This is a genomic window from Endozoicomonas sp. ISHI1, from assembly GCF_024606225.1.
Classification (GTDB): domain Bacteria; phylum Pseudomonadota; class Gammaproteobacteria; order Pseudomonadales; family Endozoicomonadaceae; genus Endozoicomonas_A.
In genome coordinates this window covers 57,672-115,342 of the sequence record NZ_JAGRPU010000019.1, presented here as the reverse complement: position 1 = coordinate 115,342, position 57,671 = coordinate 57,672, and the positions used below count along the sequence as shown (strand labels likewise).

The window sequence follows — 57,671 nt, the reverse complement described above, 5'->3', positions numbered from 1 at the left end:
TGAAAGTACATGCCAGCTTTCCCGAATTCTATATGAATCGTGTGTTAATGAGAACAATGAGTTCAATCTGGAACAATGGCTGCAGGTGATGGGGAAAAATTCTTGTCTACGCTTCGGCTCAGCACCGCTGGATGATTTAAGTCGGGAAATTCTGTCCCGACATATTGATGAAATCAAGAGTTTTTATCCACAGCAACTTATTGGAATTATTAATGGACTGTTTGAGATTGACTTTCAGAATATTACTAATGCAATAAATTTTGTTGAGAATAATCGGGAATTCTATGATTGCAAAATCAAAGATCTCAAAGATGTTTATTTTGATTTCAGAGCCATCTTTCTGAAAAAAGGAAATTATGAGGGGCTGCAAGGTGAGCCATTTGAAGAATTATTTAACCTCCGTAGCGTCGCAGATAATGATTATTCCCGTGAAGCGGTTTTGGCGTTGATGCTAAATGTTATTAATCTTGTTCTGTCCCCTGAATCTAATGATCAATACATAGACTTTGGAGTCAATGCCAACAGCACGGATGAGCATGAAGATTGCTGGAAGGAGATTCCTGAGGCCAGTAGAGACAGTGCACAAAACAACTCAATCTCATCTCTGAAAACAGAGGGCCTGCCCCTGGTTGCAATGCGACGTTACAAAGCTTTTCTTTGTTTGGTTTGCCTTAAAGAGTACCGGGGTTATATTCATCAATTCTGGGAAGAATGCTCAGAAAAGAGTCAATTAACAATAGCCAAACACTGTTTGCGTCATCAAAATATTGCCGTTAGCCCCTTAACAACCGAGGCATTTAAAAAATTGTTATCTAAACACCACGATGAGAAAAATTGGCAGGATATCTATCTTGCTAACATGAGAAAACATAAAAAAAATCAGAAGGAGTGGGACCGGTTGCTTGAGGAAGAATTTAGAGAGGTTGGCAAAGGAAACGAATATTATTGAGTTCGAATGGCCTGTTATGCCCTAACATTGTTCATGGATTATCATTAATGAATTGAAGGAAGCAATTTCCCATCCCTACGTTCGAGGGGGATGAGAAATTGTGAAATGATCTCAACAGAGATTAATTATTGATTACCAAAGGACAGTTATGCACAGGATGCTTTGAAATCGTAACATCCACATCAAACACGGCTTGTAACGTTTCGGCAGTCAACACTTCATGGGGTGTTCCCTGGGCTGCTAAACCGCCTTCTTTAAGAATAACCAGACGGTCTGAGTAACGGGCTGCCAGGTTAAGGTCGTGCAGAATGACCATTACGCCTACACCTTTCTCAGCCTGTTTGCGGGCCATTTTCAGAGTCAGTTGCTGATGAGCCGGGTCCAGTGCTGATGTGGGTTCGTCCAGCAAGAGGTAGCGTTTGCCAAAATCCGTTTCGTCCCAGATCTGGGCCAACACCCTGGCCATATGAACCCTCTGTCGTTCACCACCGGAAAGGGTAGTGTACCGACGATCTCTCAGGTGTAGACCATCGACTTCTTTCAGAGCCGCTTCAACGATGGCCAGGTTTTGAGTTCGGTCTGTCGAGCAGGGAATGCGTCCCAGAATGACCACTTCTTCAACAGTGAACGGAAAACTCAGAGAGGAAGACTGGGTTAACACGCCCAGCATCAAAGCTTGTTGCTGCAGCGACCAATCATTTCTGCCATTCAATTGTACATTGCCAGAAGAAGGCTTTTGCTCACCACTGATGACTTTCATCAGGGTACTTTTGCCAGCCCCGTTAGGGCCCAGAACAGTGACTACTTCACCGGGAGCGACTGAAAGACTGACATCATCAAGCAGTATCTTTTCACCGATCTGCACTGTGGCATTCTGAACCTTGAGACAACTCATCAGGCAATCCTCTTGCGTTGCTGCCACAACAGAGACATGAAGAACGGGGCCCCCATCAGGGCGGTGACAATACCAATGGGCAATTCAGCGGGGGCGACAGCGGTTCTGGCAATCATGTCGGCTGCCAGCAGCAGAATACCACCCAGCATGGCTGAGGCGGGTAACAGTGTTCTGTGATCAGGTCCTGCCATCAGGCGAATCAGGTGAGGAACAACCAGCCCGACAAAGCCAATGATGCCGGCTACCGATACAGACACACCGACGGCCATGGCAGTCACCAGAATCAATTTCAGCTTGGTTTTCTGGACATCAATGCCCAGATGTCTGGCTTCGGATTCACCCAGCAGCACGGCATTGAGAACCTGTCCGTACCGACACAACGAGAAAATAACAGGACCCAGCAGGGTGAAGCAGAGCAGGACCGAGTTCCAGTTGGCGCCACCAATGCTACCCATTTGCCAGAAGGTCAGGCTTCTGAGAGTGGCATCGTCGGCAATGTAATTCAGGATTCCCATACCTGCGCCTGCCAGAGCAGAAATGGCTACACCGGCCAACAACATGGTAGCGACAGAGGTACCATTGCTGGTGGTACCCATCTTATAAACGATCCAGGTCGTAAGAACACCACCGCCAAAAGCCAGCAGAGAGACGCTGTAATCCATGAGCAGTGGGCTGGAGAATCCTGCGAAAAGCGCCGATCCCAGAACAATACCGATACCCGCACCAAGGGCTGCACCGCTGGATACACCGATAATACTGGGATCAGCCAGCGGGTTTCTGAACAAACCCTGCATGGCTGCACCGGCAATCGCCAGAGAGCTGCCAATCATGACACCCATCAGTGTTCTTGGGATACGGATGGATTCTACGATTAGACGAGTCTGGTCAGATACCTGGCTGTCAGTGATGTCCAGCCGATCCAAAAGAATGTAGATAATATCCAGAGGTGCAATGGCGACCGGACCGGTCCCCACAGACAGTACAATGACAGCTGGCAGGAGCACTGCCAGCACGATCAGCAACAGTGCCGATTTACGACTACGGTTCATTGTTGTTCTCAGTGGCGGTGATCAGGATTCCGGGTAAAAGGCCTTGGCCAGACTCAGAGCGGTTTCGCCGGTTCTTGGACCCAGACCACCCAGCAGTAACCGACCGTCTACGGGAATGACACGGGCATTTTTACCCGCAGGTGTCTGTTTCAAAACAGGCTGGCTGTCCAGCAACTGTTCCATCGTGAATCCGCGGCCACGATCCGAATAGATAATCACATCAGGGGCAAGGGTCAACAGCGATTCATTGGACAGAGGTTTATAACTGTTGAACTGAGCTTCTGCAGGATTAAAGCCACCGGCCAGCTTGATCAGGGCATTGGCCTCGGTACCGGCACCGGAAACGGATGGGTTTCTGCCTTCCATAGCGAGCAAGAACAGGACTCTGGGCTTATCTTTGCCGTCAGCTATTTCTCTAGCGGCTTTCAGGTCGCTGTCAATAGCGCGCCAGAGGGCTTTCCCTTCCTTCTCTTTGTCCAGCAGTGTAGCTAATGAACGGATTCGCTGATGGATACTTTCAGCCGAGTATTTGGTGGCATAGGATTCTACTTCCAGACCTGCCATTTCCAGCTGAGTGAGGGTAGTTTCTGGCCCCATGTCGTCTGTACCAATCAGCATGTCAGGCTGCAGTGCCAGAATACCTTCGGCAGAGAGCTGCTTGTGATAGCCGAGCTTGGGCAGTTTGTTAACCTGCGGAGGATAGTTACTGGTCAGGTCAACAGCCACCAGCTGATCGCCAGCACCCAAAGCATAAATGATTTCAGTAATGCCACTGCCGGCAGAAATAATGCGCTTCTCGTCTGCTGAACCGTTGTTCTGAGTGTTGATCACTACTGCCGTTGTGGAGAAAGACAGTGGCAGCAGGGCAGCCATTGCCAGAGGGACCAGAAGTTTCTTTACAATTGTTTTGTTCATGGACTCTTCTCCTCCATAAGAACTTGTGCGGCAGTAATTTCGTGCTCACTCAAAAACATCATTAACTCAACCAGGTTGCCCAAAGGCGCTTCCTGATCGCCTGCGATCAGGACCATGGTATCAGGTGCTTTCCTGACCCGAGCCAGCAGCGCCTGACTAAACACTTCAAAGCTGTCGTATTTATGATCTTCCAGTGCCCAGGGCTGGCCTTTTGCCAGAATACTGACGGTGAGTGTTTTGGGCTCTTCGGTAAGAGCGGCTTCTTCACGGCTGGCCTCAGGCAGGTTCACCGGCAGACTCAGGGTTTGCACGTTGGCTGTGAACAGAAGGAAAACCATGACGATAAAAACAACATCGAGCAGCGGTGTCAGGTCCGCCGCGGAGAAAGAAGCGTTTGTTTCGTCTCTATCGGAAATACGAATCATGCTGCAACGGCCTCAGGGCAGATGCCGGTTTCCTGATTGAGAGCAATACCGTCGTCGTTCATTTTCAGGCCTTCCAGCAGCAGGTTGGCGTGGTTCAGGGCAAACTCCAGTTTGGAGACATAGTGGTTCGCCCAAATGCCAAAACCGTGAGCGGCGGCCAGAGAGGGAATAGCCACCATAAGGCCAAATGCGGTAGTGAACATCGCTTCCCAGAGGCCACCAGCCAGAACGTCAGGTGTGACCGGGCCCTGTACTTCAGAAATGCCCTGGAACATACCAATCAGGCCAAGAACAGTACCGAGCAGTCCCAGCATAGGCGCCAGAATGCCAATCAGCATCAGTGGTTTCAGCCAGGCATGAAGGGCGTTTTTTTGTTTCAGGAGCCAGAGGCCAGCCAACTCTTCACGCATGGCCTTGTCACAGTCATTGTGGCTCAGCAGAATAGCGATACCCTTGCGAACCCCTTTACCGGCAACAAGGTTTTTGCAGAGTTTGTTCTGGCTGTTGTTGCAGTGAGAGCAGCCGCGAACTTCATTGAGCAGGGTGTTCATGCTTTTTTTGTTAAGGCTGGGCAGCAGAATAAACGTAATCAGCCTTTCCAGAATCAGAGCCAGACTGATGCAGGAAATAATGACCAGGGGCCAGCCCATGAGTCCTGGTTCTGAGATCTGTTCCGGTAACATCAATTAATACCTGCCTTATATCTTCAAAATCTTCTGTAGCCTGTGGCTAAGCCAAAGGCTGTTAATTCAGTTGGAATGCCACGGGAATATGTACCCGGGAAGCCACCAGTCGGTTGTTACGCTTCTGTGGTTCGAACTCCCAGTCTTCGACCGCTGCAATGGCAGACTGGTCGAGAAGCTTGAAACCGGATGATTCCAGCACTTTTATGTTCATTGCATGGCCTTCAATATCTACTACGACCTCCAGCATCACGACGCCCTGCTGGTTTCTCCGTTGAGCAATGCGCGGGTATCTGGGGGGGACGGACTTGCGAATAGCGGGCCTGGAAACGAAAACAGGCTCATTGCTGAGACCTTCTACTTCAGTCTTTTCTGTGGTGGTTTTGACGACCTGAGTTTCAGCGAGAGGCTCTTCCTGAGGCTCTACTTCTTTTTTGGGCAGTTCCGTTTTTTTCTCGACCACCTCTTCTGGCTCAGGTTCTTTTTTAACTTCGGGCTTTTCAGGTTGCGGCTCTGGTTCCGCGATCTTGACGACGTTTTTCTTTGGCTTTGGCTTTGGCTTCTTGATGGGCTCTGGCTTTTTTTCGACAGGTTCAGGGGTCTCCCTGACAGGCTCCGGCTCGAGAGCAGCCTGCTGCACTGAAGAAAAGGTTATGCTGACAGGTGCTTTGATACTGCCCTGAGCCACTTTAGTCTGCTGAACTTCCTGCTGACCATGGTAGATCGCCGCTGCAATATGTACGGAAATGGAAATGATCAATGTGAGTAGCAGCGTTCGAGACATAATCAGTTTACTTGTGCATGGGCGAATGAAGATTACTGCAACTTTGAGATGTATTCAATAAATCAAATGATAATAATTCGCATTTATTGAGTGCATGTTCAATAAATACCAGAGGGTTGGCGGATCACAGCTCTTACCCTTTTTGCAGGGTGAGTTCTGTTTGGTCGAGGCTGTCATATTCGTCAAGACAGTCCGATGTTTTTACTGGTCTCTGCGAGAGAGAAATGCCGGGCAGGTGCCCGGCAAGGGTGGGTACGTTCAGAACATGTAACGCACGTTCAGTTTGATGTTGCGGCCTGGCTCATAGAGTGTTTCCCAAGCAGAAATGTAGTACTCATTCGTCAGGTTGTTGACGGTCAGATCGGTCTTGATGCCTTTAAGCGCGCCAGTGGTCGGCTCATAGCTCGCATACAGGTCAACCAGATCGTAGCTGCCGTATGAGGATGGGCCATCGTAATCGGAACGAATATCTTCCTGAGCACTGACATAGGTGTAGCGTGAGCCAATTTTCAGGTCACCCTGAAGCATCAGGTAGGCAGCATCTGCAACGACTTTGTCGGCCGGGATGTTATCCAGGTATTCGCCGGTCTTCTTGTCTTCACCACGGGTCTGACCGTAGGACAGACCCAGTTCGACATTCTGGTAGCGGTATTTACCGGCCAGCTCAAAACCTTTCAGGCGGGCTTCATCAACGTTTTCCCAGGTTGTTTTGGTTGGCATGCCAATCCAGTTTGGATCATAAACAAACTGCGTAATGAAGTTATCCACATCGTTTTGGAAAACGTTGGCTGTAATAGTCAGCTCATCATCACCCAGAAGATCAGCAAAATTCATCCGAGCTGAGATTTCCTTGTTCTTGGCTTCTTCAGGTTTGAGGTCCGGGTTGGGTACGAATGTATTGGTGCCAACTGGAGTTGCAAAGTGCGTTCCTGTCGAGAACATCTCTTCCATACTCGGCGCGCGGAAGGCTTCATTGTAACTGGCCGTCAGAGTCAGCCAGTCCGTGGTGTCCCAGATAAGGGCAACAGAGGGAGATACAGCGTCGTCAGTTTGCTTCTTCTCATCAATGTCGGAGTCAGAACGATTGTCCCTGGCCTCAAAACGGTCATAGCGAACACCGGTTTGCAATGTCCAGGCTTTGGCCAGAGGAACGTCGGCCTGAACGAATGCACCAGCGGTGGTAGACTCACCATCCAGAGCTTCCGGACGGTCACCAATTCCGGAATCATCCCGAACGGTTTCAATCGTGTTTCTGTAGGCATCCAGACCATAGGTCAGATCAAAATGAGTCAGCTTTGATAGGTTTGTAAAGGCTGTGCCCAGAGTTTTGTAATGGGTATTGTCAGTCTGTCCCTTTTCAATTCGATACTCGTCGAACTCGGTATCGTTGTAAAACAGCTGGAATTTGCTATCGATCAGAGCACTGTCAGGATTAAAAAGATAAGCAGCAGAAAGGTTGGTGTTGCTGGTTTCCTGAGTAATCAATGGGGAACTACTGCCAACATTTGTTGCCGGGTTGCTGGGAACCTTGGCATTGGTTTGAGCCTGCTGAGCCTTAAACTCAAGACGACTGTCGTCATTCAGCTGCCAGCCCAGTTTGGCCATAGCACCCTGCTCGCGGGAGCCGGAGTTTTCTACGTCGTCGCCATTACCTTCGCCGCTGGTCCCTGTTTCGTAGTTACCACCGTCGTTGTAGTAACCATTAAGCAACCAGTCGAAGTTATCATTCACACCGTAAAGCGAACCACTGGTGCGAGATTCATTGTTGTTGCTGTGGAAGCCCTGGGATATATAGCCACCTAACGTTTCACCAGGTTCCAGCATCTCTTCTGCGGTTTTGGTGTTTTGTACAACCACACCACCGATTGCACCTGAACCCCACAGGTTACTGGATGGACCCTTAACCACCTCGATAGACTTCAGCAGTTCCGGGTCTGTGAAATAAGTCCCACGGTGACCATTGGAGAAGTTTTGACGGGCACCATCGGTGATCTGAAGAACACGAGTGCCTTCCAGACCACGAATATTGATGCTCTGGGAATTCGCACGAGGGCCACCACTGACAGAAACGTTTGGCAGAGACTTAACGGCTTGAGCCACAGACTCAGGTTGTTCCTGCCGGATCTGATACTGGTCTACGACTTCAATCGTTTGGGCCACATCATTGATGTCTTTTTCAGACCGGGTGGCAGTAACTGTTACCTGATTGAGCAGGGTTGCGTCAGTCTGAGATGCACTTTCTGCATATACAAAACCGGAAGACACTGCCATTACAGCAATTGCCAGTCTACTTTTGCTAAACGTCATTGTTTGCCTATGTGTACTGCTATTGGATGATTCTTTATAGAGATCAGTCACACAAGCGCTCTATTCTGAATACCCCGAAGCGCTCGTGATGATGGTGTCGGATAATATGCAAAACACAAACTAAATGCAAATCATTATCATTTATATTATAAGATGAAGATAGGTCATGAAGGCTGTTTAATGGTTTGCCTTGTTCTAACGAAGGTATGGGAAACAGGTCTATTATTAGCACGGTATAGCCAAGTGACCTTGGCACACTTGCGACGAGATCATTTTGGTATGTCAACTCATTGATTTGGAGAGGCATAAAATGAAAAAGACACTACTGGCGCTAATGGGTGCGGTCATCATTCTGGCAGGCTGTCAGGACGAGAAACCTCCGGAGACGACTGCGGTTGAGGTTCCTGATGTCATAGAACTAGAAAGCGCAATTGATGTAACACCCATTGAAGAAAATCAAGTAACCAGCACCGACACGCCCGTCGACTCTGGGCACAACGCGCAAAACGCTCTCGATTGGAGTGGTGTTTACAAAGGTAAACTTCCCTGTGCAGATTGTGCAGGCGTTGACACAACGCTAACGCTGAATAAAGACGGCACATACTCATTGCTAGAGGTGTACGAAGGCAAAGGAGGCGAACCCACCAAATCTGAAGGTAAATTCAGTTGGAATAAATCGGGTAATATCATCACGTTGCTTAACGAGTCAGCTCCAAACCAATATTTCGTTGGTGAAAACACACTAATGAAACTGGATATGAACGGCGAGAAAGCAACCGGTGATCTGGCCTCACTCAACAACCTGAAAAAGGTGCCTTGATGGTGGCACTTAAACATGTTGCATGAAGCTGTTCGGTGCCGATGAGAGGAGGTGTCCGGTTGGACTGAGAAGAGGAGAGTTCCGAATGAACTCTCCTCGCCAGAACTACTGCTTGATCTTGTGCTTCAGAGTGGCTTCAACCCGGCGGTTGGCAGCACGTCCTTCAGCTGTTTCATTGCTGGCAACAGGCTGAGCTTCACCATAACCAACGGCGGTGATACTGTCGCCTGCAATACCGTAATCATTGACGAGAATGTTGCGAACGGCATCTGCACGACGCTGTGACAAGTTTTTGTTGTATTGCGCAGCACCTGTGTTGTCGGTATAGCCTGCAATCTCAACAGGTACATCGGGGTAGGCTTTCAGGAATTGCACGACTTCGTCAATGTTATCAATCTCGCCGGTTACCACGGCAGAGTTGGTAGCAAAGTTGACACTGAGCTTCATGCTGATGTCTTTTACCAGTGCAATCTTGCAGCCATTGTCGTCGACTTTGCGACCTTCGGGTGTGTTCGGACACTGATCCATATAATCCGGAACATCGTCTTTATCGCTGTCCAGTGCACAGCCATTGGCATCAACCGGCGCACCGGCTGGTGTATTTGGGCAGTTGTCACGACTGTCAGTCACACCGTCCTGATCAGTATCTGCCTCAACAGGCGCTGGCGCAGGTGCTGAACTGCCACCGAAGGCGTAACTGATTCCGACGTTGACCAGACTGTCCCAGGTGCTGTCGTCGGCTCCGTGGATACCTCTAACATCCCCGCGCAGCGACCAGTTTTCGTTAATGGCATAGCGGACACCAACGCCGGCATTGGCCTGTGTTTCCTGAGAATCATTGAGCTTGCCTTCAAATTCCCCATGGCCCACACCCAGAATGGCAAAAGGTTGCCACTTGGCCGTCATGGGCCTGAAGTAGTAGAGAGCATCCAGGTAATACTGGTTGACGTCAGTATCTCCAATTCTGCTGTCAGCATTGCTGTCGAGAAATCTCAGCTCTGTGGCCCATTGGTCGTTAAAGCGGTATTCACCCCCCAGAGTCAGTGTGGTGGCGTCATCCAGATTGCGATCAGAGTCAAAGTTCTGAAGACCAATTGCAGGGTTGATGTACCAGCGTCCTTCATTGGCAGAAACTGAAGCGGCCAGCCCGGTGGAAATTACAAAAGCCAGTAACTGTCGTTTTTTATACACGGCTACATTCCTTGGTGTCGTTGAAGTGCAGGCAAAGTGTACCTATTTAATGTGCATCTGTTAAATGTCTTTTTCACGTCGTCAAATGAGATTTCTACCCCACATTCAACGACAGTGACTAAATAATGTGCTGAAGACATTTAGAATTACAAAAAAAATACTGTCGCTTATCGAGAAATCCCTGAGAAAACCTTGCTGCCCTGAATACCATCAAAGCCACTGTGGTGAATGGTCGGCTGTACATCTGTGCAAGGAGCAACAGGCTTGTCTCCACTATCTATACTGGGTATCCATGGTCGGCAATCCGGGGCTGATTGAGAGCAGGCTCCTGCTGACCTGACGTTTATCCATTCAGGGCGTCGCTATGCCTTCATTTTCGAAGACCTCTTTTTTTCATTCGTGGTTATTCTGGACCACTGTGTTACTTAAGCTGGGGCTGGGAACCGGCTCTGTTTTTGCCAAGCCTTCTGTTCAATGCTCCGGAACACCGGAAAAGCTGGAAGCCGGCCAATCTATCAAGGTGATGACCTGGAATGTTCAGTTTCTGGCCGGGGGAATTTATGAACTGTGGACCGCTCCAAAGAAACGCGAAGCTCTGACTCTTGATAAACAATTGTCTGTTTTTCAGCAGATAACAGACCTCATTGAAGAAGAAAATCCCGATGTCCTTCTGCTTCAGGAAGTCGACGTGGACCCCAGAGTCAGGATGAACCAGATCCAGTGGTTTAAAGATGCCCTGCCTGCCCGGTTTCATTGCAGTACTTACACCGGCTATAGCTATCTGAAAGGAAGAGCCTCAACGAATATCCGAAAAGAGCCGGGTGGACTTAACCTGCTGACCTTTTCCCGGTTTGCGATTGAAAGTACTGTGAGGCATGACCTGCCTGCCATACCTGATCAGTCCCTTTTTCCCCTGACCACCCGCCGGGCCCTGCTGGAGACCAGAATCAATCTGGGGGCTGAGTCTCTGACCGTAATTAACACTCATCTGGATGCTTTTGCCCAGGGTCTGGATATTATGCAAAGGCAGGTAGAGCAATTGGATAAACGGCTGGGCCAGATAGGAGCCAGCTCTCTCTGGGTTACCGGAGGCGATTTCAATTTGATTCCTCCAGGGCAATATGAACACCTCAATGACTCCGAGCAGTTCTGGTACCAGAAACACTCAGAGTTATCGGTGCTGACTGACAAGTATCCGGTTGTTCCCTCGCCCAAGCAGGCTTCAGGAGAAGAAAAACGTCTATGGTTCACTAATAAAACCCGTCCGGAACTGGGCCTGGACAGGACGCTGGATTATCTGTTTCATTCAGCAAAACTGGATCTGGTGAAAGCCAGAGTGGTTCAAAAAGCTGAGGCGCTCTCGGACCACTTGCCTGTGGTGGCAGAGTTCAGATTGCAGAAGAACTGATTCATTTTCAGGTTGCAAAACAATGAGCCTACCCGTGATTCAAAAAACACATCTGGCCCTGACTGTCATGGCAGTCGCTACCGCCACAGCAAAGGCGGAAGAAGTTCTGCCGTCTACACAACCCACTCTGCTGGATCAAGTCACTGTATCCGCTACCCTAACCGAGAATAATCTGGACTCAGTCGCCAGCAGTGTAGATGTCACCTCGGCAGATGACATCGAAAAGAGAATGGTGAATGACATTGATGATCTTGTGCGATATGAACCGGGAGTTACAGTCAATAATGATGGCCGAACCGGTGCGGGTAGCTTCAACATTCGTGGGATGGATGCTAACCGTGTCAAGATTACCGTGGACAGCGTGGATCAGGCCAAAGCTTTCGATTCTACCAAGATGTTCCTGCGCTCCGGGAGAAACTTTATTGATTTCGAAACCATCAAGGCTGTTGAGGTCTTAAAAGGCCCGGCTTCCACCGTCCATGGTAGTGATGCCATCGGCGGTGTTGTGGCTTTTGTCACCAAAGATCCTGAAGATTTTCTTAATCCCGAAGGTGATGACGCCTATACATCCCTGAAGGGTGGTTACTCCTCTGCTGACAGTGCTTTTACTGAAACAGCAACCTTTGCCAATCGCAGTGGTGACCTGGAGAACCTGCTGATCTTCACTCGTCGCGATGCCAAAGAAACCCGGACCCACGGCGGTGCTGATATCAAGGGTGATGCCAGGGGTAAAGCTGATCCCAAGGATATCGGTATCAACAACGTGCTGGGCAAGTTGCAGTATCAATTGAACGACGTTCATCGTATGGGTCTGACAGCCGAGTGGCGCAAGCTCAATTCAGAAACTGATTTATTATCAATGGTCGGTGCACAGCCCACTGGAAATCCTTCACCTTACAGCAAGTTTGAGGCAGATGATTCAACAAAGCGTCAACGCTTTGGCGCGTTTCATGAGTGGGAAGCGTTCGTACCGGTTTTCGATACGCTCAAGTGGACTCTGAACTGGCAGGAAACTGAGACCAATCAGGTGACCTATGATGAAATGCAGGTCGAGACCGGGAGTGCTCCGCAATGGGAAACCCAGGGAAGAAACAAGGATTACACATACAAGGAAACCAGCTGGCAGTTTGATCTGAAGATGACCAAATGGCTGGACTTCAAATCGTCCGATCATCTTATCAGCTTCGGTCTGGAGCAGCAGAGAAAAGAGCAGAATAACCTGAACAGAACTACATACGTTAAGAATCCGGCTGGCGAAGAGAGTGACATTAGTCGCTATGCGCCGCTGGCGACGGTGGATTCTTTGGGTATCTATCTTCAGGATGAAATATCCCTGCTGAATGATCGTCTGATAGTGACCCCCGGTGTTCGTTATGACCGTTTTTCAGCTGAAACTGAAAAGGATCAATATTACACAAATGTGTATAAAGACAAATCATACGACAGTTGGCCTCTAAAGACAGGAGTTGTTTATAAGTTCACGGACGTGTTTTCCGGGTTTGTACAGTACAGTCAGGGCTTTGGAACACCCGATTTATTTGCTATGTACTTTGAAGAAATCGTACCTGTCGGCCCAATGAATATTCATGTTATGCCCAACCCTGATCTGAAGCCTGAGAAAAGCGATTCTATCGAAGTAGGACTGAGAGCGAACGGGCGACTTGGAAGTGCAGAGATCACTGCATTTTACAATCGGTATGATGACTTTATTGAAATGGTTCCCCTCGGAACGGATGGGAGAGATATTCAGTATCAATATCAGAATCTTGATAATACGACCATCAAGGGTCTTGAGCTGAAAGGCCAGCTCTGGCTGGATGAAGCCGCTGGAGCACCCATTGGATCAAGCTTGAAGGCAGCGGTTGCCTGGAGCCAAGGTCAGGGCACTTTCTCGAATGATAAGGGAGAATTATTTAAAGACGCCCCCCTCAACAGCATTGCTCCGCTCACCGCTGTTATTGGACTGGCCTATGATTCACCCAGTGAAAACCGGGGCGGGGCTGTAATGTGGACTCTGGTCGCCGCTAAAGATAAAGATGATATCTCTAACAGCGATATTGCTTCAGACGAGAGTGAAACAGGGGGCGAACAGTTCGCAACACCCGGCTATGGCCTTGTGGATATAACCACTTACTACAAGCCGATAAAAGAAGTGACCCTGACCGCCGGCATTTTCAATATGACTGACAAGAAATACTGGCATTGGGATGACGTGCGTGGTCTTTCCGGCACCTATGATGGGCTTAGCCGTTATACTCAGCCCGGCAGAAACTTTTCTGTCAGTGTGAAGTGGGAAATCTGAACGGGCTATCGGTGATTGGGTTACTTCGTAAGTGTATTCCGGTTTGTATCATCAAGCTTTCATTTTCGGTGCTTCCTTCTGTGATCAGACAGGGCTTGAGCGTTTGGCAGAGTCTTCTGGCACTCAGGGCAGGTTTGTTCTGGGGTGTGATCTCTTCTTTTGTGAACCGACAGGGCTTTCGCATTTGGCAGGGTCTTCCGGCACTCAGGGCAGGTTTGCTCTCCGGAGTGATATTGACTTTTGTGAGCCGACAGGGCTTTCGCGTTTGGCAGGGCCTTCTGGCATCCAGGGCAGGTTTGCTCTCCGGTGTGATATTGACTTTTGTGCTTCGAGAGGGCTTTCGCGTTTGACAGGGTCTTCTGGCACTCAGGGCAGGTTTGCACTGGGGTGTGTTCTTTTCTTTTGTGATCCGTCAGGGCTTGAGTGTTTGGCAGGATCTTCTGGCACCCAGGGCAGGTTCGCTCTCCGGTATGATATTGACTCTTGTGAACCGACAGGGCATGAACGTTTAGCAGAATCCTCTGACACTCAGGACAGGTTTGCTCTGGGGTATGATCTTTTCTTTTGTGAACCGACAGGGCTTGTGCGTTTGGCAGCGTATTCTGGCACTCAGGGCAGTTTCGCTCTCCACTGTGATATTGCCTTGTGTGAACCGACAGGCCTCTGGCGTTTGGCAGAGTCTTCTGACAGTTAGGGCAGGTTTGCTCACCACTGTGATATTGCCTTTTGTGAGTGTTCAATGAGGCTTGAGTGCTAAGTAACTTTTCACAGCCGGGGTGATCACATCGGTATTTTTTCGAGCTTGCCTTCCTTTGTTTTTTCGCGGGAGGTGGATTTAATGTTAATGATGGACCGGTTGTGCTATCAGCGCCTGAGACAACTGTCGGACCTTCAGCAGGATGGCTTGCCGGGTCAGACGCCTGATCGCCCGTTTGCAAAGAGACATCTGTTCTGCAAGCGAAAGAGTCGTCTGAGGTTGAACGACACCAGATACTTGTAGAGGGAGCGAAGATGCAGCGTCCTTGTCGTTGACAACAGGGCTGTTCATAGCAATTTTCGTTGAGGCTGTGTTGGAAATCGGGGGGCCGGTCCGAATTTTCATCATTATTGCCGTTGTCGTATAGATAATGCGATTTTTCTGAATGTCTATTGAATGACTGCCCATGATCCTCTGGCCCCGTTGTCCGGGAATAGTTACTGCCGCCCGTTCCGTACATCAAAGTGATGATCTGAAGTTTGTTTCGCCTGCAGGGTTTGTCATCGGTTGGTGTGCCTGACCCTGAATATCCGTTTGTGCGGATAATGTGTGACGGTTCGTTTTGCATCGGCCTCCAATCGATCATTGGCATTGCAGATAATGTGCCCGGCTCAGTTTTTATAGAAAAACACTGGCTTGTCGAAGCTCCATTCTGGTCAACATCAACGATAAAACGGTAAGTCTGTGGCTCAACCGGGCAAACGAAAGGCACAAAGACCAATACGTGCAAGAGTAAGCTTTTAATGACTCTATCCTGTGTTTTCTATGGATAGGAGCTGTGAGGATAGACAAGAGGAAAAGGCACAGTAAACTAAAACATAGTGGTGGATTCTCATATCCATGGCAAACGTGCTGAAACTTTACTGACACAACGATGTTTTATATCTGATGACTGTCGTAAAACCCGATTTGCAATTCGGTTGCAGTTATTTTTTTCGGTTTTTCACCATTAGTGCATAACCTTGTTAATTCCTCGAAATACTTTTCATCGGGGATAGCGGGGCGCGCCATAATGTAGAACAGCGACTAACCTTCTTATTGAGTGCCGTGCACCTCAAGAACAGTGTTTCCTGATACAGAGCCGGGAAGATGGCGGCATTGAGAGTAAACACTATGATAATTCGGATCGCTTACCAGAGAAGCGGGAAGCTCTGAAGAAGTATGACGCATTCCCGGAGAAGATTCTCAGGGGTGAAGATACAAAGCTGGTGGATCTCGATGATTACCGACAGGCCACCAGCAGCACTTAAAAACAGGAAATACGTAAAACGGAGATAAAACCATGCCAGCACAACAAAAGCCGCAATACATAACTGATGACGAGGGAAACCGGGTATCAGTCGTTTTGCCTGTGGATCAATATCAGGAGCTGATAGAAGACCTTGAAGACCTGGCGACAGTGGCAGAGCGCCGGGACGAGGAAACCGTTTCCCATGATGAACTTATCAAGTCACTGAAGGCAGAAGACCAGTGATCCCTCACCACCGACCAAGCCATCGCCCGGTCCGGTGTAAATATTGTCTCGCCTACAAAAATTCCCGCAACCAAAAAATCGCACTCCTCCACTCCACGCCTGCGACGTTTTCGTGTCATTTTTGTGCAACTTTTCAGTTTGTACGATGGGGTTGGATAGGGTGCAGTTGCTAGGGGTTGGATAGAAAGGGGTTATTGCACGAAGTGTTGAAAAGTGAAGATCTATGCAAATTGATTGCACTTGTCTAAATCAGAAAGTTTGCTTTCAAGGCCGACAAACAGTGGCTTTTGTGACTTTTTATTTTGCTGGAAACTCAGAAGTTGCGGTGACACTTTTGTGACATAAACACCCTTTTTTAGGGTTGTGACACCCTTGTGACACTCAGTAATGAAAAAGCCCGAAGCGCTGTAAATACGGGCGTTTCGGGCTTTTATCTGGTGGGCCTTCCGGGACTCGAACCCAGGACCTGCCGATTATGAGTCGGATGCTCTAACCAACTGAGCTAAAGGCCCCATTTTTGACACTATTAAACCTGCTACCTTCCCTCTCGATGACGCTTAACGCGCAACGCTTCGAGGCGCGTGGGGTCTTAGTGGAGGTGAATTATAAGCATATCAGAGGGCTCTCGCCAACCCTCTGATTTTAATAAAGCTTTTTATCGTTAAAAAAGGTTCTTTCTTTTATCCGGGCCAGCTTAACGGCCGTGATCAGGGAGTGTTGTGCAGTTGCAGTTCTGGTTGATGGTTTTGCTTTCGCAGCCAGTACCTTCTGAGAAAGTAAAGGCTGAGCAGCGCGGTCAGTGCTTCAGCCAGCAGGAAGTTCAGCCAGACACTGTCATCATTGAAAATGACTGGCAGGAAGAACAGGCCAAGAAGAGGCAATATCAAAGCTCTCAGCAGCGAGATGACTGTCGAACACCTTGAGCGGGCAATGGATTGATACAGAGAGACTGTAATCAAGCTGACGCCCAGGGGGACAATGGATAACGCGTAGAGTCCCAGCACATAACCGCTCAGAGACAGTAATTCTTCAGCCGCTTCATTCACAAACAAACTTACGATGTTTTCTGCGAAAAAAACCATGAACGCAGTCATCATGCCACCTATAACAATGACCAGTCCCAGGGCTAATCTGAGAATACTCATAATGCGATCTGTGTGTTCCGCTCCATGGTTAAAACTGATTATGGGCTGGGCAGCCTGAGTCACCCCATAGGCGAGCATAATCACTACCCAGTTGCAGTTAAGGGCGATCGTGTAGGCCGAAATAAAGAGATTCCCACCAAGACTGAGTAATACCCAGTTGGAAGCCATCACCACAAAACCGTTAGCCGATTCCATAATAAACGTCGGTATTCCATTTACGATAATGGCTCTGGCCTGTGACCAGGTTGGTAAAGCAGAGTTGAGCGTGAGTTGAATGTTGGGACGCTTGAAATGCAAAAGCAGCGTAGTAACCATAGCCAATTGGGCTATGCCTGTAGCCAGCGCGGCTCCCTTCATTCCCCAGCCAAAAGGAAAGAGGAACAGCCAGTCCAGAAAAACATTACTCAGTGCACTGGCTGTCATGGCGACCATCACCAGTTTTGGATTGCCGTCGTTTCGAATAAAACTGGCAAGTACCCATCCAATGGCGTAGGGAACCGCAAATAAGGTCAGCACCCCGAGATAATCATTAACCATTGGCAAGAGTTCTTCATTGGCGCCAAACAAGCGAGAGATATCACTCAAAAACAAGAGACTGAACAGGGTCATGATCAGCATAATAATGGCGGTCAGGAACAGTGACTGTTGAAACAGAGCCAGGCCTTCCTGCTTTCTGTTTTGACCAAAACGAATAGCCATGATCGCAGAGCCACCGACCCCGATACTCATGGCAATGGCAGACATGAAGGTAAAATAGGGAATAGCGATATTGATGGCTGCCAGCCCTTTAGATCCTTCTGTCTGACCAATAAACATCAGATCTGCCAGAACGTATATGGCTTTAATGGCCATGCCCAGAATTGCGGGCACCAGGTAATGTCTGAAACAGACAGGCACAGGATCCTTGCCTAAATCAATTGAAGCAGTGTTCACGGATAGGAATCTCAACATTATTAGTGCTGAACATGGTTTCATCGTCAGGAATGAAAGAAATTGTGTTCATCGCCCATGACTGATTTATGGTTTCAGGAAGCGACTATTGCGATGTACCAACATTCTAGTCAGCAATGAGTAGTATTACCGTGCTGTTTCATGGGTTTATTGCGATTAATGAGGCGTTCAGAAAAGGCTGAAAAGATTACGGGTTGGTTCGTTGGAAAGTCATCAGGGAATTTTTGAAGACTATTTTCTGAGCCACCCTATTTACAGCGCAGGTGCTGTGTCTTTAACAGCCGCTCTGAATAGAGGATAATGAGCAATACTCAGATTGGGGCAATGAGGAATCTATGGCTCTGGAAAAGATAAAAGAACGTGTGTCTTCAGTAACTGAAGGTCTCACAGGCACCCTGAAAGGCAATATACCCGGAGGCAAAACGATTGCCGTCGTTGTTGGTGCCGTATTGATTGGCTTCACTGCTTTGGGTATTTACTGGAGCATTGAGCCAGATAGCTTTTCAGTAAGAGCCAATACTGAACAGATGGCACAGGCCAACGGGCAGGAGGTTGTAGTGGGTTACACGACTACAGCTACGCTTTATCGTCTTGCTGACACGCTGCTGAGCAAACCCGGTGGCTATATCCGGAATGACATCGGTCCTCCCGGTGTGTTCATGGACAATATGCCAGGCTGGGAGCTGGGTGTGCTGGTTCAGGTGCGTGATATGGCCCGCTCTCTTCGTAAAGATATGAGTCGTTCCCAGTCCCAGTCTCAAGAAGATCGTGATCTGGCCATTGCCGAGCCTCAGTTTAACTTTGATTCCAGGAGCTGGATTCTGCCATCCAGTGAAAAAGAATATCAGCGTGGTATCGATAAACTCGGCAATTATATGCGTCGACTGCCCGATAAGCAGGATCGTGCCCAGTTCTATGCCCGTGCTGATAACCTGACCCGTTGGCTGACTGATGTTGAAACCCGTCTGGGCAGTCTTTCCCAAAGGTTAAGTGCCAGTGTCGGCAAACCGCGCATTAATACTGATCTGGCCGGGGATGCCGAAGCTTCGCAGTCCACAGAAGCAAATACGCTGGTGGAAGTAAAAACACCCTGGACCCAAATCGATGATGTTTTCTATGAAGCTCGTGGCTCTTCCTGGGCACTGATTCATCTGATGAAAGCGATAGAGATCGACTTTGCTGATGTACTGGAAAAAAAGAACGCTACTATCAGCCTGAGGCAAATTATTCGCGAACTGGAAGCCACTCAGGATACTGTTTGGAGTCCATTCATTCTCAATGGCAGTGGGTTTGGCATATTGGCCAACCATTCACTGGTCATGGCCAATTATATTTCTCGAGCCAATGCTGCAATCATCGATCTGCGCCGACTGCTTGAGAAAGGTTAAGATCGGATATCCTGATAAAAAATGAGCAGCAAACTGGTTTATTCGACCGATATGGGTCGCATTAAGGAAGAAAAGGTTAAGGACGAAGTGGGAGATGGCAACGTCCGTGTCCGCCCTGAAAAGAAAGGTCGTGGTGGCAAAGTGGTCACTGTAATCACTGGCTTGCCGCTGGCGGGTAACGACCTTAAGGCCTACGCCAAGACGCTGAAAAAGCGCTGTGGCGGTGGTGGTGCTGTAAAAGACGGCAATATTGAGCTACAGGGGGATCATGTGGATGTTATGGTAGATGTTCTCAAAAGCGCCGGATACGACGCCAAACGTTCAGGAGGTTAAGTAAGAGAAAAACTCTACGGTAAAAAACACTCTTTTTCTTTGTGGAAGTACCTCTTTTTAAGGCGGAATAAAAATTAATCACCTCGATTTGTTTATTTTGTATACACTGGATAGATGTTTTCTTTGAGATATAGACTCGGTTGAAGGGTTTTACGTTGTACATACGTGCTAAGTACATGCGGTACTCTGGGGAAATAAAACGCATTAGGAAGCTTGTTTAAGGACGTTTTTCATTTTGGGAAGATGAGATGTTTCCCCGCATAAAATAGCCATGAGCGAAGAAAAGTATTTTTCATGGCATAAAAAGGTACATTTGAATGGACCATGAAAACACCGTGTATGACCAACCCTCAGAGAATGCTCCCCAGTTTACTTCCAGACTGGGTTTCTATCTTGCCGCTGTGGGCTCCGCTGTAGGTATAGGCAATATCTGGGGGTTTCCTGCCCAAACCGCCGACAATGGTGGCGCTGCCTTCGTTCTTATCTATCTTTGTTTCTCTTTCCTGCTTGCGTGGCCCATGCTGGTGGCTGAGCTGGTCATTGGTCGGTATGGACGCTCGGACCCGGTCTCGACGCTTGAAAGCGTCAGCAACAGGTCTTTTTGCAAGTTTTTGGGTAAGCTCACTGGCTGGGCATCAACGATAACGGTTCTACTGATCTATACCTTTTATGCCATCATTTCCGGCTGGATCATCTGTTTTGGGCTGGCTCCCGTAGCGGTGGCCCTGGGACTCGACAGTCTGGCCGCTTCACTGACTTCATTTAATCCTTTGCCCACGATGATAGCGGCCGGTGCATTCATGGCGATGGTAGCAGCCATTGTATCCGGCGGTGTTGCCGACGGCATTGAGAAATGGTGCAGCCGTCTGATGCCGATGTTGGTGCTGCTGATTCTGTTGCTAATTGTTTTTACCATGACGCAGGAAGGGGCTCAGGATGGTCTTCGGTATTTTGTGCTGCCTGACTTTTCCAAGCTGCTGAGTAAAGACCTGCTTATCAGTGCGCTGGGTCAGTCATTTTTCTCTATGTCTCTGGGAGTTGGCATCATGGTGGTTTATGGTGCTTACCTGACCCGGGACTCTAATATTCCAGTGATGGCTGCCAGTGTTGCAGTCACTGATACGCTGGTGGCCGTGATGGCCGGGTTGCTGATTATTCCGGGTATGTACGTTGCGTTGAATCACGGAATTGATATCTACACCGCAGAGGGTGCCCTGAAAAGTGCCGACAAGCTGGTGTTTGATGTTTTACCGCAGCTTTTTCTTCAGTTTGGTCCACTGGGTATTCTGCTCTCCCTGGCCTTCTTTCTTCTGTTAACTATTACTGCTTTGACCTCAGCGGTTTCGATTCTGGAAGTGCCGGTAGCAGTTTGCCAGAGACGACATCTTGCCCGCAGAAATGCCAGCTCCTGGCTGATCTCGCTGATCACTTTCGGTGTCAGTGTCTGTGTCATGATCTGGTTTGATGTGCTCTTTGACTTTGTGGTCAACCTGACAACCCGTTATGCTATGCCTCTGTTGAGCCTGGTCGTCTGTATCTACGCGGCCTGGATATGGTCCAGGGATCAAAAACTAAGAGAACTGCAGAAAGGGTATCCGGATGTTGAGCACAGTCTCTTCTGGAAGATCTGGCCCTGGTACATTCGGTTTTTCTGCCCGTTCATGGTGATGGTCCTGATCTTTTTCATATTTTGATGATTCCCGGGATTCAGGCTGAGAGGGTGTTAAGTCCGACAGGCAGTTTTCCGGATGAAGAGCGTTCTCACAGAATGAAAATTTGGGTTGATGCCGATGCCTGCCCGGTGGTGATCAAGGAAATTCTTTTCAGAGCTGCCGACCGAACCGAAACCCCACTGACTCTGGTGGCCAACCAGCCACTCAGGGTTCCGGGGTCCCGCTTTATAAAATCCCTGCAGGTCGCCTCCGGCTTTGATGTTGCAGACAATGAGATTGTCAAAAGAGCTGAGTCAGGAGACCTGGTGATCACCAGCGATATTCCCCTGGCTGCGGAAGTGATTGAAAAAGGCGCTGGGGCATTGAGTCCTCGTGGTGAACTGTTCACCAAAGATAATATTCGGGCAAGACTGAATATGCGTGACTTTATGGATACACTCCGTGCCAGTGGCATTGAATCCGGTGGTCCTCCGGCGCTGAGCCAGAGTGATCGCCAGCAGTTTGCCAACCAGTTGGATAAGTGGCTGGTAGCACTCCGGCGTTGAGTTTTTTGAATTGGGATGACTTAACTCTTTGTGGAGTATCAGGTGATTTACGATAATTAATACGACCTCTTCATGGTGGGAGCGATTAAAGACACATCTGTTCCAATTCCCAGACCTTGAGAACCTTGGCTTAAACCTGCACGGCATGGGGATTATAGAAGGTTGGGAAGAGTGGGATTGGTAAATTTCGTGCAATAAAAAACCCCTTAGCGACTTCCCCGCTGGCGGTTCTGTCGAAAGGGGCCGTGTTAACGGGAGTAATAGCTAACCCAACGGATGAGTCAAGACAATCCCGAGTAGCCTTACAAAAAATTCATGACTGCCTACCACTCTGTCTGTCAATGCATGGATAGGATTAGAGGTATATACGTAGCTTAAGCCTCCCTTCAGAAACAAGCTAATTCGATCAACAAGAAGCGCTGGAAAAGGGCGCACTGAAAGAGACTTTCAAGTGGAACTCAACAGCTGCTCAATCACCGCCGGATCGGCCAGTGTACTCAAATCACCCAGATCATCTTTCTCGCCCTGAGCCAGTTTGCGCAAGATACGTCGCATGATTTTGCCAGAGCGGGTTTTGGGCAGAGCAGGACATGGGTGAAGTATCTCCGGTCGGGCGAACGAACCGATTTCACTGGCCACCAGATTGGAAAGTTCCAGCTTCAGATCGTCGGTGATTTCAACGCCGTCCATAGGAGTCATGAAAGCGTAGAGACTTTCGCCCTTTACCGGGTGAGGCACTCCCACTACCGCTGCTTCTGCAATCGCTTCATGCAATACCAGGGCACTTTCTATTTCTGCAGTGCCCAAACGATGGCCCGCCACATTAATCACATCATCCATTCTGCCTGTGATCTGGTAATAGCCATTCTCATCCCTGCGGGCTCCGTCTCCTGTGAAGTAATAACCCGGGTATCGACTGAAGTAAGTATCAAGGGTTCGCTGATGATTACCGTATATGGTTCTGATCTGGCCCGGCCAGGAACCGGTGATCACCAGACTCCCCTGACCGGGTCCCACAATCTCGTTACCCTCATTATCGAGAATAGCGGGACGGATGCCGAGGAAAGGCCGGGTTGCATAGCCGGGTTTTAAAGCAGTGGCTCCCGGCAATGGTGTAATCATCATGGCGCCCGTTTCTGTTTGCCACCAGGAATCGATAATGGGGCAACGTTCTTCACCCACGCTATGGTGGTACCATTGCCAGGCTTCCGGGTTGATGGGTTCGCCCACGGTACCCAGAATTTTCAGACTGGCTCGCGAAGTTTGTTTGACGTATTCATCACCTCTGGCCATCAAAGCCCGGATTGCCGTAGGTGCTATGTAGAGCGTATTCACTTGGTGACGATCTACCATATCCCAGATTCTTGAGGCATCGGGCCAAAAAGGGACACCCTCATGCATGACCATAGTGGCACCATTAGATAGTGGGCCATAGACAATATAGGAGTGGCCGGTTATCCAGCCTACATCAGCACCGCACCAAAAAATGTCGCCTTCATGGTAATCAAAAACGTAATGAAATGTGACCGTGGTATGGAGCAGATAGCCCGCTGTACTGTGAAGAACACCTTTAGGTTTTCCGGTAGAGCCTGAAGTATAAAGAATGAAGAGTGGATCTTCAGATTCCATTACCTCAGGCTCACAGGTCACTGGCTGGTTTGATGTTAATTGCTGGTAGGAAATATCGCGCCCTTCCTGCCATTCAATGCTGGCTCCGGTTCTCTCGTAAACCACTACTGTATTGACATCAGGACACTCTTTCAGGGCTTCATCTGTATTCTGTTTGAGAGGGATATGCTTCCCTCCCCGAATCCCCTCATCAGCGGTGATCAGAGCCCGACAGTCACAGTCGAGAATACGATCACGAAGGGAGTTTGGAGAGAAGCCGCCAAAGACTACGGAATGAACCGCCCCAATGCGTGCACAGGCAAGCATGGCATAAACCGCTTCAGGTACCATGGGCATGTAGATACAAACCCTGTCACCCCGGTTAACGCCTCGCACCTTCAGGCCATTGGCCAGTTTGCAGACCTCTTCATACATCTCCTGATAAGTAATTTTTCGCTGCAAGTCAGACGTATCACCTTCCCAGATGATGGCTACCTGGTCGGCCCGATTATCCAGATGTCTATCAATGCAGTTGACGCTGGCATTCAGCTGTCCACCCTTGAACCAGCTTACTTCACACCTTTTGAAGTCGCCTTCATAAATGGAATCCCAGGGCCGGTACCAGTCCAGATATCGTTCAGCTTTGTTACCCCAGAACGCTTCCGGATTCTCCAGAGAGTAGCGATACAGCTCCTGATATTTTTCTTCGCTCATCCATGAGTCTTTAAAAGCTTCGGGAACCGGGTAGATTGTTGCCTGGGTCATGTCATCTCACCTGCCTCATCTATAAAAGTTATGGAGCCTGTCGGGCTTATGCTCCTGAGCATGAAATTCAGTAGAGGAAGTCATAAGCCTGTCAGGCTCATTAGTATAGAAGCAAGCGTGTTTCTGAGAGATGAATTAAATTATTTACCTCTGTAAAGGCGAATCAAAGTCCCTGTTCCCTGCAGAGGTTCCTGTTGTACTTGTGTACAAGCCGACTCCGAATGTTCCGGAGCCGACTTGTTGAAGACGGCCTTACCAGTCAATCAGGCTAACAGGTTGATTGACAGAAAAGATTTCTCGTTGAGCCAGATCATTGATGATGGTAGCTGATCGCCAGGCGGTCAGACTCAGCTGAGGCTCCGCAATACCGTGACTGTGCAGGCCCGCATTGACGGCGTATATGCGTCTGTTGTCCGGACCCTCCCAATCAACGGCAAAGCTGGAAGAAAGTTTAAAGCGATGGTATTCGTCAAGGTTCAACCTGGGCTGAATCGGCTCCAGGTAAGGGGGCAGAACGTTCTGAAAGCCTGTGCAAAGAATGACGATATCAGCAGAGAGTATTTCATCCTCTGCAGACAGGGCATTAGTGAGCTTGAGATCGTAGAAGCCACCCGAAGATTCAGACATGGCCTTCAGGGTTCGGTCGGGCAGAAGTTTCCAGTTTATTTGATCCTGGTACAGATAAGTGCGGTCGTAGAGTTCCCGGTAGATTTCCAGCAAGTAGGCAGGTGTAATCCCGTCACTGGCCAGCTTCTGATATTGGACAATGGTTTCTTTTTTCTCTTCAGGCAGGGATAAAAAGCGGCTGACATAGTCGGGTGTAAAATATTCATTGGTAAATGGACTTTCATCCAGCGGCTCAAAGCTGGCCCGGCGGGAAATCCATTGAATCTGATCAGCCTTACCCCATTTTTCACGCAGACAGTTGAGAAAGACTTCAGCACCGGTCTGGCCCCCACCAATGATGGCAACCTTTCTGTTGCGAAGCTCAGGCTGGCGGGTCATCAGTTCGCTGGCATGAAAACAGTGCTGGCCGACCATCGCCCGGGCACAGTCAGGAACGTAGGGTACTTTGCCTGTCCCCAAACAGAGATTATGTGCTTTAACTTTCTCGTTTTCTGTGTGCAGGATGAAGCTATCCTTTTCAAAGCTAACTTCTCTGATCTCCGAGCCAAACTGTAATGACTCCAGATTCTCTGCGACCCAGCTCATGTACTCGACGAATTCAGTTCGACTGATCACCATCTTTTCTGTGGATAAAAAGGAATAAAACCGCTCCTTTTCCACAAGGAATGACAAGAAAGACCAGCGACTGGTGGGTTGCACGGCAGTGACCAGATCTTTCAGGCAGGAGGTCTGCATGTGAGCACCGGGCAACATGAGCCCGGGATGCCAGCCAAAAGAGGGCTTTTTGTCAAAGAAACGAACCTGTAACTCAGGAAGGCTTTCCAGCAATGCTGCAAGGCTCAGGTTGAACGGGCCAGAGCCCAGTCCAGCCAGATCAAGGGGGATGGTGTCATCATAGTGTGTAAAGTTCATCATTCTTCCGTGAGTGTTATGGCCAGAGGGTTCTTGAGAGGGGTTCCGAGTTCTGGCAGAGGACGCTCGCTAGTGTCGCCATAGCCAAGTTTGAAACGAACCCGGTTTAGACAAACCCGGGCTATTTCCGGTGTGAACAGGTCGAACAGTTTGAAACGATTTTCCAGTTCGGGGTGTCTATTCATATACGACTGAAGTTGTTCACCCAGTAATTGGTAGAAACGGTGTTCAGAGAAGCCTTTCTCAGCAAGACAGGCAGAGATAAAGCGAAGGACAGTTACAAAATGGCCTGTCTGCAAGTCGTGGATAAGATGAGCAGCGGGCAGGCGAACAGTCACTGAACGAGCGTAATCACCCAGGCTGTCAAGTTCAGGAAAATCCTGATCGATCAGTCTCAGGTCACCCTGAAAATCCTTCAGGGCCACTCTGACCGGCTGATGATTGTCCAGAACAAGAGTAATATTCTGGCCATGGGCCACCAGACCAACGCCGTATTTGCACAGCAAATGATAAAGAGGAACCACCACCACATCAAAAAGCTTTGATAACCACTGTTCTGTCGCCAATCCGGAACGATGGATGTACTCGCAAATCAATGGATAACCATAGCCGTCTTTCTGAAAAAGGGTAGAGATCAGGACAGCTCGTTCTGTTTCTCCGGTTTTAGCGTGAACACTCTGCCGCCAGATGCAGCCAAGCATTTCGTGATAACGGTAGGGAGCATCCGTTATCTGTTCAAACTGAGGGTTTGGATAAAAAGCCCCGGCAGGTTCTTCCAGAATAATGGTCCTGCGATGAGACAGGACGGGATCCGATGCAGCTATCTCAGAGAGCCAGCGTGAAACCATTGGGCCTGCCTGAATGTATCGACCGGGAATACCCCTGTAGCAGGAGGTATTTAAAATGGAGAGTGGCAGTTTGATGTTCAATTGCTCTGGTCGCTTTTTATTGGACAGAGTTCGGAGTGACTGTTGTGGCAGCATGGGGTCTCCATAGCTTCCGAGATGAACGATATGTCCTGCTGCAATGTCTGAAGCAAATAGGTTGACCAGACGGTTACTCCATTGCCAGGGGTGCACCGGCATAAGGAAAAATTGGCTGGAATCAACATTGAGTTGACGACAACGGTCAGTCAGTTTTGCCTGATCAACGCTGTTGAGAACCGCGTTGATCAGATCATTTTCCCGAAGGTCGACGGCTAAAGAGAGCTGACAGTTTTCACGGCTTAATGCGACCCATTCAAGTTGAATGTCGGGCAGAAACTCAGTGGCGTAATCCTGATAATCCTCCTGACCCCAGCCAAGACGTCCCTTGCTGACGGTGACTTTGGGATGACCATCCAGATAACATTGCAACTCGTCATCCTCCAGCTCAATCAGTTCGGCTGCAGTTTTCTGATGATAGTTTTTTTGAACCTTTACCTCAGCCATAAGTGTGTTGGCCAGTTCTTCCAGAAAGTTTGCCAGTGTTGCAGAGTCCAATCCCAGCTCTTCCTTCGCATCTATAAAAAACTGGCTGGCTTCCAGTGCTGAGTCACAGTGATTGTTAAGATAGCTTCGGGAAATGGAGGCATTGTCCACTATTAACTGATCCCAGATGGTCCTCCAGGCATGAAAGCGGTAGCTCACGCCGCTTTTCAGTTCAAGGATAAAGAGTCCACCACCCAATTCTTCAGGCGCTACTTCTTTGGGGACGATGACTTCTTCCCAGCTCAGCTCTCCGAGTGTTTTTGCCAGTAGCCGACAGTTAGCCTTCTGCCAGAACCCGACGTGCTCATTGACAGGTATAGCCTTAACAGCCTGATTCATAGCTGGACCTCCTGAAAGAAACTATCCCTGCAACAGTTGACCAGTGACGCACGTTTATGAGGGAAATCAAACTCTTTGACGAATGACCAGCCAGCGGGACATAACAGCTTCAACACTCTTTTATTGTCGGCTCTGGGTTCACCCACCAGGCGTGTAGTCCTGGGGTCGTCCAGGAACAGGAAGTGAGTGATGGCCTTTGTCCAGCTGTTGGAGTATCTCTGGCCCAGAAATTCCGGATTGCCTACCAGAAGGTGGAAGCCACGGTCCCAGGGCTGGCAATCGTAGTAAGGGGCAATCCGGTCTTCCAGAGCCCAGTAAACTTCGAAATACCCAAAAGGTTCACCGTTGAAACAACCCACCATTGGCCAGACTCTTCGGTCTTTCAATACCGACTGAAGATAGGCTGTCAGCTCTTCCCGGCTCTGAGCCATCTCCCAAAACTCTGAGACACGAGGCTGATTCATCCACTCATGGAAAAGATCAAGGTCCTTTTCCAGATCAAGCGTTCTGAAGGAGATGGTGAGGTCATTTTGATAGTCATAACGGTTATAAACGACACATTTAGGTTGTTCCTGACGCAGAGGATGTGCGATAGCCTTTTCGTTTTCGGTCCAGATTTCAGGTATCGTCTGGTTATCTTTTTGCCAGTGCCAGAGGGTTCGGTTCTGATACAGGCCCGAGCGATAACTGATACCTTCCTGCGAATTTTCCTCATGACTGTGTATCAACTGATTGTCTTGAAGCCTTTCAGCCAATGCTGGTGCAAAGTGAAGCCGGGAGAGATCCGGATTGCGGGAAAACAGGTAGTCCAGACTGGCCGCAATGAGATGATTCGGTATCTTCTCAGGGAGGTCGGATTCGTTGACTGCATTTACTAAAGCAGTATCCTGTTCGGAAAGGGTCAATAGCAGGGATTGATGGTTGTCATGCACCGCCAGACTATTGGATGACAATAATTGCAAAGAAATTTCGCAGTCTGATGCCCCTGGCAGGGTAATTGTTGATATTTGAGTCATTGCTCTTCCATAAGAGTGAGTCTGAATAGCCTTGAACGAAGAAAAACAGGGAACGTCATCTTCAACTGTGAAAATGGCATCGCGAAATGTTTTTCACGGAAATATGATTAGTGTGTATCAGGGATCAACCTCACCGAATGCCTGCAAGGGGTTCCTCATGGAGTGATAGACATCCATAGGGTTCTTCAAAGTGTTCTCGTTAATGTTGCAGTAGGTGCAGTAAAAGTTGCCTTTTGACCAGAGTTCTCTGCTATCCAGAATGTAATCAAGGCAGCAGGTGTCCCGGCGACCTTGCTTGCGAAGGTTATCCAGGAATCGGTAGAGGGAGGACAGAAGCTCTTTCTCCGAAAGGATATTGCTGGCTCCCAGTACGCTGATGACACCAAAGGTGGAATTAATCAGCAGGTAGTAGGTGAACAGGCGGTTGCCAAGCTGTTCACTAACGTGGTGCTCTTTTTCCTCATCAGCCACAGGCAGGTGTTCTCGCAAGAGTTCTCTGGCCAGACGGCTATACCCCGTGCCCTGACAGTCCCGAAAATAGACGGTTTCCGGGTAGCCCTTCGGCATACTGATCAACAGATTTTGTTGATGAGCGCCCAGCAGCAGGCCAAAGTCTGATTGACTAACGATCAGGGGCTCCAGCACTTTGGCAAGGTATTTTGCAAACCACTTCTGTGCGACCGTTTCGGGTTTGACCTTTTCCTTCACAGCCAAATCCCGGATCAGATTAATCAGTCTGGGTTCACCCACCGGGTTGTCCTGAGTCAGGCTGGCCAGCAACTCTGTAGATTGGTTGATGGTTTCCCGGTTGAAAGGGTTTTCCCGGAGGACCATCATGGTTTCAGGCAGCACCTGACCGTCTTCTCCCTTGATGGCGGCATGTGCCGGTTCGGTGATGATTTCGAAATCCGGATACAGGTGTTTCAATTCGCTACCGACAGGCGTCTGGTATTTCACCTGATGGATTTCCTTACCCCGAATCACTTCCTTGGGAAGCAGGTGACGGATCGAATTGGTCAGTTTGACACTGAGTGAATACTTCAGCATGAAGGTGGCGTGGGTCCCATGGATAGCACGTACTGAAGAAGTGGCGCGCCACGGGCTGCCGTGCAGGCCATGGTCGATAAGTTTGCCTTCACTGAGCAACTGCCGGATATAAGCATTCTTTAACCACTGTTGAGCCTGCCAGGGGTGAGCGGGTAGCAGGGTCTGATGTTCGGGAATATCTCTGAGAAAACCGTCGGAGAACTCCCGATCTTCAAAAGCCAGTTGCCGAGTCAGTTCGTGGAATGAATATTCGTGAACACTGTCCGCTTCCAGGAGATTGGTATTAATAGAAAACCAGTGCAGCTGGAAACTATTTCCGTATTCAGGAATATAACGTTCCGAGTCCTCGGCGGTAAATTGATCCCGACTTTTGGGAGTGGGGTGAACGGAGTGACCCACCAGAAGAGCTTGCTCTGAAGATTGAAAATCCATGCAGCCGGAAAATAGTTGATCGAGTTCGTTTTTTCTCAATTCAAGAACAGACGCTACATTCTCGACGCTGTTTTTAACACGGTTAAGAAACAGTTGCCTGTGCTCGGCTTCACTGGCCCATAATGCATTTTCTTTAAGGATTAACTGAACACCTTCCATGAAGGATAAATCCGTGATGGCATTGTCTTTTTGGTTAACCAGGGCGATGGGCCTGCAGAACTGGTGTCTACCGCTGATTGATAAATATTTAATATAAATCAAAAGCCGGTTGTTGCTGTTGTTCAAGGGGATTGAAACAGCCGCTTCAGCTTCAACAGGCGGTTGCCAGTTTAGACTCATTGATTGACCGGTCAGCCATTTCCTGTGGCTATCAACAGGTTCTAATGACCAGCCTTTCCATTCCCTGAGCAAAGCATTAAAAAAGCAGCCTGCACTGAGACTTTCGGCCAGCTCATGACGATTGTAATCGCGGCTAAGCTCATGTTCGAACCTGTTATATGATGAGTCGTTTACAGCTTTAATGGTTGTAGTTTCAAGAAACGGAGTGGACACTGATTTCATTCTCCAGAATGATCTTATTATTCAACTCATAACTTGAAAGACCTCATTCCCCTTACACCAAGAGATTTAATGCAAGGTCCGGGTCAATCGTGCTTGAATTGTAAATGAGAATTGTTATCATTTGCAACAAGTCACAACAACAGACATGAAACATGCAACAAAATGAGCTTGGCCCTTTCATGGCAAAACCGGTTTATCAATCCGGAGACTCAATTAAGGAATTCAGCCGGTTTGGCCCGGTATTTATGCTCGGTGCCGGGCAGACTACGTTATTGATTTGCCTGCCAGCTATTGTTGAAGAAACCGGGCTGGGTTATGGCCTGCTGACGGCAATGGTGGCACTGGGAACCTGTCTGTTTATTTTTACTTCGCCAGTCTGGGGCAGAATAAGTGACCGTTTTGGTCGCAGGAAAGTGGTTCAGGCCGGGCTTTTTGGATTTGCGACCAGCTTTTTACTGCTGGCATTTGCGCTTCATGGTCTGAGCTCAGGACTACTGGGCAAAGAGCTGGCCATCGGTTTGATGTTTTTGGCCAGAATTCTGTATGGTCTGTTAGTTTCGGGCTTGTACCCGGCGGTTCAGGCCTGGGTTATAGACGACAGCGAAGATTCCAACAGAATGCGTAGCCTGAGTCGGATTACAGCCAGTATTAATGCCGGGCGTTTCATAGGCCCTGTGATTCCGGCAGTGCTGATTGATCAGGGCAGTCTGTTCCCTGTTTTAGCATTGGTGATTCTGGCTATCCCCTTACTCATACAGGTCTCGATATTAACCACCGACAAGCCTCTGGAAGTTAAACAGGAAAAGAACAGCGAAGAGAAAAAGCAGTTTAGGCAAATGTTGAAATCACTCTGGCCTGTTTTGCTGGTAGCCTGCTCTGTGACGACGCTCTTCGGTCTGCTGCAGTACCTCATAGGTCCTATTTTACAGGAGCGTTTTTCTTTCGACGGGGTGTCGGCATCAAGAGTACTTTCGATGCTGATGATGGTGGCCGCTTTTTCGACGGTGGTGACCCATCTGCTGGTTTCTCGCTTTGCTCAGGGCAGACTGATTCTGTCATTAAAAGTCGGCAGCATTTTATTACTGGTCGGTAGTTTCCTGATGATCACAGCCACTCTCCTGATATGCCTGATATTCGGACTGGTCATCTGCGCTGCTTCGATTGCATTACTAACCCCTGCTTACACGACACTGGCATCAGAGCAGGTAGATCAGCAGGGGGTTCTGACGGGAACCCTCAGTATGATTCATACCCTCGGATATACCTTAGGAGCAATCCTGGCCGGACTGGGAGGTTCTCTGGGCATCCAGTTAGCAGAAGTCTTCTGCATTTTTCTGGCTGTTCTGCTGCTGATGATCTCGTTTTTGTTAGTCGAGTCTCCAAAGAGACGTAATTGCTAGAGAGATGTTTACATGAAATCAATTCAAATGGTGGGCTGGCCCATTGTGACAGTCAGTTTTAATCGCCCAGCCAGCGATGATGATGCTCGTCAGTGGCTACTGGATCTTTCTGAGCTGCTGCTGAGAGAGCAGTCATTCAGTCTCATCATTCAGGCAAAACCCAACAGTGAGTTTTCGCCGGAAGCCCGGAGGCAGATGGGGCTCTGGTTTAAAGAGAACAGGAAAAAACTGGGCGCGTTTTGCTGTGGTATTGCCCGGATTGTGCTTTCTGAAGAGGAGGGTGACAGGGTGGTCAGTGACAACATGAAAAAGGCCATGCCTTTTCCCATGGTGTCCTGTCTCGATTTTAGCCAGGCTCGTGACTGGGCGATTGAGCGATACAACCAAGCGACCGTTTAAGCTTGATGATGTAAATAATAACTATTATCATTCGCAACCGTTGTCTATCAATTGAGCTAATGGCTATCAGCACTGCGTGACTGGATCAGGACAACATCCGGCAGTCTGAACATGAAAAATAATTATTGAATGAAGTGTTTTGAGGCTCAACAGATACTCCGGGAGCTTGCTGCCGGGGTCTGACATTGCAGTAATGATACTTCCACAGATCAAAAAGAAATTGAGGCCATGGAGCAGATTCTTACGCTTGATCAGGCATGTCTGCGGGTGGGGGCAAAAACCGTTCTGCCATCAACCCATCTTGCTATCACACCAGGAAAAGTTACCGCCATTCTCGGACCTAATGGCTCGGGTAAGAGTACCCTGCTGAAATTGCTCTCCGGTTTGATAGAGCCCAGTGCAGGGCAGGTTCTTATGGGCGGGCAACCGCTGAAGTCATTTAACCGCAAAGAGCTGGCTAAAAGCCTGACCCTGTTGCCGCAGCACTCACCGGTTCCCCTTGGGATGTCGGTAACGGAGCTGGTGGCCTGTGGCCGATACCCCTACGCAGGCCCTTTTGGGCGTTTGAAAAGAGAGGATCACAGGGCAGTCACTTCGGCACTCTCCAGAGTCGGTATGGATCATTATGCCGGAGAACGGGTTGATCATCTCTCCGGTGGTGAAATGCAAAGAGTCTGGCTGGCCATGGTGCTGGCCCAGGAAACCGGTATTTTATTATTAGACGAGCCTACCTCATGGCTTGATATCGCCCATCAATTGCGCCTGCTGGATATCGTACGACAGCTGAACAATGAAAAGCAGACAACTGTTATCTGGGTACTTCACGACCTCAATCAGGCCCTTCAGTACAGCGACGAAATAGTGCTGATGAATCAGGGGAAGGTGATCAGAAAAGGTGCTGCTTCAAGGGTACTGGATAAGCGCATTATCTCGGATGTATTTGGCGTAGAGACTCGAGAAGTGCAACTGGAGGGTAGGAAAGAGTCGCTCTTTTTGCCCTTAAGTGAGCATCAGGCTGAGGCAGCTATTCAACTTTTATCCAGCAGGGAAGTCGCCTGATGTTTGCAGTACTGAAAAAAATCTGCTGTTTCCTGCTGTTCATATCGGTAACAGCAATAGCTTCAAGTACCGAACCCGATCTGCCTGAATTCCCTGAAAAGATTGCAGCACTCAACTGGACCCAGGCTGAAATGTTGCTCACTCTGGGGGTTGTACCTGCAGGGGTGACTTCAATCAAGGGTTATCGGGAGTGGCAGTCCGATGACCCGGTTATGCCGGAAAGTGTTACCGAACTCGGGCAGAGAGCTGAGCCGGGTCTTGAAGCCATAGCGGCTCTCAAACCGGATCTTATTCTTGGCTACAAATGGCGTCATAGTCGTATAGTTTCAGAGCTTAAGACCATTGCTCCTACCGTTCTTTACTCTCAGTATCCGAGCCAGGAAGATCCTGTGGATTATTTTCTGAGAATGCAGGGTATTTTTCGTTCAGTGGCCCATATTCTGGGGCGCGAGGCTCTGGCAGAAAGGAGACTGAAGGAAATGGAGTCAGAGCTGGAACAGGCCCGCAGCAGCATTCAAGCAGCGGGGCTGACTGGCCAGAAAGTCGTTGTGGGTAAGTTTGTCGGTATGGGGCTTGGACTCCGGGTCTATGGCGATTTATCTCTGGCGGGTGCCATTGTCAACAGGATTGGTCTGGAAAATAGCTGGCACTCTTCATTGCCCGGGCGGGATTTCACCCATGTCGACCTCCTCAAACTGACCACTATGGGTGATGCCAGCCTGATCATTATTGGAAGTCAGCCTGAACATTTGCCAACCATGGCTCAATCACCGGTTTGGAATGCCCTTCCGGCGGTGAAAGAGGGCCGGGTCTATTATCTGCCCGCGCTCTGGTCATATGGTGGTCCTGAGTCGGCTGCTCGAATGGCTAACGCTTTTGCCCATCACCTGGCTCCGGAGGTGTGATGTTTATTCTGGAGTCTGTAAACAGTTATTATGAAGGTGTTAAAAAGACGGCAGTGACATTGTTCTTGCTCATCCTGCTGGTCACTGTTTCCCTGACAGTGGGGCCTGCTGGCATTGATCTGAATTTATTGAATGGATTGCCGTTCCTGCAGCAACCCGCCGATCATACTATGGCCTCTGAAATAGTGACCTGGCTCCTTCTGCCAAGAACATTGATGGCATTGTTATGCGGTGCCGCACTGGGGGCAGCGGGTGTTTTGATTCAGGGAGCGACAAGAAATCCCTTTGCCAGTCCGGCAACACTGGGTGTGAACTCCGGGGCCATGCTCGCCATAGTGCTGGGATCTGTTCTATTGCCTGAATTGACCGACCAGTACCCGGTCGTAGTCGCCTTTGCGGGTGCTGCGCTTACCACTTTACTGGTGTTCAGGCTGGCCACTGCTATCAGTGATTCACCGGTAAACCTTGTTCTGATTGGCATGGCTATTACCCTGTCACTGGGTGCTCTCAGTGCCGGTATTCTGATGTTTTTTGAGAATCGTCTGGAGGGTTTGTACACCTGGGGTGCAGGGAATCTTGCCCAGTTTGACTATCAGGCCATCAACAACAGTTGGCCGATCTTTACCCTGATGATTCTCTTTGCCACATTGCTGGCCAGACGTCTGGATCTGATTGAGTTGGGCAGAGATCAGGCTGAGAGTCTGGGGGTGAATGTAAGACGAACCGTTGGCCTGTCGCTGGTGATTGCTCTGCTTTTGTCTGCCAGTGTCGTCAGTCAGGTGGGTATGATCAGTTTTATCGGACTGATTGCCCCGCACATTGCCCGTGGTCTCGGTTATCGCTCAGCATGGCAACGTCTGCTGGCAGCCAGCTTGACGGGTGCATTACTGCTACTGGGTGCAGATGTGCTGGCCAGAATGATTCCTTTCCTGATGTCCGAAGCGCATTACAGTATCCCGGCCGGCGCCATGACAACGGTTGTCGGCGCACCTTTCATGATTTTCCTGTTGAGCCAGCGTAAAAGGATCGGCAATTTGGCCAGAGCGCCCGGTGAGACAGGAATACGTGCTCTGTTTAACGCGTCTCCGGCAAAAGCCCTCTGGGTTCTGCTGTCCATACTGCTGGTCGCTTTTTACTTCAGTCTGTTCAGCGGCCTTGACCAATCCTGGATCGACCTACGTTGGCCCAGAGTTTTAACGGCAGCTTTTGCCGGAGCTGCGCTGGCTGTCTCCGGTCTGGTTCTTCAGAGCCTGATGAGAAACCCTCTGGCCAGTCCCGATGTTTCTGGTCTGACGACCACGGGCGTTTTGTTTGTGGTTTTAGGCTCTGTAATGATGCCTGGCCTTGAGCGTCTGGATTTGCTCATGCTATCGATGTTTGGCAGCGGTTTTGCCTTGCTTCTTTTAATGGCCCTCAGTCGGATGACCGGGTTTAATCCCCAGCTTTTTGCTCTGGCTGGCCTCTGCCTTTCAGCGGTTTCAGCAACGCTGATCAGCGTGGTGATGGTGCTCGGCAGTAATCAGTCCAGCGAGGTGCTGGTATGGCTTTCAGGCAGTACCTATGCAGCCAGCAGTGAGTTGGTTTATCTGCTGTCTTCTGGTGTATTAATCCTGATACCCATGTTTATGCTCATGTGGCGAAAGCTCGACATTCTTCAGTTGGGCGCCTTCTGGCCTTCCCTGCTGGGCATCAGAGTAAAGGCTTCAGTCTATCTGCTGATGCTGCTGGTTGCCCTTTTGAGTGCAACCAGTGTTGCAACAGTGGGTGGTATTTCTTTTATCGGGCTAATGGCGCCCCACATATGCCGCGTCAGTGGTATGTCAAGCCACAGACATCTGATTCCTGCTACCGCCATGACGGGGGCCTTACTGCTGGTACTCAGCGACTGGCTGTCACGATCGTTGATGGCTCCTTTTGAAATTCCTTCAGGTCTTCTGGTCTCAGGAGCCGGAGGTGTTTATTTCATCCTGTTACTGCTCAGTGGCAAATACGTCCAAAGTCGTTAAATAACGTTTTTAAATTCAGAAGCCTGCGGGAAGCGGGCTCAAAACAATAACAAGGATCTAATGAGAATGATAATCAAGAACAGGGAAACCCCAGATAATGAAGACTAATAAAACGCCTCTTGCTATCGCCATAACCATGACGTTGGGAAGTCAGAGTGCTTTCGCAGAAGCCGACGATTCCGTGACCCGGCTGGAAGAAGTTGTTGTTACTGCTTCCCGCTCTGAAGCCAGCATTTCTGACGTCTCCGGGACCGTTCAGATCATCAGCGGAGAAGCATTGGCCCGGCAGAGCGTGCCCGGTCAGAAACTCGCTGATATCCTTGAACAGCTGGTACCTGGCTTTGGTCCCGGCACTCAGACGGTGACCGACAGAACGCAAAGCGTCCGTGGTCGTAAGGCTCTGGTTTTGATTGATGGCATCGCTCAGACCGAGAACCGTCAGATCAGCCGCCAGCTCAGCATGATCCGCCCTGAAAACATTGAACGCATTGAAGTGATTTCCGGTGCCAGCGCTATTTATGGCGGTGGTGCTACCGGAGGTATTATCAACGTGATCACCCGTAAGCCAGCCGATTACGACATTCAGTTTGCTTCTGAAGCAGGCATCAAAGTCTCCGGTGACGAGCTGAGCAGCTATACCCTGAATCAGAGTATCAGTGGCAGTAATGGTGATTTTGATTACCTGTTCAGTGGTACTTACGAGAGCCGTGATGGCATTTTTGATGCTGACGGTGACCGCGTTAATCCTGACCCATCTCAGGTGAGCCGAAGCGATACCGATACTAAAGATGTTCTGGTGAAACTGGGTTATGACTTCAACGCGGAACAGCGTCTGGAGGCAACACTGCAATATTTTGATGATCAGATGGATTCTGATTACGCGCCAGACATTTCCTCTCTGATCAGCGGAGATGCTGCTGACGCACCCCCACCAGTTAAAGGGTTACAATTGGAAGATCAGCCTTACAGCAAGAGAAATTCCATTGATCTGGTCTACAGTGATGCTGACTTTTTGGGCAATAATTTCCAGTTGCAAACCTACTATCGTGAGCGTGATGCGAGGTTCTTCCCCTACCCGAATATATTAGTTGGCTCCACGATATTGCCCGGCACTACTTTTCTTAATCAGTCGACGTCTACCTCAGAGGTTTATGGTGTGAAGCTGCTTCTGGACAGAGAACTGACCGATACGTTCAGAATCTCCTACGGGGTTGATTACGATGTAGATAAAGGCGAGCAAAGGGGACAATTGCACGATCTACAGAAGTACATTGACAGTGGCGGCACGATCATTGAACCCACAGGATCTTCCTATGAATACGGTCCGGATGTCGATGCCACTACTCTCGGGTTATATCTGCAGACCGCCTGGGATATCACTGAACAACTGACAATGAATGCCGGTGTTCGTCACGAGCGCGCTGAACTGGATATCGCTGACTACACCCCGTTGGCAGAAACCTGGCTTTTGCCTATTTATGCTCCCGGAGCGGATGTAACCGTATTAGAGGGCGACGTCAGGAAGTATGACGCTACTCTATTTAACGTTGGTCTGGTTTATCGACTGAATGACAGCAACGAAGTGTTCGCTAACTATTCTCAGGGCTTTGAAGTCCCGGATGCTTCAAGGATTCTGAGGGATGTTATTTCACCTGACAGCGCTCTGACCATATTACCTCTGCCGTTGAATCCTACCGATATATCACAAGCGAATCTGGATGCCATCAAGACTGACAGCTATGAGCTGGGCTGGCGTGGACGCTTTGATGACCTGCTGGCCAATGCCTCTGTCTTTTATAACGAGTCTGATAAAACCATAGACTTTAATGAAAATTACAATGTGGACTTGCTGGATCAGAAAAAAAAGGTCTACGGCTTTGAAGGCTCTTTGGAATACTTCGTCAATGATTACTGGAGTGTCGGTGGCAGCTATGCCTTTACAGAAGGACGCAGCTACTACGAAGAAGTGGGGAAATGGCTCGACCTGCAGGCAGCCGACGTATCCCCGGAAAAGTATGTGGCCTTTGTCTCCTACGATCAGGCAGATATGAATGTACGTCTACAGTCGACAACCTTTGCCGATTACGACAAGGGTAAGAAGGTGTCCGGTGGTAATATCAAAAGTTATGAGGTTGATGGTTATACCACCCTTGATCTGCTGGCTTCCTTCGCTATGCCAGTGGGCACTCTGAAAGCAGGGATTACCAACCTGTTGAATGAAGACTACGAAACGGTCTACAGCCAGTGGGCAGGAGACACCTACAATGGCATTAGTGCTCATAAGGCAGAAGGTCGTGCTTACACACTGAGTTATCGAGTGGAGTATTAAGCAGAAAAAGCGGCCGGGCAAAACCCGGCTGTTTAATTCAACCAGCCAAGAACCCAGGGTACCAGCCAGGGAGCCATCAGGGCACTGATACTGGCAGAAAGTACTAACGCCAGCGCGCTATAGGCGCCTTCCTTCAATGAACTTTGTACCATCCTCGCAGTGCCCAATGCATGGCAGGCCGTGCCCATGGCGATACCTCTGGCTTTGGGATCAGTGATTTTCAATAATGAGAGTAGTGGCAAGCCAAAAATAGCACCCATCAAGCCCGTCAGGATCACAGCGATAGCGGCAAGAGAGGGGACACCGTTCAGGTTATCCACAATCAACACAGCAATCGGTGTTGTGACCGATTTGGGAGCCAGAGAAAGAGCGACCTGACCATCGGCACCCGCCAGGACCGCCAGTATAACTGTGCTGACAAGGGCAAAAAGGCTGGAGACAAAAACCACCAGAATCACACCGGTCAGCTCCCGATGAATATCTCTCATCTGTTGATAAAGAGGCACTCCCAGAGCGACAACCGCGATGCCAAGCAGATTGCTTAGCCAGTCACCTCCTTGTTCGTAGTCGGAGTAAGGAATGTTTCCGACAAGAAGAATACCCACGACTACCAGAATGCTGACCAATAATGGATTGAGCATTGAATACTTGAAACGATTATGAAGCTGCCAGGCCGTCAGGTAGACTACCACCGTCATAGAACAATAGAGCAGGCCCTTCATCGGAGTGATCGTAACTATCGGGAACAAGGTCATTGTCGGGTACGCTCCAGCCATTGAAACAACCAACCGGAAACGGCCATAACCAACACTGTCCCCAGCAGACTGGTCAGCAGAAGAGCACCAAGGCTGCTGGCCAGCAGGTTCAGCTGATCGACGACACCGACCCCGATGGGCACAAATAACAGGGACATCCAGCGAATTATAAAACCGGCACCCGTTTCAACCCAGGACAGTCGAATCAGGCCACTGCCCAGCAGGGCTGCCAGAAGCAGCATTCCGATAATACTGCCCGGAAGGGCATGATTGATCCAGACGCTGAGCAGATCGCCTGCCCACAGACAGGCCATCAGAATAATGACACTGCTTAGCCAGGCTGCCATACGTTGGCATACAAAGGCTATTTTCACTAAAAAACTCCGCTATGATACTTAACCACGAGCCTCTAGCAGCCTGTCGGACTTAAGGCCGTCCTACTGCGGTTCTGAACAGGAATACTTCGATATTCATCTGGATGAGAAAACCGCACACCTGGCCGGGGCGGGTGATGCAGTCTGTGCTTTTGTTAATGACGCTCTCAGTCGGCCAGTTCTGAGTGTCATCGCGGAGTATAATATCAGACTTCTGCTCATGCGCTGTGCCGGATTTAACAATGTTGATCTGGATACGGCAAGAGAGTGGGTATCCCAGGGCTGAAGGGCGCACAGTATGTACGTCTCAGCCGAGCGTGCTGTTAGGTGTCGTGGTTATTTTTGGAAGTGGTTTACAATGACAGCCAGAGTGTCTTCAATCTTGTCAAAACGTTCACGATTTTCTTGCTGGTTAGCGTCAATCTTTTCATTAAGTGACTCAATAGATATTTCCTGCCGTGCGCTGTGCAGGTACAGCTTCCTAATATCGTCCTGTGAGTTTTTTATACTGACCTCTATGCGACTGATGGCATTCCAGAAATCGTCTGTGTCTTTATCGTGGTTCATGCGTACACCTTATGATTATTTCTTGTGCGTTGAGCATAGCAGACAATAAGAGATGGCACAGAGACACCTAACACCTTATTTTAACGGCAATTTCTTCGGCAGATAATCCAGAAAAAGCGGAACAACAATCCTGATACAGTCGGTTGATCCTGGTGATGTACTATTAATGGGAATATATCTTCCACAGGCATCTTTTTTATAACCAAGGAAATGAAGTTTCTCGTTAAACAACTGTTCCTTTTTACTTTCATCGATCTCAGTGATTCCATAAAATTCGGTACTTGATTTGAAAGTGCTTGACTGTTTTAGAAAAGTATTTGTATAGGCTTGTAATATCCTAACCTTTTCCTGATCATTAGATGAGTGACATTGGTTAGAGATTGATGCAACATCATGATTGCTGGCATGAGTCACGGTAATTAAATAGTTTGATGGTAAAAGTGACTCAATTTTATCGTCTTTTTCAGTTTCCTTTTCTCTTTCAATCACCTTGCGACTTCCATCTAACAAGATTGATGTTAGCGTTATTACCTGAGAAGAAAAATCAATTAATATTTTTTTCGTTATAGCATCAGGATTCAGCCCATTGAATAAGTCATACTCATACAGCAGATTTGAACTTTCATCCAAAAATTTGATATTCACTTCATAATCATATGGGTCATTGATCTGAAAAAAAAACCTGTTATCAACACAAATAGAATCATTCTCTTCTGAACAAAACCCCGCCGTGGCGATAACCAGCACCACCCCAAAAAAAATAGTTTTCATTTTTATATAATCCTTATTAATTAAATCCTCTGGCAAATGTAGTAGAAAAGATTAAAAATTCAAGCATTCACGAAAGAACCGTTCACATCATTATGGCTCGCTTGTTAATTAGTGTTGTAAAACTCCTGGCGTTAAAGGCCGGATTAGCGAGATATGACCTATCCGGCTGGCCCGGGACAGTAGAATCAGACCACAGCCCATTACGGCTGCCATACGTTTACACAGAAAGGCTATTTTTATTAAAAAACTCGGCTTTGAAGCTTAACCAGGAGCCTGTAGCTCATGGTCGCTTACTGCTCATGCCAGTAAAAAAGGTATCTGAACCGTTCATGAAAATCTGTATCTGTAATACAAAAAACACGATCGTGAATTTTTTGATCAGTACAATGCCGACTACGGCAAGAGAGTGGGTATGACAGCAAATAGCAGGTGGAAAATGCTTTTTCAATACAGTGGTTTTACAGTGACGAGGCAGATAACCTGCCTACCGCCCACTGTTTTATTAGTCGGTTAATTCATAACCGGAACAACAATCCCGGCACAGTCGGTTGATCTTGGTGATGTACTGTTAATGTGAATATATCTTCCACAGGCATCTTTTTTATAGCCATGCAAACGAAGCTTCTCGTTAAGCAACTGTTCCTTTTTACTTTGATCTATCTCAATGATTTTAAAAAACTTGTTATTTGATTCAAAAGTGTTTAACTGGTTTATAAAAATATTTGTAAAGGTTTGTAGTATCTTAACCTTTTCCTGATCATTAGGTGAATAACATTGATTAGAGATTAATCTAACATCATGATTTCCGGCATGAGTTAAGGTAATTAGATAGCTCGATAGTAAAAGTCCTTCAATTATATCTTCTGTATAACTTTCCATCTCTGTGGCTATAACCTTGCTATTTCTATCTAACACGATTGTTTTTATCGTTGTTACCTGAGAAGAAAAATCAATTAATGTTTTTTTCTTTATTGCATCAGGGTTTAACCCATTGAATAAGTCATGCTCATATAGCAGACTTGAACTTTTATCCAAAAATTTGATATTCACTTCATAATCATCCGGGTCATTGATTTGGAAAAAAAAACTGTTGCCAACACAAATAGAATCATCCTCTTCGGAACAAAATCCAGCCATAGCGATAACCAGCATTACCCCAAAAAAGATAGTTTTCATATGATTTCTATTAACCAATAAAACCCTCTGACAAAGTTAGTAGAAAAGATTAAAAATTCAATCATTCACTAAAGAACAGCTCGCATCATTATGGCTCGCTTGCTAATTTGTGTTGTAAAACTCTTGGCGTTAAAGGCTGGATCAGCGAGTCCCGACCTGCACTGGCTGACCCGGGACAGTGGAATCTGACTACTGCCCGATAGGGCTGCCAAACGTTTACACAGAAAGGCTATTTTCAATCAAAAACTCCGCTATGATTCTTAACCAGAAGCCTATAGCTCATGACTGCTTATTGCTCATGCCAGCGAAAAAAGGAACCTGAACCGATCATGAAAATCTGTATCTTTAACGCCAAAAAATACGATCGTGAATTCTTTGACCTGTGCAATGCCAACTCCGGCTTGGAACTGGAATACTTTGATATTCACCTGGATGAAAAAACCGCTCACCTGGCCAGGACGGGTGATGCAGTCTGTGCTTTTGTTAATGACGATCTCAGTCGGCCCGTTCTGAGTGTCATGGCTGAGTATAATATCAGACTTCTGCTCATGCGCTGTGCCGGATTTAACAATGTGGACCTGGACGCGGCCAGAGAGCTGGGTATCACGGTAGCCAGAGTTCCGGCTTATTCTCCTGAAGCCACGGCAGAGCACGCCATTGCGCTGATTATGACCTTGAATCGAAAAACCCATAAAGCCTACCAGAGAACCCGGGATGCCAACTTCTCACTTGAGGGGCTGACCGGCTTTAACCTCCATGGTCGTGTAGCGGGGGTCATTGGCACAGGCAAGATTGGTATAGCTGCTGCCCGCATTCTAAAAGGCTTTGGTTGTAAACTGCTGGGATACGACCCCTACCCAAACCCGGCTTTTGAAGCACTGGGCGGAGACTATGTTGCTCTGAATCAGCTGTTGCAACAGAGCAAGTTGATCACCCTGCACTGCCCCTTAACGAAAGATAACGAGTACATAATCAATGAGGACGCATTTAGCCAGATGCAACCCGGGGTGCTACTGGTGAACACCAGCAGGGGGAAACTGCTGGATTCAGTGGCAGCGATTGACGCTCTGAAAAAAGGGATACTGGGTGGACTGGCGCTGGATGTTTACGAAAACGAGCAGGAGCTGTTTTTTGAGGACTTGTCCGATGAGGTGATTCAGGACGATGTTTTCAGACGCCTTTCAGCCTGTCACAACGTGATCTTTACCGGCCACCAGGCCTTTCTTACCGAAGAGGCGCTGATGGCGATTGCCAAAACCACTTTGAGTAATGCTAAAGCTTTTGCTGAGGGAAAAGCCTCTGGTAACGAAATAGCCAGAGAGGCGCCGGATCAGCATTGACGGTCGGATCAGTAAAACCCAACCTTAAGAGGCTCACTGTTTGGAGGCCTTGAGTGCTTCTTTCTCGGTGTCACTGAGGAAAGCTATTGTCAGGCCATTTTCCTGAGCCTGCAGAATCTGGTCCGCAGACAGACCGGCAGACGGAGCCGCCACTTCATACTCATAAGGCAGCTCAATGCCTTCTACGGCTGGGTCATCGGTATTGATCGTGGCCAGAACGCCGTGTTCCAGGAATTTTTTGAGCGGGTGCTTTTCAATGCTCGGGAAGGTGCTGGTCTGAATGTTTGAAGTCAGGCAGGACTCAATACCAATGCAGTGCTCAGCCAGGTAATCCATCAGCGCCGGGTCCTCAATCGCTCTGACACCGTGGCCAATTCGTGTGGCCCCCAGATCACGAATAGCCTGCCATACGCTTTCAGCGCCCACTGCCTCGCCAGCATGAACGGTCACATTCAGGCCGGCATCACGAACTTGTTTAAAGTGATCAACAAACAGCTCACCCGGCTTGCCGAACTCGTCACCTGCCAGATCAATGGCGACCATTTTGTCTTTGAAGGCCAGACAGGCATCCAGCTCCTGCTGGCAGGCTTCCTGGCCAAAAGTGCGGCTCATGATACCGATCAGGTTGGTTTTGACCCCAAAATCACGGCTACCTGCCTGCACACCGTCCACTACCGCTTCTACCACACCTTCAGGGTTAAGGTTGTGAGTCATGGCCATGTAGTAGGGGCTGAAGCGCAGCTCGGTGTAATCAATTTGAGCATTCAGGGCGTCTTCGACATTCTCATAGGCGATACGACGACAGGCGTCGTAATCCGCCAGAACCTTAACTCCCCAGTCCAGCTTGGCCAGAAAACTCACCAGATCCGGCTCATTACTCATAACACGGACATGGGGAATCAGCGCTTCCAGATGATCGGCGGGTAACTCCAGATTGTGCTGCTGACCCAGCTCCAGAATGGTCTGGGGACGAATGTTACCGTCCAGATGACGATGAATGTCAGTGAGGGGAATGGATTTGTCAATCATGTTAATGCTGCTCTCATCAATCGTTGGGTGCCTGTGTCTCTTTTGCGCAGGACCATTTCACCTGGTTGTTTGGGCTCCAAAGTATGGCAGATTATTCAAGGTGCCTGCAAAGGTGACGGAATCAGTCCCTCAGAAAACCTAAACTTATAGCCTCTGCTATGATGTCTGGAGAGGGGTATCCCGTCTGATTAGCCGCAACTGATAAGAGAACTGCCAAGGCTTGATCCCGGGCCTGCTGGTCCGATGAGGCATTTTCTGGCAGGTCAGGATTACTGATGCTGGCAGGCGCTGTGAGTAATTCCCTTAAACTCAGAAGCGTTTCCACCTCCTCTGGAGAGGGGTATCCCGTCTGATTAGCCGCAGCTGATATGAGAGCTGCCAGGGCTTGATCCCGGGCCTGATGGTCCAATGAGGCATTTTCTGGCAGGTCAGGATTACTGATGCTGGCAGGCACTGGTTGTATACCCACTAAGTTTAAAACCGTTACCAACCAGTTTGGACAGAGGTATCCCGCCCAACTGGCCATAGCTGATAACAAAGAGGTTAAGGCCCGACCCAGGGTCTGCTGGTTCAATAGGCCAGGATTACCGGGCATGGCAGGCGCTGGTCGTACTTCTCTTTCCCAGAGACTGGTTCTGCATAGAGGACAGGATGTATTCTCCAACAGCCAGAGCTCCAGGCAGGTCACGTGAAACATATGCTTGCATGGCTTGGTAACCCTGACGTCTTTTCCGGCAAAAGCTTCGATACAAATAGGACAGTCTTCGGTCGGCAGTTGATAGGCTGATGGCAGATTATATGGGTTATATGGTCTGTCAGGTGGTGTGATTCCGTTCATATCTTTTGTTCCTGTCGTTGAATTTCAGATAGCTTTAATCTTCGATCATTGTCTGTTCATTTAGTTCCCCGTGCATATTTTAAAAAGCTCTGAATGCGGTGTTTGAGGAAATGAATATTACAGAAAATTTGTTGTAAGTCTGAGGCGAGAGTGTCGGTTTTCTCTATTGGCTGGAGAAATTCTCTGGAGAAATTTTGTCGGAATAGCTAACAGGAAAGTTATTCGGGATCTTACAGGGGAACAAGTCGTGCTGACCACAGTCAAACGATTAATGAATTGTTGAACTTTGTAAAGGGATTATTACTATGGCGAGTCCACTCGAATCAGCAGCAAGACCTTCATTGGTCACAGAACTTTTGGCTAATCAAGATGTTGGGATGACACCAGAGGTGCTCAGCAACCATCAGGGCAGTAATGCGGAATATTTGTTGCGTCAATGCCGTGCTCTTAAAGAGACACTAAGCATTATGCGTACAAGTATGACAGTGGCAGAGTTACCTGACCCACCTGTGCACTGCCCTTTATTGAATGGTGGTAAAAGTCTGGAGTCCCGAACGGTAGTGGCGTCTTCATCCCGGATGGGTAGTCTTTGGAGCACGCTAACCGATTCGCGACAGCCTGCCGAGGACAGAGAAGCTGAAATCTGGGCTGAGTTGCAGAAAATGGATGAACGCATTCAGGAGGATTACCAACGCCTTTTACAGTTCCGAACTCAGCTCTTTATTGCTCTGGATGCTGCACGGCAGGCTGAAACTTCATTGGCAAGCAATATTTCCTGTTATGAGAAAGCGCTAGAACGTGAGCATAAGGATCAGGATCAGCAAGAATTGCAACGACAGCTTGAAAATAGCGAAAAACAATTGATAAGAGCACAGCGCAAGCAGGATACAAATGCACGTGTCGATGAAAAAGTCATGAATTTAGAGAAGCTTTTGCGAGAAGCTAATTGTCGTTCAACAGAGATGCAGCGCGACCTTGACATAATCCGGGAAGAAAAAGCTGCCGAATCCAAAAAGGTTGAGGCTCGGAACATAGTTATAGCAGCATATCAACGTCGCACAGATGCTGATCACGAGACCATACAGGTACTCACGGAAGAAATTGATGCCCTATCAAAAAAGGTCCAGTTCCTGAACCGACTTAAAGTAGCAAAACAACGTCGTTTAGATGCTGATCACAATACCAAAAAGGAACTCGCAGAAGAAAAAGCTGCGCTGTCCGAACGGGCTGACAAGCTGGAGAGCGATTTATCAGGAGATCGGGAAAAAATAAATCATCTTAATCATGCCATTTTCGAACACCGGCAAAAAAATGCTGCACTATCCAGACAGATTGAGCCACTAAAGAATGAGTTACGCCAGAAGACCACAATGCTTGAAGCCAAAGAAGCGCAACAGTCTGAAATAGAAAGTCAAAACGCTCGTTTGCTGAGAAAGCTGAATCATGCACACGATTTGCTTAGGGTCAAGGGGCCTGAACTCCTGGAGAAAAAAAAGACACTCTCTCAAGTTCAGAATGACTTGCAACAGACCCGCTCTCTTTTGCGAGCGAAAGAGGATGAAGTCAGTACCTTGGCGGCTCAATCCAGACAGTTCGATACAGACAAGGCGGCTATGGAAAGAGAGATTGAAACCCTGAGGGCTGAGCTGAGAGCACTCTCAGTGGGCAGCCAGACGACAGAGACGCGAGCCTCCCCATAACGGGCTTGTTAATCGTTAAATCGAATAGGCACTGATAGCCATTGCCAAAACCACTCTGGCCAATGCCTTCCATGGTGGAGTCATTGGTATTGGTGGTGGCCAGTACAGCGTATTCGCGGGTGTCGCATTACCCTTCCTGATCCTGCTCAGCAACTAGCAGGGCCAGAAGCCGGGTGTCGAGCTCTTCCCGAATGGATAAAGCGTTAACGTGTGCTACTTTTAACAGCTGGCAAACCTTAATTAACGTGCATACAATAATTCTATGAAGTATGAGTACGATGCTGCCAAGGACGCCATCAACCGTGCCAAACACGGTTTGTCGTTGTCTGAGGCTGAGTGCTTGGATTGGGATACGCTTAAGGCATCGGAAGATCATCGCTATGACTATGGAGAGCAGCGTATGGTTGGTTTTGCTTCCAGAGGTAAGCGCCTTTATTGCGTGGTGTATACCGACCGGGGCGAGAAGCGCCGCATTATTTCCCTGCGAAAAGCCAATAAACGAGAGGTACGAATTTATGCAAATCAAGACTAAATCAGGGCGCTGGCTTGAGCTGCCAACCGACGAAGAAGATGCGGCCATCAATGCAGGCATTGCCGCTGACCCTGACACATATGAACTTACTGACGAGGAGTTCAAACAACTACGACCAGTGGGGCGACCCAAGGCCGAAGAGACCAAGGAGCGGATTACTATCCGGCTGTCACCGGAGGTGCTTGAATTTTTCCGCGCCACTGGCAAAGGCTGGCAGACTCGTATGAACGACGCCTTGCGTGAATATGTGGTCAGGCATTCAGGGTGACAGCTCATGCGGTCTCCCCCTGCTTCGGTTTCACCAGATCCCCAGCAGCCTGTCGGACTTAAGGCTGTCCTACTGCGGTTGCAATAAATTGGTCTAAAAATTCCTGCTTCTTCGTCAAATAGCTCGCTATTCTCCTCAGAAGCAGAAATTTTTATCCTCAATTTCTTGCAATCCTCGCTACGGACGCTTAAGTCCGACAGGCTGCCAGCCAGCTGAAAAGCCAATTCACGTGCTCCAGCAATCAGGAATCGATTCAACCGGCTGACGCAGAGTTCTTCCTGATCCTGCTCAGCATGGAGCAGGGCCAGAACCCGGGTGTCCAGCTCTTCACGGTTTTCGTTGTCACTTCTCAGGCGGGTGAGCACATCCGACATGGTGTACTCAACATTCGCGGGAGTATCAGATTTCCCTATCTGCTAAAGAAATTTTGTCAGAGCAGCTAACAAAAGCGTTATTCAGGGTCTTACAGGGGAACAAACCATTGCGACGACAGTCGTAATTATAAATTTTGTAAAAGGATTATTACTATGAACAGCCCTTCAGGCACAGCAAGCCCTTCATCGATTTCCGACCAGAATGTTCAGACGGGATCTGCAATGTTCAGCGTCAGCAGGCATCCGCCGGGAAGCACTACGACAATGTATTCAATGCGGCGATGCTATGAACATAAATATGCATTTCGCACTATTTGGCTAGACTTGGGCATTCCAGAGGCGCCTGACCCCCCTTTACAGTCCCATCTACTGAAAGGTGCTAAACGTCTGGAATCCCGGACGGTGGAAGTCTCTTCTTCCCGGCAAGCATCAACCGATTCACGAAAGCATACCGAAGCCAGCGAGGCTGAAATCCAGGCTGAGCTGGAGAGAATGCATGAACGTATTCAGGAGGATCACCAGCGTTATAGCGAGCTCTATAAACTGTTCATGAAAGCCAGGGATATTGCCAGACAGGCTGAACATGAATTGGATGTCGATGTTAATTTCTTAATGGAAGCGTCTCTATGTGAGCGGATGGATCAGCAGCAATTAGGGGTAATGGCTGATGAGCTGCATGAGAAAACCACAATGCTTGAGGCCAAAGATTGGGAGATTCGTGAACTGGAAAGAAAAATCCGGACGCTCACACAACGGGCTGACACGCTGCAGACTGATTTATCTGAAGCTCAGCAACAAATAGATCAGCTTAATAATGCCATATTCGAACACCGCGAAGAAAAATCTGCGCTACTCAGACAGACTGAGCAACTGACGAATAAGCTACGTGAGAAAACCACAATACTTGAAGCAAAAGAAGAGCAAATGTCGGTAACGGAATCTCAAAACGTTAATATGCTTAGAAGGCTAAACGATATGCATCAGAAGCTGACGGCCAGGGGGGCAGACGTGGTACCCAAAGATATGCTCTCTCAGCTTCAGAATGATCTGCGACAGACCCGGTCTCTTTTGCAGGCAAAAGAGGATGAGGCGAGCTCTCGAGTCGCTCAATCGAGACAGTGGGCTACCGACAGGGCGGTTATGGAAAGAGAGATTGAAACCCTTAGGGCTGAGCTGAGAGCACTCTCAATGGGCAGCCAGACCACAGAGACACGAGCCTCCCCATAACGGGCTTGTTAATCGTTAAATCGAAGAGGCACTGATAGCCATTGCCAAAACCACTCTGGCCAATGCCTTCCATGGTGGAGTCATTGGTATTGGTGGTGGCCAGTACAGCGTATTCGCGGGAGTGGCGGATTTCCCTATCGGCTGGAGAAATTTTGTCAGAGCAGCTAACAAAAGCGTTATTCAGGTTCTTACAGGGGAACAAGTCATACTCGGTCACAGTCAAATGGTTACTGAATTATAAAATGTTGTAAATGGAGTATTACTATGGCAAATCCACTAGGTACAGGAAGCACTTCACCAGGAACTGACCTTAATGTTCAGGTGACATCTGAGACGCCCAACCGTCATAGGGGCAGCACTACGATGTATTCATTGCGTCGATGCTGCGCTCTTAAAGATACATTAATCGGGATTACGAAAGGCATGACATGGCCAACGGTCCCTGAGCGTCCCGCGCAGTGCTCTTTTCTGGAGGGTGGGGAACGTCTGGAATCCCGGGCGGTGGAAGTTTCTTCATCCGGGCAGAGCTCGTCAACCCATTCGCGAAAGGTTAGCGAGGCCAGTGAGGCTGAAATCCGGGCTGAGCTGGAGAAAATGGATGGACGTATTCAGCAGGATTACCAGCGTTTCTGCGAGCAATTTAGTCTGTGCAATAAAATTGTGTCTTTTGCTATGACCACTGAACTGGCATTGGATGACGATATTCTCTTCTATCAGGATGCGCTATTAGACCAGCACAAGGATCAGCCAGAATTGCAGGTAATGTTTAATTATCTCAATCAGAAAACCAAAATGCTTGAGGACAAAAATCAGGAAGTTCTTGAACGGGACAGAAAAATTCAGGAGCTTACACGACAGCTTGAACATAGCGAGCAGCAAAGGGTTCGGGCACAGGACGAACAGCAAGCAAAGGCGCTGGTTGATGAAAAAGTCATCCATTTAGAGAAGCTTTTGAGGGAAGCTGATTGTCGTGCAACAGAGATGCAGCGAGACCTCAATAAAATCAAGGAAGAAAAAGCTAAAGAATCCAAAGAGGTTGAGTCTCTGAACGAACGCTTAGCAGCGTATCAACTTTACACAGATAATGAGCTGGAATACAGAAAAAAAACCTGTGCTGAAAAAGAGAAACAATCCAAACGGATTGAGTCTCTGGAGAAACTTGTAGGAGCCTATCAAAGTCGCTTGGCTGCTAATCACGATAGCAAAGGCGAAGCCTGGGATGAACAAGAGAAGCAATCCAGACAATGGGATGCCGACAGGGCGGCGATGGAAAGAGAGATTGAAACCCTGAGGGCTAAACTCAGAGCACTCTCAATGGATGAACAGACGACAGAGACTGGAGCTGCATTGGATGGGGGTCGTTGATAGTCAAATAGTTGTGAATTTTTTAACGTTGCAAAAGGAGTATTATAATGGCAAATCCATCAAACGCAGCAATCCCAGCAAACGTAACTGACCCGGGTGTTCGGGTCAAAGATGATAGGTCCGGCCGCCATTCCGGCAGTGTTGCGGAATATTCATTATATCAATGCAGAGTTCTTATAGATCCATTACGCAAGATGCGCAGTGGGATCACTGTGGAAAAGTTACCTGAACCCCCTTCGCCGTGCCATCTTTTGAGTGATTTTAAATGTTTGGACCGTCGGACGGTGTTAGCCTATCCATCCCTGGAGGATAGTACCGAGGACATGCCAACCTTTTTACGCAGGATTAACGCAGCCAATGGTTATGGAGTCTGGGCTGAACTGGCACATATGGATGAGCAAAGAAGGGCTTATTACCATCATCTCTGCCAGCTTCACAGTCAGCTCGGTGAATCACTGAATGCTGCTCGGCAGGTTGAAAACTCATTAGAAAACGATATTTCCCTCCATAGAAAAAATAGAGCGTTTGAGGCAGCGGACCAGCCATTCAGAACCCTTCAAACTAATAAATTAGTCACACAATTAGAAGACCAACTGAAGGTATCCAGACTTCGTTCAACCAAGATGCAGAAAGAGCTTGAAGAAGCTCGAATAGAAAGAAAAAAGATTGAAGCTGACCTTTGCAATACCCAAGATGGAAAAAGTGTGAGCGTCGAAGAGTTTCAGAAATTGACGCAGGATTTAGTACAAGCCCGTCGCGATCAGAATACCTTAAAAAAAATACGAGAACAAAATGATGAACAATCCAGAAAGGTTAAAAAGCTGAAGGAAGATAATTATGAACAATACATAGAACTCAGGAAGCTGAATCAGAAGTTATTAGAAGCTGGTCGTTCCTCAGATAAACAGCAGCTTGACTTAAAAGAAATGCAAAAAGAAAACGATTTGTTATCCAGACGGGTTGCAAGTCTGGAGTTGGATTTAGAAGTAGTTCGTCGTTGTTCAGATGCTCATCTAAGTCTCTTTAATAAAATGTGGGAAGAAAAAGTTCAACAATCCAGACGATCGAGCCAGCGTGAGAATGAGTTATATCCAAAAACCACAGCGCTTGACGACAATCAGGAGCAACAGTCTGAACTGGAACTTGAAAACAATGTTTTGCTGAGACAGTTGACCTACACACAAGAAAGTCTCAAAGCTGAAAAAAGAATGCGCTCTCAGGTTGAGAATGACCTGCAACAGACCCGCTCTCTTTTGCAAGAGAAAGAAGATGAAGTGATCGCCTGGGTCAATCAATCGAGGCAGTGGAACACCGCCAGGGCGGCTATGGAAAGAGAGATTGAAAATCTGATGGATAAACTGAGCATGCTATTACAGAACAACCAATCAGAGGCGATGGAAGTTTCCCAGGATCAGGTTCATTAATAGTCAAACGATTTATGAATTGTTGAATGTTGTAAAAGGAGTATTACGATGGCCATTCCATCAAGTACGGTAAGCCGTCCACCCGAACCTGACAGGTTGATTAGTCAACATGTTCAGGGGACAACTGAGGAGTTAAACAAGCATCCGGGCGGTACTGCGATCTATTCATTGCATCAATGCTGTGCTCTTACAGAAATACTAAGCAAGATGCGGGCAGGCACGGTCGTGGAAGATTTGCCTGCCCCCCCTAAGCCTTGCCGTTTTCTGAATGGCGGTAAACCTCTGGAGTCCCGCACGGTAATGGCGTCTTCATCCTGGATGGGTAGTCTAAGGAACACGCGAACCGATTCGCGACAGCCTGCCGGGGCCATTGATGCTGAAGTTCAGGCTGAACTGGAGAGAATGGATCAACGTATTCAGAAGGATTACCAGCGCATCTGCAGTCTCAACAATCAGCTCGGTAACGTTCTGGAAATTGCTTTGCAGACTGAAACGGCATTGGGCAAAGATATCCCCTTCTATGAAAAAGCATTACAGAAGCAGTATGAGAATTCGGGAAAATTAACGGCAATGGGTAGTGAATTCTTCCAGGCTGTGACTGCAAAACAACGTTCTCTTGAGAATGAGCTACTTCAGAAAACCAGAATGCTTGAGAGTAAAAATAAGCAAGTTGAACAACTGGGTGAAAGAATCCAGAAGCTATCACAACAGTCTGAACAGAGCGGTAGCAAAATTCTTAAACCGGGCGATAGAAAAATTGAGACAGTGCTTCGTGATCGTACAATAATTCTTCAGCAAGCACTTGATGAAGCCCGGCAAGAACTTAAAAAAGCCCGAGAAGAAAGAAAAGAGGGTGATGATGCCCTGCGTAAAATCCAGGAGGGAGAATATGAGACTCCAGAAAGGGTTCAAAAGCTGAAGAAGGATTTAAACTCAGCTAATGTTCGCTTAATAGATAAAGGATATGAAATAGATCGCCTTCACAATGACGCTAAAAAGCTGAAAAAGGACTTGGAAGAAGTTGACCGTTCTTGTACTGCAGCCCGAAAAGACGTTAGAAAACTCGAGGAAGAAAGATATGTCCTATCCAAACGGGCTGACAGACTGGAGAAGGATTTAATAGAAGCTAATCGTGGCTATCAAGACACCTTAAGAATAATCCAGGAAGAAAATGCTGATCTTAATCGTGGCTATCAAGACACCATAAGGAGAATCCAGGAAGAAAATGCTGAACTGACTAAACTGGCTGACAATCTGGGGAATCATGTTTCAGCAGCCCTGCATTCATCAGATTATGATCGGGATCGCAATCTCAGAGCCCGGATAGAACGATTGGAACAATCCAGACCGACTGAGCAACTTGAGCATGCCCTGTTACAGAAGGCCGAAATGCTTAAAGCCACACAAGAGCAATTATCTGAAGTAGAAAGTCAAAAAGCGCTTATGCTGAGAAAGTTGAAAAATATGTATCAGAAACTCACAGCAATGGGGGTTGACCTGATACCCAAAAATAAACTTTCTCAGCTTCAGAATGATCTGCAACGGAGTCAGTCTCTTTTGCAAGAGAAAGTGAACGAATTGAGTGCCTTTGTCGCTCAATCCAGACAGTGGGATACCGACAGGGCGGCTATGCAAAGAGAGATTGAGACCCTGAGGGCTGAGCTGAAAGCAGTCTCAATTGGCAACCAGACGACAGAGACATAAGCCTCCCCAAATCAGTGTTGAGGTGTCAAGAACGACCACCTCACACCGTGGGTAAACACTAGCAATCAATCCAGTTCAGTGACTTGCGCCGTTCCATCCTGACTGCTGGTCACCAGGCGACGGCCATCGTCGATGAAAGCTACGGATTTGACCGGCCCATTATGGTGAATAATGGTTTTTTCTAACCACGATCCGTCCGCCATCTCGCCGAAGACTTTCGACGTGTGATCGTCACTAGCGGTCAGCACATGCCTGTTATCAGCGCTAAAGGTGACTGATCTGATCTTGTCATCGTGGCAAATGCGGGCTTTTAATGACCATGATCCATCTGTCTCCTGGCCAAAAACTTTCGCCGTGTTATCGTCACTGACGGTCACCAGATGGCGGCTATCGGTACTGAAAGTTGCTGATGTGATCGGCTCACAATGGGAAATGATGGCTTTTACTACCCATGTTCCGTCGGACTCCAAGTCATGAATTCTCGCTATGTGATTGTCACCGACAGTGACCAGATGGAGACCATCGTCGCTTAATGTGGCTGAGTTGACATGATCTGCAGTGGTGATAGTGGCCTCTTTTGCTAATGATCCATCGGCTTGCCGGTTATAGATTTTCGCGCTGCCATCGGTGCTAACGGTCACCACACGGCGGTTATTGGCTCTGTAACCTTGCTGATGGGAGCTTGCTTGTTGTAAACGGTCAATACCTTGATGACTCAAAAATTCACTCTGGTCACCTTCAGTGACAACCCTTCCGAAACCGACACCTGTTGGTGCGCCCTGCGGCTGAACAGGTTCTATTATGGCTGGATTTGAAAGCCCGACAGCGGCGGGAGAATTTAAGTTAATCATATTAAGTTCCTTTCATTAAGTTAGTTTTATCCTTGATTACAAGTATGTTGCTTAAAACATTGATGTACTTGAGTAACTCTGAGTTGCTTCCAGGATAAAAGTTCAAGACATTGATGTAAGCGCAACTAACAAGAAAGCAGGACTGTGATTATGAAAAAGGATCAGCAAACTGAAAGTTGGTTTCTTTATCTGTCTCTCAGCAGCAGGACGGTCTGAGGACGGATGTTACTGTCCAGATGACCATGAATGTCGGTGAAGGAAATGGGTTTGTCGATCATGTTACGGCGAGAGTAGCGGATTTCCTCTACGGCTGAAGAAATTTAGTCAGGATAGCTAACAAGAAAGTTATTCAGGATCTTACCGGGGAACAAGTCTTAATAGCCAGAGTCAAATCATTTATGAATTCTCTAAACCCTCTAAAGGAGTAGTACCATGAATGATCCCCAAAGTTTAGGAAGACCGCCGGTTTTGCCAGGTTCTTTTGTTCAGGCAACCAGCGGGAGGCTCGGCAACGATTCCGGCAGTACTGCGGAATATGCATTGAAACGGTGTCGTGTTCTTAAAGGCACGTTTAGCCTATTGCTGAGAGAAATAATTGTATCAGAGTTGCCAGAGCAGCCTGTGCGAAGTCGTTTTCTGAATGGCAGTAAATCTCTGGAGTCACGGACAGTAGCGGCGTCTTCATCCTGGTTGGGTAGTTTTTGGAACACGCCTGCCGGGGCCATTGATGCTAACGTTCAGGCTGAACTGGAGAAAATGGATGAGCGTATTCAGAAGGATTACCAGCGCATCTGCGAGCTGCATGCCCAGCTCTGTGAAGTTTTGGAGACTGTCAGGCAGACTGAGGTTTCATTAGGAAAGGATATTCCCTTCTATGACCAGGCGTTAAGAAGTCAGCTTAAGGATCAGGAAGCGATACAGGTAATGGCTAATGAGCTTCTGGATGAATTCGGAACGTTAAATGAATCCTTCCTTGCTGAAATCCAGCGAAGAAGTCAGCGGCGCTCACAAGCTTGCGATCCAAACTTACCAAGGGCTGTCTTTAAGGTTTTGAGTGACCAGGTTCGCTCACTTGAGAATGAGTTGCGTCAGAAGACTTTAATGATTCAAGCTAAAGGTGAGGAAGCTCATGAACTGGATAGAAAAGTTCAGGAGCTTACACGACAGACTGAACACAATGAAAAGCAAATGATTCAGGCGCTGACTGAGCAGGACAGAATGAGAGGTGTTGATAAATTAGTCAGTACTTTAAAGGCAGATTTATCCAAAGCCCACCGTCATATAAGTATCTTTCAGAAAGCCATTGATAAACTCAATGATCAAAAAGCTAGAGACGCCGAACGTGCTGACCAACTGAATTTCAAACTAAACCAGCTCACTGCCCAGTTACGGGATCAGCAAAAGACGGAGGGGCCAGTTTCCGGACCGGGGCCTGAAAACATTCGATTGCAGACAGAGTTGCAAAGTCCAGAAGCCAGCTTCAGATCAGCACCAGACGTTCTGGAGACTCTGACAGCGTTGCAGCATAAAAACGATCAGTTAGAAACGCTGACAAAAAAACAGACGGAAGATTTGAATAAAATCAGGGATGAGCGAGATCAGGCCAGTGCAAGGGCATTGATTGTTGAAGGGCAGTTAAAAAACCACTGTGCAGAAATGACGAAAGTCATGGATGAGACAAAGAACGCCGAAAAAGGTTTGAACCTCCTGAAAACTCAGATTGAACAGCTGCAATCCCAACTGGATGGAGAGCGAAAGCGCAGTGGCAAGTTGCAGGCCGACAAACTTTCTTCTGACACTGAGGTGCGTCGTCTTAGAGCCCAATTCGCCAGTCAAGTCTCTGATGAAAGAATCCAGGCCAGTCATGCCAATATCCAGCTTTATAAGGAGCTGGAAGAGAAGAAGGCGGAGTACGAGAAAGAAACAGCTCATTACCGCGAGCTGTCGACCCAGTTTAAGTCTCTCGATCTTGCTATGAAAAAGAAGAGTGAAAAAGCGTCCGGGTATTTTGAAAAAAGCCAAAGACTGGAGCAGGCACTCAGACTGGGTGAAGAGCGTTTAACCGAGCTTGAATCTCAAAAAACTCAATTGGAAAAACAGTTAAAGGATACCCAAACCCGGCTAAAAGGTTCTAACGGTCGTATTTCAGCGCTGGAAGTTTGGTTGAATCAGCAGAAGACAGAACTTGAACAACTGAGAGTCACGGGAACTGAACTGAAAGCCAGCAAAGAGAAGCTCAACCAGGTTCAGACTGATCTGCGACAGACCCGGTCGCTGTTGAAAAAGACGGCTATGGCAGAGCAAAGCGCAAGGGAAGCGCTGCAGAAGAAAGAGGGTGAAGTGAGAGCCTGGGTGACTGAATCCAGGCAGTGGAATACCGCCAAGGCAACTCTGGAAGGGCAGGTTGAAACGCTGCAAGCTGGATTGCGCAGACACATGGAAGATAAGCATAAAGCGGACAAGGAACTCGCCGAACAGGTCAAGAGCTTAGAGGTTATGGCAAAGAAG

Annotated in this window: 49 protein-coding genes and 1 tRNA gene (2 of these 50 cut by a window edge); 26 read left to right on the top strand and 24 right to left on the bottom strand. The window is 48.3% G+C overall.

From position 1 onward, the window contains the following. The coding region annotated (locus KBW69_RS13645; RefSeq protein WP_257281208.1) for a hypothetical protein crosses the window boundary (this coding region is incomplete at its 5' end): on the top strand, window positions 1-949 show 949 of its 2,069 nt. Its footprint begins 1,120 nt before the window's first position. Window positions 950-1,070: 121 nt separating this feature from the next. Here KBW69_RS13645 and KBW69_RS13640 read toward each other — a convergent pair. From KBW69_RS13640 to KBW69_RS13610, 7 genes are all read right to left on the bottom strand, one after another. Further along, the gene (locus KBW69_RS13640) at window positions 1,071-1,844 is read right to left on the bottom strand and encodes a heme ABC transporter ATP-binding protein (RefSeq protein WP_257281207.1); all 774 of its coding nucleotides are present in this window, start codon (window positions 1,842-1,844) and stop codon (window positions 1,071-1,073) included. Continuing rightward, window positions 1,844-2,893 (bottom strand): iron ABC transporter permease, encoded by a 1,050-nt coding sequence (locus KBW69_RS13635; RefSeq protein WP_257281206.1) that lies wholly within the window; start codon window positions 2,891-2,893, stop codon window positions 1,844-1,846. Before KBW69_RS13635 ends, KBW69_RS13640 begins: the two co-directional genes overlap by 1 nt. Before the next feature lie 21 nt (window positions 2,894-2,914). Further along, on the bottom strand, window positions 2,915-3,808 hold the full coding sequence (locus KBW69_RS13630; RefSeq protein WP_257281205.1) for a hemin ABC transporter substrate-binding protein: 894 nt from the start codon (window positions 3,806-3,808) through the stop codon (window positions 2,915-2,917). Further along, window positions 3,805-4,233 (bottom strand): biopolymer transporter ExbD, encoded by a 429-nt coding sequence (locus tag KBW69_RS13625; RefSeq protein ID WP_257255542.1) that lies wholly within the window; start codon window positions 4,231-4,233, stop codon window positions 3,805-3,807. Before KBW69_RS13625 ends, KBW69_RS13630 begins: the two co-directional genes overlap by 4 nt. After that, window positions 4,230-4,916, bottom strand: a complete 687-nt coding sequence (locus KBW69_RS13620) for a MotA/TolQ/ExbB proton channel family protein (protein WP_257276379.1) — start codon at window positions 4,914-4,916, stop codon at window positions 4,230-4,232. The genes KBW69_RS13625 and KBW69_RS13620 overlap by 4 nt, the downstream gene beginning before the upstream one ends. A gap of 61 nt (window positions 4,917-4,977) precedes the next feature. After that, the gene (locus tag KBW69_RS13615) at window positions 4,978-5,700 is read right to left on the bottom strand and encodes an energy transducer TonB (protein WP_257281204.1); all 723 of its coding nucleotides are present in this window, start codon (window positions 5,698-5,700) and stop codon (window positions 4,978-4,980) included. 258 nt (window positions 5,701-5,958) lie between these two features. Beyond that, window positions 5,959-8,058, bottom strand: a complete 2,100-nt coding sequence (locus KBW69_RS13610; RefSeq protein WP_257281203.1) for a TonB-dependent hemoglobin/transferrin/lactoferrin family receptor — start codon at window positions 8,056-8,058, stop codon at window positions 5,959-5,961. Window positions 8,059-8,317: 259 nt separating this feature from the next. Here KBW69_RS13610 and KBW69_RS13605 point away from each other — a divergent pair, with 259 nt between their 5' ends. Next, entirely contained in the window at window positions 8,318-8,827 is a 510-nt protein-coding gene (locus tag KBW69_RS13605) for a copper resistance protein NlpE (RefSeq protein ID WP_257281202.1), read from the top strand. Between the two features lie 105 nt (window positions 8,828-8,932). Here KBW69_RS13605 and KBW69_RS13600 read toward each other — a convergent pair whose 3' ends face one another. Continuing rightward, the gene (locus KBW69_RS13600) at window positions 8,933-10,018 is read right to left on the bottom strand and encodes an OmpA family protein (protein WP_257255547.1); all 1,086 of its coding nucleotides are present in this window, start codon (window positions 10,016-10,018) and stop codon (window positions 8,933-8,935) included. Between the two features lie 127 nt (window positions 10,019-10,145). Between KBW69_RS13600 and KBW69_RS13595 the strand changes: the two genes are divergently transcribed. Genes KBW69_RS13595 through KBW69_RS13585 form a run of 3 tightly spaced genes read left to right on the top strand, consistent with a single transcriptional unit; the run spans window position 10,146 to window position 13,728 of the window. After that, a complete protein-coding gene (locus KBW69_RS13595; protein ID WP_257281201.1) occupies window positions 10,146-10,358 on the top strand; it encodes a hypothetical protein in 213 nt (70 codons plus the stop codon). A 24-nt stretch (window positions 10,359-10,382) separates the two neighbouring features. After that, window positions 10,383-11,426, top strand: a complete 1,044-nt coding sequence (locus KBW69_RS13590) for an endonuclease/exonuclease/phosphatase family protein (RefSeq protein ID WP_257255548.1) — start codon at window positions 10,383-10,385, stop codon at window positions 11,424-11,426. 22 nt (window positions 11,427-11,448) lie between these two features. Beyond that, window positions 11,449-13,728, top strand: coding sequence for a TonB-dependent hemoglobin/transferrin/lactoferrin family receptor (locus tag KBW69_RS13585; RefSeq protein WP_257255549.1), 2,280 nt, complete (start codon window positions 11,449-11,451; stop codon window positions 13,726-13,728). A gap of 59 nt (window positions 13,729-13,787) precedes the next feature. Here the strand turns inward: KBW69_RS13585 and KBW69_RS13580 are convergent, their stop codons facing one another. Then, window positions 13,788-15,215: a C2H2-type zinc finger protein gene (locus KBW69_RS13580; protein WP_257281200.1), complete on the bottom strand. Its 1,428-nt coding sequence runs from the start codon at window positions 15,213-15,215 to the stop codon at window positions 13,788-13,790. 552 nt (window positions 15,216-15,767) lie between these two features. Here KBW69_RS13580 and KBW69_RS13575 point away from each other — a divergent pair. Continuing rightward, the gene (locus tag KBW69_RS13575; RefSeq protein ID WP_257253021.1) at window positions 15,768-15,959 is read left to right on the top strand and encodes a hypothetical protein; all 192 of its coding nucleotides are present in this window, start codon (window positions 15,768-15,770) and stop codon (window positions 15,957-15,959) included. Between the two features lie 435 nt (window positions 15,960-16,394). On the opposite strand, the gene KBW69_RS13570 is transcribed toward KBW69_RS13575, so the two are convergent. Further along, window positions 16,395-16,471, bottom strand: a tRNA-Ile gene (locus KBW69_RS13570). Window positions 16,472-16,666: 195 nt separating this feature from the next. Then, window positions 16,667-18,037: an MATE family efflux transporter gene (locus KBW69_RS13565; protein WP_257281199.1), complete on the bottom strand. Its 1,371-nt coding sequence runs from the start codon at window positions 18,035-18,037 to the stop codon at window positions 16,667-16,669. Between the two features lie 353 nt (window positions 18,038-18,390). On the opposite strand from KBW69_RS13565, the gene KBW69_RS13560 reads away from it, so the two are divergent. The 4 genes from KBW69_RS13560 to KBW69_RS13545 all read left to right on the top strand — a co-directional run bounded on the left by KBW69_RS13560 (window position 18,391) and on the right by KBW69_RS13545 (window position 21,994). Then, a complete protein-coding gene (locus tag KBW69_RS13560; protein WP_257253023.1) occupies window positions 18,391-19,443 on the top strand; it encodes a DUF2333 family protein in 1,053 nt (350 codons plus the stop codon). Window positions 19,444-19,464: 21 nt separating this feature from the next. Further along, a complete protein-coding gene (locus KBW69_RS13555; RefSeq protein WP_257253025.1) occupies window positions 19,465-19,776 on the top strand; it encodes a translation initiation factor in 312 nt (103 codons plus the stop codon). A gap of 317 nt (window positions 19,777-20,093) precedes the next feature. Further along, window positions 20,094-21,470: a sodium-dependent transporter gene (locus KBW69_RS13550; protein WP_257281198.1), complete on the top strand. Its 1,377-nt coding sequence runs from the start codon at window positions 20,094-20,096 to the stop codon at window positions 21,468-21,470. A 74-nt stretch (window positions 21,471-21,544) separates the two neighbouring features. After that, a complete protein-coding gene (locus KBW69_RS13545; RefSeq protein ID WP_257253061.1) occupies window positions 21,545-21,994 on the top strand; it encodes a YaiI/YqxD family protein in 450 nt (149 codons plus the stop codon). Window positions 21,995-22,441: 447 nt separating this feature from the next. On the opposite strand, the gene acs is transcribed toward KBW69_RS13545, so the two are convergent. The 5 genes from acs to KBW69_RS13520 all read right to left on the bottom strand — a co-directional run bounded on the left by acs (window position 22,442) and on the right by KBW69_RS13520 (window position 30,761). Continuing rightward, window positions 22,442-24,367, bottom strand: a complete 1,926-nt coding sequence (gene acs / locus KBW69_RS13540; protein ID WP_257281197.1) for an acetate--CoA ligase — start codon at window positions 24,365-24,367, stop codon at window positions 22,442-22,444. A gap of 252 nt (window positions 24,368-24,619) precedes the next feature. Next, entirely contained in the window at window positions 24,620-25,909 is a 1,290-nt protein-coding gene (locus tag KBW69_RS13535; protein ID WP_257281196.1) for a lysine N(6)-hydroxylase/L-ornithine N(5)-oxygenase family protein, read from the bottom strand. Beyond that, a complete protein-coding gene (locus KBW69_RS13530; protein ID WP_257281195.1) occupies window positions 25,906-27,714 on the bottom strand; it encodes an IucA/IucC family siderophore biosynthesis protein in 1,809 nt (602 codons plus the stop codon). The genes KBW69_RS13535 and KBW69_RS13530 overlap by 4 nt, the downstream gene beginning before the upstream one ends. Then, on the bottom strand, window positions 27,711-28,730 hold the full coding sequence (locus tag KBW69_RS13525) for a GNAT family N-acetyltransferase (protein ID WP_257281194.1): 1,020 nt from the start codon (window positions 28,728-28,730) through the stop codon (window positions 27,711-27,713). Before KBW69_RS13525 ends, KBW69_RS13530 begins: the two co-directional genes overlap by 4 nt. A gap of 117 nt (window positions 28,731-28,847) precedes the next feature. Beyond that, complete coding sequence (locus tag KBW69_RS13520) at window positions 28,848-30,761, bottom strand: IucA/IucC family protein (RefSeq protein ID WP_257281193.1); 1,914 nt, start codon at window positions 30,759-30,761, stop codon at window positions 28,848-28,850. Between the two features lie 161 nt (window positions 30,762-30,922). On the opposite strand from KBW69_RS13520, the gene KBW69_RS13515 reads away from it, so the two are divergent. The 6 genes from KBW69_RS13515 to KBW69_RS13490 all read left to right on the top strand — a co-directional run bounded on the left by KBW69_RS13515 (window position 30,923) and on the right by KBW69_RS13490 (window position 38,868). After that, entirely contained in the window at window positions 30,923-32,170 is a 1,248-nt protein-coding gene (locus KBW69_RS13515) for an MFS transporter (protein ID WP_257253035.1), read from the top strand. A 12-nt stretch (window positions 32,171-32,182) separates the two neighbouring features. Beyond that, the gene (locus KBW69_RS13510; protein WP_257253036.1) at window positions 32,183-32,569 is read left to right on the top strand and encodes a hypothetical protein; all 387 of its coding nucleotides are present in this window, start codon (window positions 32,183-32,185) and stop codon (window positions 32,567-32,569) included. A gap of 228 nt (window positions 32,570-32,797) precedes the next feature. Beyond that, the gene (locus KBW69_RS13505; RefSeq protein WP_257253039.1) at window positions 32,798-33,628 is read left to right on the top strand and encodes an ABC transporter ATP-binding protein; all 831 of its coding nucleotides are present in this window, start codon (window positions 32,798-32,800) and stop codon (window positions 33,626-33,628) included. Beyond that, window positions 33,628-34,533 (top strand): iron-siderophore ABC transporter substrate-binding protein, encoded by a 906-nt coding sequence (locus KBW69_RS13500; RefSeq protein WP_257281192.1) that lies wholly within the window; start codon window positions 33,628-33,630, stop codon window positions 34,531-34,533. Before KBW69_RS13505 ends, KBW69_RS13500 begins: the two co-directional genes overlap by 1 nt. Then, window positions 34,533-36,539: an iron ABC transporter permease gene (locus tag KBW69_RS13495; RefSeq protein WP_257253042.1), complete on the top strand. Its 2,007-nt coding sequence runs from the start codon at window positions 34,533-34,535 to the stop codon at window positions 36,537-36,539. The genes KBW69_RS13500 and KBW69_RS13495 overlap by 1 nt, the downstream gene beginning before the upstream one ends. 97 nt (window positions 36,540-36,636) lie before the next feature. After that, window positions 36,637-38,868 carry a TonB-dependent receptor gene (locus tag KBW69_RS13490; protein ID WP_257253045.1) on the top strand — a complete coding sequence of 744 codons (2,232 nt, stop codon included), beginning with the start codon at window positions 36,637-36,639 and terminating at the stop codon, window positions 38,866-38,868. A gap of 32 nt (window positions 38,869-38,900) precedes the next feature. Here KBW69_RS13490 and KBW69_RS13485 read toward each other — a convergent pair whose 3' ends face one another. Both KBW69_RS13485 and KBW69_RS13480 read right to left on the bottom strand, forming a co-directional pair. After that, window positions 38,901-39,644 carry an LrgB family protein gene (locus KBW69_RS13485; protein WP_257253048.1) on the bottom strand — a complete coding sequence of 248 codons (744 nt, stop codon included), beginning with the start codon at window positions 39,642-39,644 and terminating at the stop codon, window positions 38,901-38,903. Next, window positions 39,620-39,997: a CidA/LrgA family protein gene (locus KBW69_RS13480; protein WP_257281191.1), complete on the bottom strand. Its 378-nt coding sequence runs from the start codon at window positions 39,995-39,997 to the stop codon at window positions 39,620-39,622. The genes KBW69_RS13485 and KBW69_RS13480 overlap by 25 nt, the downstream gene beginning before the upstream one ends. 43 nt (window positions 39,998-40,040) lie before the next feature. Here KBW69_RS13480 and KBW69_RS23815 point away from each other — a divergent pair, with 43 nt between their 5' ends. Continuing rightward, window positions 40,041-40,283 carry a hypothetical protein gene (locus KBW69_RS23815; RefSeq protein WP_368736437.1) on the top strand — a complete coding sequence of 81 codons (243 nt, stop codon included), beginning with the start codon at window positions 40,041-40,043 and terminating at the stop codon, window positions 40,281-40,283. 50 nt (window positions 40,284-40,333) lie between these two features. On the opposite strand, the gene KBW69_RS13475 is transcribed toward KBW69_RS23815, so the two are convergent. The 3 genes from KBW69_RS13475 to KBW69_RS13465 form a co-directional block, all read right to left on the bottom strand. Next, window positions 40,334-40,564: a hypothetical protein gene (locus KBW69_RS13475; RefSeq protein WP_257253053.1), complete on the bottom strand. Its 231-nt coding sequence runs from the start codon at window positions 40,562-40,564 to the stop codon at window positions 40,334-40,336. Between the two features lie 75 nt (window positions 40,565-40,639). Continuing rightward, the gene (locus KBW69_RS13470) at window positions 40,640-41,335 is read right to left on the bottom strand and encodes a hypothetical protein (protein ID WP_257253054.1); all 696 of its coding nucleotides are present in this window, start codon (window positions 41,333-41,335) and stop codon (window positions 40,640-40,642) included. A 510-nt stretch (window positions 41,336-41,845) separates the two neighbouring features. Further along, window positions 41,846-42,529, bottom strand: coding sequence for a hypothetical protein (locus KBW69_RS13465; RefSeq protein ID WP_257281190.1), 684 nt, complete (start codon window positions 42,527-42,529; stop codon window positions 41,846-41,848). A 263-nt stretch (window positions 42,530-42,792) separates the two neighbouring features. On the opposite strand from KBW69_RS13465, the gene KBW69_RS13460 reads away from it, so the two are divergent. Further along, window positions 42,793-43,851 (top strand): 2-hydroxyacid dehydrogenase, encoded by a 1,059-nt coding sequence (locus tag KBW69_RS13460; RefSeq protein WP_306674553.1) that lies wholly within the window; start codon window positions 42,793-42,795, stop codon window positions 43,849-43,851. A gap of 33 nt (window positions 43,852-43,884) precedes the next feature. On the opposite strand, the gene add is transcribed toward KBW69_RS13460, so the two are convergent. Both add and KBW69_RS13450 read right to left on the bottom strand, forming a co-directional pair. Further along, window positions 43,885-44,880, bottom strand: coding sequence for an adenosine deaminase (gene add / locus KBW69_RS13455; protein WP_257253057.1), 996 nt, complete (start codon window positions 44,878-44,880; stop codon window positions 43,885-43,887). 121 nt (window positions 44,881-45,001) lie between these two features. Beyond that, entirely contained in the window at window positions 45,002-45,718 is a 717-nt protein-coding gene (locus KBW69_RS13450; RefSeq protein WP_257281189.1) for an RING finger domain-containing protein, read from the bottom strand. Window positions 45,719-46,023: 305 nt separating this feature from the next. Between KBW69_RS13450 and KBW69_RS13445 the strand changes: the two genes are divergently transcribed. From KBW69_RS13445 to KBW69_RS13415, 7 genes are all read left to right on the top strand, one after another. Beyond that, complete coding sequence (locus tag KBW69_RS13445) at window positions 46,024-47,418, top strand: hypothetical protein (protein ID WP_257281188.1); 1,395 nt, start codon at window positions 46,024-46,026, stop codon at window positions 47,416-47,418. A gap of 262 nt (window positions 47,419-47,680) precedes the next feature. Then, window positions 47,681-47,950 (top strand): BrnT family toxin, encoded by a 270-nt coding sequence (locus KBW69_RS13440; protein ID WP_257281187.1) that lies wholly within the window; start codon window positions 47,681-47,683, stop codon window positions 47,948-47,950. After that, window positions 47,934-48,218 (top strand): BrnA antitoxin family protein, encoded by a 285-nt coding sequence (locus tag KBW69_RS13435; protein ID WP_257281186.1) that lies wholly within the window; start codon window positions 47,934-47,936, stop codon window positions 48,216-48,218. The genes KBW69_RS13440 and KBW69_RS13435 overlap by 17 nt, the downstream gene beginning before the upstream one ends. A gap of 527 nt (window positions 48,219-48,745) precedes the next feature. Then, window positions 48,746-49,819, top strand: a complete 1,074-nt coding sequence (locus KBW69_RS13430) for a hypothetical protein (RefSeq protein ID WP_257281185.1) — start codon at window positions 48,746-48,748, stop codon at window positions 49,817-49,819. 264 nt (window positions 49,820-50,083) lie between these two features. Continuing rightward, the gene (locus tag KBW69_RS13425; protein WP_257281184.1) at window positions 50,084-51,184 is read left to right on the top strand and encodes a hypothetical protein; all 1,101 of its coding nucleotides are present in this window, start codon (window positions 50,084-50,086) and stop codon (window positions 51,182-51,184) included. A 47-nt stretch (window positions 51,185-51,231) separates the two neighbouring features. Next, a complete protein-coding gene (locus KBW69_RS13420) occupies window positions 51,232-52,608 on the top strand; it encodes a hypothetical protein (protein WP_257281183.1) in 1,377 nt (458 codons plus the stop codon). A gap of 48 nt (window positions 52,609-52,656) precedes the next feature. Next, a complete protein-coding gene (locus tag KBW69_RS13415) occupies window positions 52,657-54,312 on the top strand; it encodes a hypothetical protein (RefSeq protein WP_257252505.1) in 1,656 nt (551 codons plus the stop codon). A gap of 65 nt (window positions 54,313-54,377) precedes the next feature. On the opposite strand, the gene KBW69_RS13410 is transcribed toward KBW69_RS13415, so the two are convergent. Beyond that, complete coding sequence (locus KBW69_RS13410) at window positions 54,378-55,163, bottom strand: WD40 repeat domain-containing protein (RefSeq protein ID WP_257281182.1); 786 nt, start codon at window positions 55,161-55,163, stop codon at window positions 54,378-54,380. Between the two features lie 432 nt (window positions 55,164-55,595). Between KBW69_RS13410 and KBW69_RS13405 the strand changes: the two genes are divergently transcribed. Beyond that, on the top strand, window positions 55,596-57,671 hold the 5' portion of the coding sequence (locus KBW69_RS13405; RefSeq protein WP_257281181.1) for a hypothetical protein. Its footprint extends 1,518 nt past the window's final position; 2,076 of the gene's 3,594 nt are visible here — the first part of the coding sequence; its start codon is at window positions 55,596-55,598; its stop codon lies beyond the right edge, outside the window.

What these genes read in the sequence shown, in the direction of transcription:
- KBW69_RS13555 (WP_257253025.1), top strand. Translation starts at nt 19,465, where the DNA reads ATGAGCAGCAAACTGGTTTATTCGACCGATATGGGTCGCATTAAGGAA.
- KBW69_RS13410 (WP_257281182.1), bottom strand. Translation starts at nt 55,163, where the DNA reads ATGATTAACTTAAATTCTCCCGCCGCTGTCGGGCTTTCAAATCCAGCC.
- KBW69_RS13585 (WP_257255549.1), top strand. Translation starts at nt 11,449, where the DNA reads ATGAGCCTACCCGTGATTCAAAAAACACATCTGGCCCTGACTGTCATG.
- KBW69_RS13530 (WP_257281195.1), bottom strand. Translation starts at nt 27,714, where the DNA reads ATGAATCAGGCTGTTAAGGCTATACCTGTCAATGAGCACGTCGGGTTC.
- KBW69_RS13505 (WP_257253039.1), top strand. Translation starts at nt 32,798, where the DNA reads ATGGAGCAGATTCTTACGCTTGATCAGGCATGTCTGCGGGTGGGGGCA.
- KBW69_RS13445 (WP_257281188.1), top strand. Translation starts at nt 46,024, where the DNA reads ATGGCGAGTCCACTCGAATCAGCAGCAAGACCTTCATTGGTCACAGAA.
- KBW69_RS13635 (WP_257281206.1), bottom strand. Translation starts at nt 2,893, where the DNA reads ATGAACCGTAGTCGTAAATCGGCACTGTTGCTGATCGTGCTGGCAGTG.
- KBW69_RS13560 (WP_257253023.1), top strand. Translation starts at nt 18,391, where the DNA reads ATGGCTCTGGAAAAGATAAAAGAACGTGTGTCTTCAGTAACTGAAGGT.
- KBW69_RS13435 (WP_257281186.1), top strand. Translation starts at nt 47,934, where the DNA reads ATGCAAATCAAGACTAAATCAGGGCGCTGGCTTGAGCTGCCAACCGAC.
- KBW69_RS13490 (WP_257253045.1), top strand. Translation starts at nt 36,637, where the DNA reads ATGAAGACTAATAAAACGCCTCTTGCTATCGCCATAACCATGACGTTG.
- KBW69_RS13500 (WP_257281192.1), top strand. Translation starts at nt 33,628, where the DNA reads ATGTTTGCAGTACTGAAAAAAATCTGCTGTTTCCTGCTGTTCATATCG.
- KBW69_RS13425 (WP_257281184.1), top strand. Translation starts at nt 50,084, where the DNA reads ATGGCAAATCCACTAGGTACAGGAAGCACTTCACCAGGAACTGACCTT.
- add (WP_257253057.1), bottom strand. Translation starts at nt 44,880, where the DNA reads ATGATTGACAAATCCATTCCCCTCACTGACATTCATCGTCATCTGGAC.
- KBW69_RS13460 (WP_306674553.1), top strand. Translation starts at nt 42,793, where the DNA reads ATGACTGCTTATTGCTCATGCCAGCGAAAAAAGGAACCTGAACCGATC.
- KBW69_RS13535 (WP_257281196.1), bottom strand. Translation starts at nt 25,909, where the DNA reads ATGATGAACTTTACACACTATGATGACACCATCCCCCTTGATCTGGCT.
- KBW69_RS13485 (WP_257253048.1), bottom strand. Translation starts at nt 39,644, where the DNA reads ATGGCTGGAGCGTACCCGACAATGACCTTGTTCCCGATAGTTACGATC.
- KBW69_RS13615 (WP_257281204.1), bottom strand. Translation starts at nt 5,700, where the DNA reads ATGTCTCGAACGCTGCTACTCACATTGATCATTTCCATTTCCGTACAT.
- KBW69_RS13415 (WP_257252505.1), top strand. Translation starts at nt 52,657, where the DNA reads ATGGCCATTCCATCAAGTACGGTAAGCCGTCCACCCGAACCTGACAGG.
- KBW69_RS13575 (WP_257253021.1), top strand. Translation starts at nt 15,768, where the DNA reads ATGCCAGCACAACAAAAGCCGCAATACATAACTGATGACGAGGGAAAC.
- KBW69_RS13470 (WP_257253054.1), bottom strand. Translation starts at nt 41,335, where the DNA reads ATGAAAACTATTTTTTTTGGGGTGGTGCTGGTTATCGCCACGGCGGGG.
- KBW69_RS13510 (WP_257253036.1), top strand. Translation starts at nt 32,183, where the DNA reads ATGAAATCAATTCAAATGGTGGGCTGGCCCATTGTGACAGTCAGTTTT.
- KBW69_RS13495 (WP_257253042.1), top strand. Translation starts at nt 34,533, where the DNA reads ATGTTTATTCTGGAGTCTGTAAACAGTTATTATGAAGGTGTTAAAAAG.
- KBW69_RS13450 (WP_257281189.1), bottom strand. Translation starts at nt 45,718, where the DNA reads ATGAACGGAATCACACCACCTGACAGACCATATAACCCATATAATCTG.
- KBW69_RS13545 (WP_257253061.1), top strand. Translation starts at nt 21,545, where the DNA reads ATGAAAATTTGGGTTGATGCCGATGCCTGCCCGGTGGTGATCAAGGAA.
- KBW69_RS13515 (WP_257253035.1), top strand. Translation starts at nt 30,923, where the DNA reads ATGCAACAAAATGAGCTTGGCCCTTTCATGGCAAAACCGGTTTATCAA.
- KBW69_RS13525 (WP_257281194.1), bottom strand. Translation starts at nt 28,730, where the DNA reads ATGACTCAAATATCAACAATTACCCTGCCAGGGGCATCAGACTGCGAA.
- KBW69_RS13440 (WP_257281187.1), top strand. Translation starts at nt 47,681, where the DNA reads ATGAAGTATGAGTACGATGCTGCCAAGGACGCCATCAACCGTGCCAAA.
- KBW69_RS13430 (WP_257281185.1), top strand. Translation starts at nt 48,746, where the DNA reads ATGAACAGCCCTTCAGGCACAGCAAGCCCTTCATCGATTTCCGACCAG.
- KBW69_RS13640 (WP_257281207.1), bottom strand. Translation starts at nt 1,844, where the DNA reads ATGAGTTGTCTCAAGGTTCAGAATGCCACAGTGCAGATCGGTGAAAAG.
- KBW69_RS13625 (WP_257255542.1), bottom strand. Translation starts at nt 4,233, where the DNA reads ATGATTCGTATTTCCGATAGAGACGAAACAAACGCTTCTTTCTCCGCG.
- KBW69_RS13630 (WP_257281205.1), bottom strand. Translation starts at nt 3,808, where the DNA reads ATGAACAAAACAATTGTAAAGAAACTTCTGGTCCCTCTGGCAATGGCT.
- KBW69_RS13620 (WP_257276379.1), bottom strand. Translation starts at nt 4,916, where the DNA reads ATGTTACCGGAACAGATCTCAGAACCAGGACTCATGGGCTGGCCCCTG.
- acs (WP_257281197.1), bottom strand. Translation starts at nt 24,367, where the DNA reads ATGACCCAGGCAACAATCTACCCGGTTCCCGAAGCTTTTAAAGACTCA.
- KBW69_RS13605 (WP_257281202.1), top strand. Translation starts at nt 8,318, where the DNA reads ATGAAAAAGACACTACTGGCGCTAATGGGTGCGGTCATCATTCTGGCA.
- KBW69_RS13420 (WP_257281183.1), top strand. Translation starts at nt 51,232, where the DNA reads ATGGCAAATCCATCAAACGCAGCAATCCCAGCAAACGTAACTGACCCG.
- KBW69_RS13550 (WP_257281198.1), top strand. Translation starts at nt 20,094, where the DNA reads ATGGACCATGAAAACACCGTGTATGACCAACCCTCAGAGAATGCTCCC.
- KBW69_RS13475 (WP_257253053.1), bottom strand. Translation starts at nt 40,564, where the DNA reads ATGAACCACGATAAAGACACAGACGATTTCTGGAATGCCATCAGTCGC.
- KBW69_RS13590 (WP_257255548.1), top strand. Translation starts at nt 10,383, where the DNA reads ATGCCTTCATTTTCGAAGACCTCTTTTTTTCATTCGTGGTTATTCTGG.